At 51.8% G+C, this 42,917-nt stretch carries 41 protein-coding genes; 17 read left to right on the top strand and 24 right to left on the bottom strand.

The genetic code is table 11. The features are described 5' to 3' along the window. Window positions 1-258, top strand: a 258-nt coding sequence (locus KQJ18_RS05720) for a DUF1493 family protein (protein WP_216421629.1), incomplete at its 5' end; no start/stop codon positions are given. 92 nt (window positions 259-350) lie between these two features. Here the strand turns inward: KQJ18_RS05720 and misL are convergent. Together misL and KQJ18_RS05710 are read right to left on the bottom strand one after the other, a co-directional pair. Then, on the bottom strand, window positions 351-3,155 hold the full coding sequence (gene misL / locus KQJ18_RS05715) for an intestinal colonization autotransporter adhesin MisL (RefSeq protein ID WP_087857232.1): 2,805 nt from the start codon (window positions 3,153-3,155) through the stop codon (window positions 351-353). Between the two features lie 74 nt (window positions 3,156-3,229). Then, on the bottom strand, window positions 3,230-3,847 hold the full coding sequence (locus KQJ18_RS05710; protein WP_038635555.1) for a helix-turn-helix transcriptional regulator: 618 nt from the start codon (window positions 3,845-3,847) through the stop codon (window positions 3,230-3,232). A gap of 577 nt (window positions 3,848-4,424) precedes the next feature. Here KQJ18_RS05710 and KQJ18_RS05705 point away from each other — a divergent pair. The 3 genes from KQJ18_RS05705 to KQJ18_RS05695 all read left to right on the top strand — a co-directional run bounded on the left by KQJ18_RS05705 (window position 4,425) and on the right by KQJ18_RS05695 (window position 7,497). After that, entirely contained in the window at window positions 4,425-5,198 is a 774-nt protein-coding gene (locus KQJ18_RS05705; protein WP_085049165.1) for a transcriptional regulator, read from the top strand. Beyond that, entirely contained in the window at window positions 5,195-5,659 is a 465-nt protein-coding gene (locus KQJ18_RS05700) for a hypothetical protein (RefSeq protein ID WP_038635561.1), read from the top strand. Before KQJ18_RS05705 ends, KQJ18_RS05700 begins: the two co-directional genes overlap by 4 nt. Window positions 5,660-6,000: 341 nt before the next feature. Beyond that, on the top strand, window positions 6,001-7,497 hold the full coding sequence (locus tag KQJ18_RS05695; RefSeq protein ID WP_069323827.1) for a C69 family dipeptidase: 1,497 nt from the start codon (window positions 6,001-6,003) through the stop codon (window positions 7,495-7,497). A gap of 36 nt (window positions 7,498-7,533) precedes the next feature. Here the strand turns inward: KQJ18_RS05695 and KQJ18_RS05690 are convergent, their stop codons facing one another. Further along, a complete protein-coding gene (locus KQJ18_RS05690; protein WP_137351250.1) occupies window positions 7,534-8,436 on the bottom strand; it encodes a LysR family transcriptional regulator in 903 nt (300 codons plus the stop codon). A 104-nt stretch (window positions 8,437-8,540) separates the two neighbouring features. Between KQJ18_RS05690 and KQJ18_RS05685 the strand changes: the two genes are divergently transcribed. The 3 genes from KQJ18_RS05685 to KQJ18_RS05675 all read left to right on the top strand — a co-directional run bounded on the left by KQJ18_RS05685 (window position 8,541) and on the right by KQJ18_RS05675 (window position 11,036). Then, window positions 8,541-9,548, top strand: a complete 1,008-nt coding sequence (locus KQJ18_RS05685; RefSeq protein WP_216421627.1) for a zinc-binding alcohol dehydrogenase family protein — start codon at window positions 8,541-8,543, stop codon at window positions 9,546-9,548. Between the two features lies 1 nt (window position 9,549). Then, window positions 9,550-9,855 carry a putative quinol monooxygenase gene (locus KQJ18_RS05680; RefSeq protein WP_042311525.1) on the top strand — a complete coding sequence of 102 codons (306 nt, stop codon included), beginning with the start codon at window positions 9,550-9,552 and terminating at the stop codon, window positions 9,853-9,855. Window positions 9,856-10,355: 500 nt separating this feature from the next. Next, window positions 10,356-11,036, top strand: a complete 681-nt coding sequence (locus KQJ18_RS05675; protein ID WP_038635572.1) for a hydrolase — start codon at window positions 10,356-10,358, stop codon at window positions 11,034-11,036. Between the two features lie 70 nt (window positions 11,037-11,106). Here the strand turns inward: KQJ18_RS05675 and KQJ18_RS05670 are convergent, their stop codons facing one another. After that, window positions 11,107-11,883, bottom strand: coding sequence for an SDR family oxidoreductase (locus tag KQJ18_RS05670; RefSeq protein WP_085049124.1), 777 nt, complete (start codon window positions 11,881-11,883; stop codon window positions 11,107-11,109). Window positions 11,884-12,028: 145 nt separating this feature from the next. On the opposite strand from KQJ18_RS05670, the gene KQJ18_RS05665 reads away from it, so the two are divergent. Both KQJ18_RS05665 and KQJ18_RS05660 read left to right on the top strand, forming a co-directional pair. Next, complete coding sequence (locus KQJ18_RS05665; protein WP_121530043.1) at window positions 12,029-12,973, top strand: LysR substrate-binding domain-containing protein; 945 nt, start codon at window positions 12,029-12,031, stop codon at window positions 12,971-12,973. Window positions 12,974-12,998: 25 nt separating this feature from the next. Continuing rightward, window positions 12,999-13,901 carry a carboxylate/amino acid/amine transporter gene (locus KQJ18_RS05660; RefSeq protein ID WP_069323680.1) on the top strand — a complete coding sequence of 301 codons (903 nt, stop codon included), beginning with the start codon at window positions 12,999-13,001 and terminating at the stop codon, window positions 13,899-13,901. Window positions 13,902-13,927: 26 nt separating this feature from the next. Here KQJ18_RS05660 and nlpA read toward each other — a convergent pair whose 3' ends face one another. The 10 genes from nlpA to KQJ18_RS05610 form a co-directional block, all read right to left on the bottom strand. Next, window positions 13,928-14,710 carry a lipoprotein NlpA gene (nlpA, locus tag KQJ18_RS05655; RefSeq protein WP_253297457.1) on the bottom strand — a complete coding sequence of 261 codons (783 nt, stop codon included), beginning with the start codon at window positions 14,708-14,710 and terminating at the stop codon, window positions 13,928-13,930. 160 nt (window positions 14,711-14,870) lie between these two features. After that, window positions 14,871-15,785: an Rpn family recombination-promoting nuclease/putative transposase gene (locus KQJ18_RS05650; protein WP_199952753.1), complete on the bottom strand. Its 915-nt coding sequence runs from the start codon at window positions 15,783-15,785 to the stop codon at window positions 14,871-14,873. A gap of 211 nt (window positions 15,786-15,996) precedes the next feature. Continuing rightward, window positions 15,997-16,740, bottom strand: a complete 744-nt coding sequence (locus tag KQJ18_RS05645; protein ID WP_121529734.1) for a 2-dehydro-3-deoxy-phosphogluconate aldolase — start codon at window positions 16,738-16,740, stop codon at window positions 15,997-15,999. Beyond that, window positions 16,727-17,836, bottom strand: a complete 1,110-nt coding sequence (gene dgaE / locus KQJ18_RS05640; RefSeq protein ID WP_216421624.1) for a D-glucosaminate-6-phosphate ammonia lyase — start codon at window positions 17,834-17,836, stop codon at window positions 16,727-16,729. The genes KQJ18_RS05645 and dgaE overlap by 14 nt, the downstream gene beginning before the upstream one ends. A gap of 3 nt (window positions 17,837-17,839) precedes the next feature. Continuing rightward, window positions 17,840-18,700 (bottom strand): PTS system mannose/fructose/sorbose family transporter subunit IID, encoded by an 861-nt coding sequence (locus tag KQJ18_RS05635; protein ID WP_216421622.1) that lies wholly within the window; start codon window positions 18,698-18,700, stop codon window positions 17,840-17,842. Continuing rightward, window positions 18,697-19,446 (bottom strand): PTS sugar transporter subunit IIC, encoded by a 750-nt coding sequence (locus KQJ18_RS05630; protein ID WP_003023960.1) that lies wholly within the window; start codon window positions 19,444-19,446, stop codon window positions 18,697-18,699. The genes KQJ18_RS05635 and KQJ18_RS05630 overlap by 4 nt, the downstream gene beginning before the upstream one ends. A gap of 25 nt (window positions 19,447-19,471) precedes the next feature. After that, window positions 19,472-19,957 carry a PTS system mannose/fructose/N-acetylgalactosamine-transporter subunit IIB gene (locus tag KQJ18_RS05625; protein WP_085049130.1) on the bottom strand — a complete coding sequence of 162 codons (486 nt, stop codon included), beginning with the start codon at window positions 19,955-19,957 and terminating at the stop codon, window positions 19,472-19,474. Window positions 19,958-19,969: 12 nt separating this feature from the next. Next, window positions 19,970-20,395, bottom strand: a complete 426-nt coding sequence (locus KQJ18_RS05620; protein WP_038635600.1) for a PTS sugar transporter subunit IIA — start codon at window positions 20,393-20,395, stop codon at window positions 19,970-19,972. Between the two features lie 120 nt (window positions 20,396-20,515). Next, entirely contained in the window at window positions 20,516-23,314 is a 2,799-nt protein-coding gene (gene dagR, locus KQJ18_RS05615) for a transcriptional regulator DagR (protein ID WP_216421620.1), read from the bottom strand. A gap of 90 nt (window positions 23,315-23,404) precedes the next feature. Next, window positions 23,405-23,821 carry a GNAT family N-acetyltransferase gene (locus tag KQJ18_RS05610; RefSeq protein WP_038635605.1) on the bottom strand — a complete coding sequence of 139 codons (417 nt, stop codon included), beginning with the start codon at window positions 23,819-23,821 and terminating at the stop codon, window positions 23,405-23,407. 129 nt (window positions 23,822-23,950) lie between these two features. Between KQJ18_RS05610 and KQJ18_RS05605 the strand changes: the two genes are divergently transcribed. Both KQJ18_RS05605 and KQJ18_RS05600 read left to right on the top strand, forming a co-directional pair. Further along, window positions 23,951-24,244, top strand: coding sequence for a YicS family protein (locus KQJ18_RS05605; RefSeq protein ID WP_038635608.1), 294 nt, complete (start codon window positions 23,951-23,953; stop codon window positions 24,242-24,244). Window positions 24,245-24,338: 94 nt separating this feature from the next. After that, window positions 24,339-25,721, top strand: coding sequence for a glycoside hydrolase family 1 protein (locus KQJ18_RS05600; protein WP_216421618.1), 1,383 nt, complete (start codon window positions 24,339-24,341; stop codon window positions 25,719-25,721). Between the two features lie 56 nt (window positions 25,722-25,777). Here KQJ18_RS05600 and nepI read toward each other — a convergent pair whose 3' ends face one another. The 3 genes from nepI to KQJ18_RS05585 all read right to left on the bottom strand — a co-directional run bounded on the left by nepI (window position 25,778) and on the right by KQJ18_RS05585 (window position 28,360). Then, a complete protein-coding gene (gene nepI / locus KQJ18_RS05595; protein ID WP_110496424.1) occupies window positions 25,778-26,962 on the bottom strand; it encodes a purine ribonucleoside efflux pump NepI in 1,185 nt (394 codons plus the stop codon). Between the two features lie 170 nt (window positions 26,963-27,132). Then, complete coding sequence (locus KQJ18_RS05590; protein WP_038635635.1) at window positions 27,133-27,585, bottom strand: DUF1198 family protein; 453 nt, start codon at window positions 27,583-27,585, stop codon at window positions 27,133-27,135. Between the two features lie 19 nt (window positions 27,586-27,604). Beyond that, window positions 27,605-28,360, bottom strand: a complete 756-nt coding sequence (locus KQJ18_RS05585) for an IclR family transcriptional regulator (protein WP_038635638.1) — start codon at window positions 28,358-28,360, stop codon at window positions 27,605-27,607. A 245-nt stretch (window positions 28,361-28,605) separates the two neighbouring features. Here KQJ18_RS05585 and KQJ18_RS05580 point away from each other — a divergent pair, with 245 nt between their 5' ends. The 5 genes from KQJ18_RS05580 (at window position 28,606) to KQJ18_RS05560 (ending at window position 33,981) form a co-directional block, all read left to right on the top strand. Beyond that, window positions 28,606-29,505: a dihydrodipicolinate synthase family protein gene (locus KQJ18_RS05580; RefSeq protein WP_085049134.1), complete on the top strand. Its 900-nt coding sequence runs from the start codon at window positions 28,606-28,608 to the stop codon at window positions 29,503-29,505. 21 nt (window positions 29,506-29,526) lie between these two features. Next, window positions 29,527-31,044 (top strand): altronate dehydratase family protein, encoded by a 1,518-nt coding sequence (locus KQJ18_RS05575; protein ID WP_085049135.1) that lies wholly within the window; start codon window positions 29,527-29,529, stop codon window positions 31,042-31,044. 63 nt (window positions 31,045-31,107) lie between these two features. Next, on the top strand, window positions 31,108-32,418 hold the full coding sequence (locus tag KQJ18_RS05570; RefSeq protein ID WP_051594496.1) for an MFS transporter: 1,311 nt from the start codon (window positions 31,108-31,110) through the stop codon (window positions 32,416-32,418). Between the two features lie 53 nt (window positions 32,419-32,471). Then, entirely contained in the window at window positions 32,472-33,368 is an 897-nt protein-coding gene (locus KQJ18_RS05565) for a 2-dehydro-3-deoxygalactonokinase (RefSeq protein ID WP_137346629.1), read from the top strand. Further along, a complete protein-coding gene (locus tag KQJ18_RS05560; protein WP_199967136.1) occupies window positions 33,361-33,981 on the top strand; it encodes a 2-dehydro-3-deoxy-6-phosphogalactonate aldolase in 621 nt (206 codons plus the stop codon). Before KQJ18_RS05565 ends, KQJ18_RS05560 begins: the two co-directional genes overlap by 8 nt. Before the next feature lie 47 nt (window positions 33,982-34,028). Here KQJ18_RS05560 and uhpT read toward each other — a convergent pair whose 3' ends face one another. The 7 genes from uhpT to rbsK form a co-directional block, all read right to left on the bottom strand. Then, window positions 34,029-35,420 (bottom strand): hexose-6-phosphate:phosphate antiporter, encoded by a 1,392-nt coding sequence (gene uhpT, locus KQJ18_RS05555; protein ID WP_038635654.1) that lies wholly within the window; start codon window positions 35,418-35,420, stop codon window positions 34,029-34,031. A 142-nt stretch (window positions 35,421-35,562) separates the two neighbouring features. Then, entirely contained in the window at window positions 35,563-36,891 is a 1,329-nt protein-coding gene (locus KQJ18_RS05550) for an MFS transporter (protein ID WP_110496422.1), read from the bottom strand. 9 nt (window positions 36,892-36,900) lie between these two features. After that, window positions 36,901-38,403 carry a signal transduction histidine-protein kinase/phosphatase UhpB gene (gene uhpB, locus KQJ18_RS05545; RefSeq protein ID WP_204526348.1) on the bottom strand — a complete coding sequence of 501 codons (1,503 nt, stop codon included), beginning with the start codon at window positions 38,401-38,403 and terminating at the stop codon, window positions 36,901-36,903. Further along, on the bottom strand, window positions 38,400-38,993 hold the full coding sequence (gene uhpA / locus KQJ18_RS05540; RefSeq protein WP_038635664.1) for a transcriptional regulator UhpA: 594 nt from the start codon (window positions 38,991-38,993) through the stop codon (window positions 38,400-38,402). The genes uhpB and uhpA overlap by 4 nt, the downstream gene beginning before the upstream one ends. Before the next feature lie 145 nt (window positions 38,994-39,138). Continuing rightward, complete coding sequence (locus tag KQJ18_RS05535) at window positions 39,139-40,152, bottom strand: aldose 1-epimerase family protein (protein WP_087857250.1); 1,014 nt, start codon at window positions 40,150-40,152, stop codon at window positions 39,139-39,141. Between the two features lie 11 nt (window positions 40,153-40,163). Continuing rightward, a complete protein-coding gene (fucP, locus tag KQJ18_RS05530) occupies window positions 40,164-41,480 on the bottom strand; it encodes an L-fucose:H+ symporter permease (RefSeq protein ID WP_038635670.1) in 1,317 nt (438 codons plus the stop codon). A 27-nt stretch (window positions 41,481-41,507) separates the two neighbouring features. Continuing rightward, window positions 41,508-42,428, bottom strand: a complete 921-nt coding sequence (gene rbsK / locus KQJ18_RS05525; protein ID WP_085049142.1) for a ribokinase — start codon at window positions 42,426-42,428, stop codon at window positions 41,508-41,510. A gap of 324 nt (window positions 42,429-42,752) precedes the next feature. Between rbsK and KQJ18_RS05520 the strand changes: the two genes are divergently transcribed. Then, window positions 42,753-42,917, top strand: a 165-nt coding sequence (locus KQJ18_RS05520; protein WP_216421630.1) for a DeoR family transcriptional regulator, incomplete at its 3' end; no start/stop codon positions are given.

Genomic DNA, 42,917 nt, shown 5'->3' with positions numbered 1-42,917 from the left:
TGGCCAGTCACCCTCGACACAAGTCTTTCAACAGGAGATTATGTGTGGGCCAGTGAAACGGGCGCACACATCATGGATGCTTACTTTGCAACTTTCAATGTTGATTGCGCCAATTTCGATTTCTATAAATATTGGCCTATTGAGACATTCATACTTTATGCAATTTTTACCTGTAGCAGAGATGACGATGAGCCACAGCCATTAACCCTCCGTATGCTGGCAGAGTCTGCAAAAGCAGGTAAATGGCTTTATGACTGAGCCTTATTGACGGATGCCATTTATCCAACCAACCGCTTCCGAAAAAAAGCCGCCGATCGGTTAATCAGCGGCTTTTCCATTACTCACTTACATCAGAAATTATATTTTACGCCGAGCATACCGCGGGTATCGCTGTAGCCTTTGTCGCCAACCTGTTGGGCCACGTTGCTCCATACGTTGAGGCGCGGAGTGATTTGACCTTCAACACCCACTTTCAGCTCGCCGATGTTCTTCGTGCCGCGCATGTCGTTTCTCACATCGTCCATCTTCACGCTGGCAGTCTGCGTGTTATGGATCCAGTTGGCTTCGACAAACGGCTGGAACTCGCGAGATTTACCGTCATCGATGGCGTTATGGCCGTTGATAAAGGCTTTCACGCCCAGACGAGTCATCAGATTGCCATCGGTGTCATCCTTCACGCGGGTCCCGTTCGCTTCGCGATGGCTGTCGGCCTGCACGTCCATCCACACCACCTGCGCTTTCGGTTGCAGCCAGTAGCTATTGCGCTCGCTTTCGCCCAGTTTAAAGCTGTAACCGGCTTCGACCGAGGCGGTGATACCGCTGGATTTATATTTCTCTGTCGCCTGCTCCTGACCCATCACTTTGTTATCAAACCAGTTGTACAGCGCCCAGGTATCTACGTAGGTGCCGGTCTTGTCTGCGTCATTGGCATACCAGGTGCCGTACAGCCCCACGCTGTAACCGGTGACCTGACCACGAGAGTGGTAGCCGGTCAGGCTGGACTGCGTGCGGTTCTGGCTGTTGGCATAACCTGCCATCGCGCCAATATGCCAGCGGTCGAGGCCATCGCTACTCCATTGCGCCAGATCGCCGCCTAACTGTAAGACGTAGCTGTTGCTTTGGGTTTTCAACTGCCCGCTACCGTCTTTGAAGCGGGTATGCGCGCCAACGTTACGCATCCACAGACTGGTCACTTTTTTCTCGCCCGTCAGCATGTCGACGTACTGCGTTTCACCCAGACGATCGTGCAGTCGGGTCATGAACAGTGTGTTAGCGGCATAGTTGTTCGCCAGATAACTGCCGGCTTCCGGACGATACTGTTGCTCCGTGACCGGCGGAACATGAGGCTCTTCCGGCTCAGGAATAACCGGGTCCACAGGATCGATCGGGTCCGGGTCGACCGGATCAGGGATAATCGGATCAACCGGGTCCGGGTCTACGGGATCAGGGTCAACAGGGTCCACCGGATCGGGCGGAGCAGGAATGAAGCTGGTCAGATACCAGTTACTGCCCTTCTGCACTACGTTATAGTCGTACGCCCCGGCGACAATACGGCTCGCTTTCTCAAATGTGCCGTCAGAGTTGCCAGCAACCTCGATTATCTCAATGCCTTCAACGGTCTGCGCCCCGGTACCACCAATGTTGTTCACCGCCACAAAGGCATTACCCGCTGTGTTGCCGAGCACTGTCAACTTATTGGTTTCGGAGGCATCGTCATTCAGAACGGTATTGAAAACCAGTTTGCCGCCATTCCCGGTAAAATCTTCGTTAATCGTAAGCGTCTGCCACGGTTCGCCGTCAGCATGGCCAAAGTTAACCACTGCCCCACTGTTCAGCGTCAGGTCGGTCAGCGTTGAGCTGTTGGTCATATTCCAGGTCGCATCGCTCATTTGCAGCGAGATGACCCCCGTCCCGGCGGTCGCGCTGGTGATATAAGACGCCCCGCTCCATAGTGAGTTGTCGGTCATGTTGAGCTTAATCGTACTGTTTTGCTGGGGCAGGCTGCTGGTCGCGTTTGTTCCTCCGGCAGCATGAAGATCGCCGTCGATAAGGAAGCGTCCACCGGCGGATCCGTCTACGGTGCCGCCCGTTTCGGTGCTGATGGCATAGCTTTCAGTACTGTGGTCGCCCACCATAGTAATCGCGGCGCCACCGGCCAGATTTATCGCCCCGCGTGAAATCGCAAACAGGCCGCGTGGCGCTTTGCTGTATGAAGCCGCTTTTCCAGAACTGTTCACGCTAATGGTCGCGTTGTCGCCCAGGTTCACGGTCGCGTTGGTGGAATAGACCGCATGCGCACTCGCGCCGTTAACCGTAATAGTGGCGTTATTACCCAGTTCCGTTTTAGAAGATGTGGCGGCATAAATGCCCGTTGAGGAGGCACCAGACGTCTCGATGGTAGCGTCATTGCCAAGCAGGATTGAGGAACCGCTCTGCCCGGAGCGAAGACCTTCAGAGCCGTCGCCGGTCGTCACAATATGCGCACGATCGCCAACGACAATCGTATTTTTGGCAAGCGTCGCATCTCGCATGGCATTGGCGGTGATACCACGCCCCTGGTTACCCGTCGTTTTGATGTACAGATCATCACCGACGTAGATATTAGCCGAGCCTATCCAGCCCTGGCCTATTGCGTTATAACCGGCGTTAATACCGTCACCATCCTGACCGTCTACATAAATACTGGTGCGATCCCCGGTGATGATAAAGACCGGGTTATCCGGCGTATTGGCCCCATGCGTGCGGATACCGTCAACATCTTTACCATTATTGGCGGCATTCTTTGACTGGGTGCGGATCGTCAGGTCGTCACCAAAAATAACGCCCGGACTACCCGTCGCGCTGTTCTGAATAACAGTAACAGAGTGCTCAAAAGCTTCAGCACCGGGTCCATTTAACGTTAATCCATTACCATAAACAGGAATGGTGCCCGCACTCCACTGATAAACATAATTTGGCATGGCGCTGGTTTTAGCGAAATTGGCATTGGCCTGCGCAGGGATTATTGCCTGCAATTCCGGGGGCAGACTGCTAACCAGACCGCTGGAAGGAAGACTATCAACATCAACCCAGGCTGCATGGGCTGAAAATACCATAGACGTTAATGCGGCTGAAACCGCGATGGCAATACGAGAGTAAGATTTGGGATTTGGCATATTAGCCTCCTGCTATCAGGCGTAGAGCGTCCACCACATCGCTAGGATGTGAAATAATAAAAATCAGAAATGCGTTATAAAATATTCGATAGTATTTGATGAATACTATGGCCCAACTTATCTTCAAGCCGGAGCTTATAGACGTATATTTTCTTAATATCAATATTATCTATTTGGGTAATTTGCTGAATACTTTTTCCTGAGACAAATCGCTTCAGTAATATCATTTCTGTATAGTTGAGTGTGCGCCCACGTTTACTGTTAGCGAGATGACCCGTAAATAATCGTCTCATCTTCTGATGCTGTACGTCATCATCATCATCAGAATATATAATGCCTTGTATTTTATTGCTTTTCGACAGCCAGTAGTTGGCTAACGGCGCCAGGTTCCGGTCCGCAATCAAAACAATATGCATACCGCTATACGCCAGACGATCAACCCATTTCGGGTCAGCGAACAGGCGCAGGTTGGGGAAGGAGAAATCCACAAAAATAAACCCGCGGGATAAATGGTTTTGATTATTAAGCAAAAGTTTTTCAATAACGCCTCGTTGTAGAAAACCGTTTCCCTCAGGCCAGATCGCAAAAGCGGCACGGTGACAGTAGCTGGCGCGTACCGCAGTATCCGGAAATAATTGACAGGATAATTCACAGCTTATGCAACGAATACTCTGTGATGGGGATCTGTTCATAAAAAATGACTCCTGTTATTTTTCCATAAATATTTCATCGGTAAATAAATGTGTCAATCCGACACGTATGACATTCCTTGTCAGTTAATAACAGCAACCCTAAAAAAATGTAATAAACTCTTGATGCGCTAATATGTACGTACGGTAAGCAATGCCATACCGCTAAGTTTTTTTGTGTTTTATCTCAGAATAACAATCTGGGCATTAGGAATTTTATGCATAAATTAAAACCCTAGGATAAATCTTAAAAAAGCACTATTTGCTAAAAAATAACCGATGTAAAGGTTACTCGTTAATTACACAATTCAGATAACTCAATCACCCTTGTTGCTCTGTGGATAAATATAATGATAACCCAGATAAAACTGTAATGAATTCTCATTATTTAACATTAGCTAATTCCCACCTAAGAAATTAAGTTAATAACATATTGTATTTGAAGGATTTTTACCCCCTAAGTGAAATTCTTATCTTAGATCATGTACAAAGATAGAGGCGTCTTATCGATTTGGATGTAAAATTTAAGGGGTGTGCAAGGACACGCTGTGATACGTTTTGGTTACTGAGGGCTGGGCAATTGTATCTTATCAATCAGTTGGTCGAATTTAATCCTGATAGCAAAAGTCTGGTCAATCGTCAGACCGGGCGCACAATACAACTCCAGCTCCCAGCTTCGCTCTGTTTTCTCTATTTAATTACTCACGCAAGTGACATTGTTTCCCAGAACACGTTGATGATAGTGGGTTGGGGAGAGAGAAATAATGTCACCAGCACCAACACGTTCTACCAGGCAATTCTGACGTTACGTAATGCGCTGGCGGAAGTGGGACTACCGCGTGATACGGTGAAAACTATTTCCCGGCGAGGGCTGAGATTGAATGAAAACACTCAGGTAGAAGTGATAACGGACCCTCAGAGTGACGTTTCCCAGTCACCGGTTATTGAGGAGCGCGCGCCTGCAAAGGTAATTCTTACCGCACCACAACAAACGACGCAGATCTCCTGGTGGAACATTTTATTTAGCGTTAGTGTTGTTATTGCTACTCTGGTTATCTGGCTGGTGTGGTATCAGACTCGCCCGGTTATGCCATTTAGTAAGTTTGTCTCTGTTTCCATGCAGATCCCTTCGCGGCAAAACTGCAAAATTTATTACTCTCCGAATGAGTACGACCAGCATGGCTATTTCAGTCTGATGCAACTTCATCCTTTTCTCTGTGAAAACAACAAACACGTGTTTCTATCCGGCTACCTCAAAGCAGAAAGGATGGTGGCATTTGTATGCGATAAAGATGCGCGGATTGATGCCCACGCATTTTGTACTACCCATTATTACTGGATGCGCGGGCAATGAAAAAAACACGCCACATAATCTTGCTCACTATTGGCCTGGCTACCTTGCTCGGTTCAGGCAGTTGGCTATGGTATTCGCGCTATGCCGAAAAGCCGCTGAATTGCGTTGGGAACGTTGAATGGAATATTGGCAGCAACCGCTTTGCCGGTACGGTTTCATTTCGGATGTACAACCAGGAAGGATTATCAACAATTACCGGTAAACTGTATGGGCGTAATACCTCAGACATCAGCAGGAACATCTATTTCAGCTACACCCAACAGCGTGATGCGCGGGTGTTACAGGCCATGCAAGTCGTCAAAACCTTCGCCGACACGGCCGATGAAGCGGATATCAACAATACGTTGCCCGGGTTTTATCGGCAGACCGGACGCAGCCTGAGCCTGGTCATGGAGGAGTATAAGGGCGCATGGATTTTCGCCAGTTCCAATGTTCCCTCGCTGTATTGCCGCAAAAGGTAACGTCATATCCGGAAACAAAAAGCACGGTGCTGCCACGGGATTCACTTTTGTCATCATTAACTTACGCGACACAGGTCACTGAATCCACTAATAAGCCATTCTATTCTTCACCGCGAATCAGGAAACATCCTGAATATCAGGATATTCGTTGCGTAATAATTAAGCGAAATGGACGTTTTATTTTGTCCAGAAGACTTCAACCTACGCATGAATATTTGGAGAAGACGTGGGCAGGGGCGTTTATCTCTCTCGCGAGACATGTCTGAGCATTCAGACGTTATCGCATTTCAGGAAACGGTATGTTTCCGGTGTATTTTTGGCGTACATATGAGGGATACGTAATGTTTACTTTTAAAAAGTGCCTGATTGCACTTTCAATAAATTTGGCAGTTGTTTCGTCAGGTTTTGCTTGTACGACCCTGCTGGTCGGCAATGAAGCATCAGCAGACGGCTCCATGTTGGTCGCCCGTAGCGCAGACAGCGATGCCCTGAAAGCACAGCATTTTGTCATTCATCCGGCAAAACAGAATCAGACCGGGGTATACAGCACCAAAGCACATAATGGCGCGAATGATTTTACCTGGCCACTGCCGAAAAACTCTCTGCGTTATACCACCGTCCCAAACTGGAAAACTCAACTGCACGGCGCGACCGGATTTAACGAACTGGGCGTCGGTGTGAGTGGAACAGAATCTATTTTTGCTTCACCAAAAGCGCTGGCCGCCGACCCGTACGTTGAGGATAAAGGAATCACTGAAGACGATATCCCGGATATTCTGCTGTCGCAGAGCAAAACCGCACGTGACGCCGTTGCGCTGCTGGGACATATTGTTGAAACCGTCGGTGCGGGCGAAGGCTTTGGCGTTGCCGTCGTCGACGATAACGAGATCTGGTACCTGGAAACCGGCAGCGGCCACCAGTGGATGGCGCAGCGCCTGCCCAATAACCAATATTTCGCCACCGGTAATCAGGGCCGCCTACAGGATTACGATCCTAAAAACCCGGATATGATGGCGTCAAAAAATCTGATTCAGTTCGCAACGGAAAAAGGTCTGTACGAACCGGCGAAAGATGGCAAATTCAACTTCTCTAAAGCCTATACCCGTGATGACGAACGTGACCGTACGTATAACGATCCTCGCGTATGGACCATCCAGAAAACGTTCAATCCTTCCGCAAATCAGGATATGGCCAAAGGACGTGAATTCCCGGTCTTCATGAAGCCAGAGAAGAAAATGACGCTGGACGATGTAAAAGCCGTGCTGCGTAGCCACTATGAAGGCACCAGTCATGACCCGTACACCAACGGCCTGAACGGTAAAGAGCCGTGGCGTCCGGTCAGCGTCTTCCGCACCTATGAAGCGCACGTTATGCAGGTACGTCCGTGGTTGCCAAAAGAGATCGGTGAAACAACCTACATTGGTCTGGGTATGGCCGATCTCACCGCCTTTGTTCCGTACTACAGTGGCCTGAAAGCATATCCGGCCAACTATACAATGGGTACAGATAAGGCTGACGATCAATCCATCTACTGGAAATATCGTAAATTGCAGACGCTGACGATGACCGATTATCCGAAGCTCGCGCCAATCGTCAAAAAGGCCTACAAAGCGTGGGAAGATAAAGTGGCGAAGGAGCAAAAAGAGGTCGAAGCAGAATATCTGAAGATGGCGAAAACCAATAAACCTGCCGCAGATAAAATGCTGAATGACTTCAACCTGCGCATAATGGCTGATGCAGAGAAGTTAACGGAAGATCTCACTAATCAGTTGTTTACCATCCGCACCAAAGACATTCAGTCTGATATTTTCTTTGCTAACGCAGCGAAAAAAGACTAAGTCACACCACAGTAATGTACTGGCGCAAAGCGTATCTTAGCTCTGCGCCAGCATTTCACATCGCGCCTTCACGGCGTCATGCAGCAAGCGTACCGCCGTTGAAAGCTGCTTACGATGCGGGCAAATCATATTCAGCGGGACTTTCTCTCCCTGATAATCCGTCATCAGCAGCTGCAATCGCCCTTCGCGTACATCCTCGCTAACATCCAGCCACGACTTGTAGGCAATCCCCTCACCCGCAATCGCCAGCCGTCGGATCACTTCGGCATCATCGCTCATAATCGTGCCGTTGACCTGCACACTGCTGACCTCGCCGTCGTGCGTAAAAGTCCAGCGGTCGTGCAGGCGTCCACGTAAGACAAAGGTCATGGCGTTCAGCTGCGCTAAATCTTCCGGGGTTTTCGGCGCACCGTTTTGTAAAATCCAATCCGGTGACGCCACCAGCACGCGTCGGTTACCCGGCGCAACGGGCAGCGCAATATATGACGCATCTTCGGTATTGCCATAACGAAATGCGACGTCGACAGGATCTTTAAAGACATCCGTCACCTGATCGGAGAAAAAGATCCGCAAACGCAGCGCAGGATAGCGGCGTCGAAAAGATTGAAAGACCGGCAGCAGCAAATTCCGCCCAAGATCGGAAGGAACGGCGATTTGCAGTGTGCCAGAAACTTCATCTTCCGGGGTCTGAATTTTTTGCAGCCCGGCATGCATCACGTCCAGCATCTGGCGGGCATAGGGCAACCAAATCTCGCCTTCCGGCGTCAGGCGCAGGCTGCGCGTGGAGCGAGCGAACAGGCGGATAGTCAACGTAGACTCCAGGCGCTTGATAGCAGAACTGACCTGAGCAGGCTGGACGCCGGCTTCGCGTGCCGCATCGCTAAAACTATTCAGCGCCGCGGCGCGGACAAACAACGTGAGATCTTCAAGCCGGAACATTTTCACTCCCCGAGTATAAGTCCTGTCGCCGTAGGGCTATTTTTCCCGTTCTGCTGCCGGTTTACCATCGAATTATTCAACTGATTCCTGTGACCGGAGAGACTATGAAAGCCATCGCCATTACCCGCGCCGCGACCGACGGCAATAACATTGAATTTTTACAAGAGATTGAGCTGCCCATGCCAGTTGCCACAGGACATGACCTGCTGGTTGAAGTAAAGGCCATTTCCGTCAACCCCGTTGATACCAAGGTCCGCGAAGGTTTTAACGCTGATGTGCCGCGCGTACTGGGCTGGGATGCCGTTGGTGTGGTGAAGTCCGTGGGCGAAGCCGTTACTTTGTTCTCGCCTGGCGATGAAGTCTGGTACGCCGGGGCCCTGGGACGTGCGGGCAGTAACAGCGAATTTCAGTTAGTTGATGAACGAATCACCGCGCTGAAACCGCGATCGCTGGATAACGCCTCTGCGGCAGCGCTACCGCTGACCGCAATCACCGCCTGGGAAATGCTTTTCGACCGCCTGGGCATTGAGGAAAACGGCAACGAAGGCGATGTGTTACTGATTGTCGGCGCGGCTGGCGGCGTGGGTTCTATTCTGACGCAACTGGCCAGTAAGCTGACCAAAATGACCGTCATCGGCACCGCATCACGTGCGGAAAGCCAGAAATGGGTACGTGAAGCGGGCGCTCATCATGTGATTGACCACAGCAAGCCGTTGACGGAAGAGCTGGCACGGATAGGTATTAAAGAGGTGACACACGTTGCCAGCCTGAACAATACCGAACAGCACTACCAACAAATTATTGCTGCCCTGGCTCCACAGGGGAAACTGGCGCTGATTGACGATCCGCAAACCCTTGATGCGCGTCCGCTGAAAGCCAAAAGCATTTCGCTGCACTGGGAGTTTATGTTTACCCGTTCGATGTTTACCACCCACGACATCATTGCCCAGCATCAGCTATTGACCCGCGTGGCCCAGTTGATCGACGACCACACCATCCATACCACGCTGGGTGAACATTTTGGCGCGATCACGGCGGCGAATCTGCAAAAAGCGCATGCGCAAATTGAAACGGGTCGCTCGGTCGGCAAGATTGTGCTGGAGGGGTTTTAACATGTCTGATGCAGAAGTGATTTCAATTATTGCAGTACTGAAAGCCAAACCAGGGAAAATCGATGCACTGAAACAGGCGCTACAAGCTCTCTTACTGCCCACGCGCCGGGAGGAGGGCAATATTGAGTATGCGTTGTTCCAGTTACGCGACACGCCAGATGTATTTTATGTGCGCGAATCCTGGCGCGGTCAGGCTGGCCTGGACGAACATATCGCCCTGCCGCATTTCCAGTCGTTTGTATTGCAAATGAACGATCTACTGGCCGAGCCGCTACGACTGGATTATCTGACGCCTATAGAGCCGTAATATTAATACCGTGCTTCTCTGCTGTTCGGGGGAGCACAATAAATATCAACTTGAGAATTTACTTAACTCAATAATAACTTAGAAAATAAAATAGACATGATCATTATCCTCTGGAAAACTGTGGCATTAGTCACAAAATTGACATTGAAGATATATCGTTAATATTCATTTTATTTCACAATAATAATAACCATATAAAAATAAATCACTCAGAAACACCCGCCGAATCTCCATCCCCTTACTTCCAGTACACACCATAAAATAATGTGAATGCAGAAATATAATTTCATAATAACAAGTATTGTTATTTTAATGGGGCAGGAGGAAATTAATTCACTAAGGCAATTCTGATAAAGATAGCTTTAGCCTCCCCCTGAAATTAACCATGAAGATGTCAATAATGGTTAATGAACTGTAGAGCAAAAATGGATATCGCCCAGGCGATTTAGACTTTACTGCAGGTTAGATAGCCTGCAAAAAGCAACAACAAGGAATGGATCATGTCTACACCCGCTAATTTTAATGGCCAACGCCCAGTGATTGATGTCAATGACGCAGTTATGTTGCTTATCGATCATCAAAGCGGCCTGTTCCAGACCGTTGGCGATATGCCAATGACTGAACTGCGTGCAAGAGCTACGGCTCTGGCAAAAATCGCCACCTTATGCAAAATGCCGGTGATTACCACCGCCTCTGTGCCGCAGGGGCCAAACGGTCCTCTTATTCCGGAAATTCATGAGAACGCACCTCACGCACATTATGTCGCACGCAAAGGTGAAATTAACGCCTGGGATAACAAAGAGTTTGTTGCGGCAGTGAAAGCGACAGGCCGTAAGACGCTGATTATTGCTGGTACCATCACCAGTGTATGCATGGCATTCCCGGCCATCAGCGCGGTAGCAGAAGGCTATAAAGTCTTTGCCGTCATCGATGCTTCCGGTACCTACAGCAAAATGGCGCAGGAGATCACCATGGCCCGCGTCGTACAGGCTGGTGTCGTGCCGATGGATACTGCCGCGGTTGCGTCTGAACTGCAGAAAACCTGGAATCGGGAAGACGCAGCGGAATGGGCTGAAGTCTATACCAAAATCTTCCCGGCTTATCAGTTACTAATTGAAAGCTATACCAAAGCCCAGGATGTTGTGAAAAATAACGAGCTGCTGGACTCTCAGCGCGCTTAACTTTTCCGATCTTGCACAAACGCCTGTTTCGTATAAGCAGGCGTTTTGTAATGCGCAGCATCAGTCCCTGTCAGCTATTACGTCCAGCCATAACACCGCCATCGACATCCCAGACAGCGCCAGTCACCCAACCCGCCTTGTCTGACAGCAGGAACGCGACGGTTTCGGCAACGTCAAGCGGCTTACCGACCCGACCGATCGGGTGGAAACTGTCAAAGCTGTTCATCACACCTTGTACATCTTCTTTCGGGATAAACCCTTCATAGATGGGGGTATGCACGACCGCTGGCGAAACGGCGTTCACGCGAATCCCATGCGCACCCAGCTCAATAGCCAGATTTTTGGTTAAAGCATGCAGACCCGCTTTGGCCATCGAATAGGCCGATGAAGGTGTCGCGCCCACCGCTTGTTGCGCCCACATTGAACCAATATTCACGATGGCGCCGTTTATATTGTCTGCCAACATATTGCGTACCACATCGCGGGTGATGAAAAACGTCGCCCGATTGAGGCTCATATATAGCTCATAATCTTCAACTTCATGTTCAGTAAAAGGTTTCGGGAAAAACACGCCAGCCGCATTCACTAACAGGTTGATGTCTTTATGATCAGCATTCACCGTTGCCATCACCTGCCTAACCCCCGCTTCCGACATCAGATCTGCCACAATGACGGAGACGTCACCCAGCTCCGCCAACGCCTGACGGGCCCGTTCCGCTTTCTCGGCGCGGTTGCCTACCAGCACCACGCTACCGCCGCCCTGGAGGATCAGTTTCGCCGTTTCGAACCCCATCCCACTGGTCCCACCCACCACTAATAATTTCTTTCCGGCAAAGAATGCGCTCATCGTTAACCTCGTTTAAAGAATTCATTGACGCGCTAAAGATGCCACTCAGCTCAGGAGTTGACGACTGAGAAGAAATAGCATCTCAAGAAAGAAAATCTATCTCGCTGGCGTATACTGGAAACAGTTAATAAGAATGGAAAAACAGATGCGTTCACTCAATCGGCTAAAATGGTTACACGCTTTTGAAGCCACCGCCCGCCATGGCAGCTTCACCGGCGCGGCGCAGGAACTGGGCGTAACGCCTGCAGCCGTTGGTCAACTGGTGCGTGCGCTGGAAGATTGGGTAGGCCATCCACTGTTACATCGCACCCGCACGGGCAAAGAACGTCTCACGCTGGTCAGCGAAGCACAGGACGCATTGCGCGACATCACTCTGGGACTGGATAACCTGGAATCCGGACTCAACAAACTGCGCGGCCGTCGGGCGCGCTCGGTGGTGATCATTACCGCGTCGCAGGTCCTGGTCATGAACTGGTTGATGAGTCGTCTCAATCGTTTCTCACAAACGCATGAAAACATCGAATTACGTTTGAATGTGACGGAAAAGCTGATGGATGTCGCCCACGGCGAAGCCGATCTGGGCGTACGCTGCGGCAAAGGTGACTGGCCCGGCGTCAACAAAACCTGGTTAATGGATGAAGAAGCCGTTCTGGTCTGCAGCCCACGAATGGTACCGGTAGATAAAATCGCCTGCGGGGAATGGCTGGCCGCGCAAAAGCTGATCCACGACGACACTCCCCACCCCGGCGCTCATTTTCCTGCGTGGGATGATGTCTTGCACGCTACCCATGCCCCGGCCGTCCGCGACAGTGGACTGCACATTAACTCCACCTCTGCGGTGATCCTGGCGGCAATCAGCGGTCAGGGGGTGGCTATCGTTCGTCGGGCGCTGGTTCAGCAGTTACTTACCGACGGACAGCTGGTGCAACTTCACCCCGACACCCGTTGGCCGCTGACGTGGTCATACTACATCGTCACGCCGCAGCATGCGGTAATGCGTCCGGAAGTGAAAATCTTTAATGACTGGCTGATTGCGGATGTGCTGGCAGAAATCGCAGCTATCTCTGCTATGATGCCTGCACACAAATAAAACAAAACGACATGCCGAGGGAAAGATGGGTTCCACCAGAAGAGGGATGATGAACGTCCTGATTGCCGCCGTATTATGGGGAAGTTCGGGCGTTTGTGCACAGTACATCATGGAGCAAAGTCAGATGTCATCTCAGTTCCTGACCATGACGCGTCTGATTTTCGCCGGACTTATTCTGCTGATGCTCTCCTTCGTTCACGGCGACAAAGTATTCTCCATTATCAAAAACCGCAAAGACGCGGTTAGCCTGCTGATTTTCTCGGTGGTAGGCGCGCTTACCGTACAGTTGACCTTTCTGTTAACTATTGAAAAATCTAACGCCGCCACCGCGACGGTACTGCAATTTTTGTCACCAACCATCATCGTGGCGTGGTTTTCCGTAGTACGTAAAGCACGACCAGGCATTTTGGTGCTAACCGCGATCCTGACCTCGCTCATTGGCACGTTCCTGTTGGTCACCCACGGTAACCCGACATCGCTGTCTATCTCACCTGCCGCGCTGTTCTGGGGAATTGCCTCCGCATTTGCCGCCGCGTTTTATACCACCTACCCTTCAACGCTTATCGCGCGCTACGGTACGCTGCCGGTTGTTGGCTGGAGTATGTTAATTGGCGGGATGATCCTGCTGCCGTTTTATGCCGGGCAGGGAACAAACTTTGTCGTTAATGGCAGTTTGATTCTGGCATTTTTCTATCTGGTGGTTATCGGTACGTCACTGACGTTTAGCCTGTACCTGAAAGGTGCGCAGATGATTGGCGGCCCTAAAGCGAGCATTTTGAGCTGCGCGGAACCGCTAAGCAGCGCGTTGTTGTCTCTGCTGCTGTTAGGCATTACGTTCACCCTGCCTGACTGGCTGGGCACGATGCTGATCCTCTCGTCGGTAGTGCTGATCTCAATGGACTCACGTCGCCGCGCCAGAGCGGTTTAACCCCAACCGGTGCGGCAACGGGTTAATTACCAGCCCGAAACCGCGCCGCCGTTGAAGATGGATTCCGCCGCTTTTGCCACTTCCGGTGATTGATAAGATTGCAGAAATTCTTTCACGTTTTCGGCATCTTTGTTGTCTTCTCGCGCCACCAGGATATTCACATACGGCGAGTTCTTATCTTCGATAAATACGCTGTCATGCACCGGGGAAAGTCCGGTTTGTTGGATATAAGTGGTACTGATAATCGCCACATCCACTTTCCGATCGTCCAGTACGCGTGGTAGCTGCGCGCCTTCCAGCTCCATGATATTCAGATGCCGTGGATTATCAGTAATATCCAGTGCCGTAGGCAGCAGGCCTGTCCCCGCTTTCAGGGTGATTAACTTTTCTTTTTGCAGCAACAACAGCGCCCGCCCAAGGTTGGTCGGATCGTTAGGTATTGCAATCGTTGCGCCGTCTTTCAGTTCCGCTACCGTTTTGATTTTCTTCGAATAACCGGCCATTGGAAAAACAAAGGTATTTCCCACCGCCACCAGCTTATAGTTATGCGCTTTATTATCCTGTTCAAGGAACGGACGATGCTGGAAGACGTTGGCATCCAGTTCACCATGATTAGTGGCATCGTTGGGTAATAATGAACCGCTGAAGCCCACCAGCTCGACGTCCAGGCCGTATTTCTCTTTGGCTACTTTCTTCGCGACCTCCGCCACGTCCTGCTCTGCGCCGTTAATCACGCCCACTTTAATATGTTTCGCGTCGTTGCTCTGCTGATCGCACCCTGCCAGCAATAATCCCGCCAGTAATACCATCGTCCCGGCTGCAAAATGAGGTATCTTCAGTTTCACGTTTTTATCCTTTTGAAATAACCGCCTGATGAGTAATGAAATGACTATAGCGGGAAGGCCACTGCGGTTTAAAAAACGAAAAAGCATCAGCAAGAAGAAAAAAGCATAATGGAAAAAAGGATATTTAGTCAGAATGTGCCGTGAGCTCATCAATGGAAAGCCCGGTAATCATCAGCACCAGTTCACGATCGATGCCCTTCTCAAGCATGGCATGGGCGATCCGCAACGCTTCATCCTTTTTGCCTTCGAGTTTGCCTTCCAGCAATCCTGTTCTTCGCCCCGACTCACGTAAGCATTCTGCAATCGTCATTAATCTCTCCTTATGCCTGGGAACACGCCTGGCAACCTCGCGAATAAACGCTTCAAAACGCGGTGCGCTGCCGGACTGTACCAGGTAATTAAATAGCGTTTCTACCTGACTGTCATTAGCGTGTCCCTTAATCAGCAGGGCAACCAGTTTATCGACCAGCACCATCAAATCGCGCTCACGTATATGCTTTTGGACAAGTTCCAGTAGCGCCATGCGCCGATGCTGCATAATCTCGTCATCAGACACCACTGTGATGTCTACCAGCGGGAAAGCCGCGCCATAAAGCTGCCGCGCAGTTTCTGAATCGTCAAACTCATCCAGCCAGCACAGTGAAAAAGGGTACGGGCTAGCAACGCCATGATAAAAAAGTATCGGCACCACTAGCGGCAGCGTTTTGTTTCCGGCATCGAGATGGCTCTGCATCGCGGCAATGGCATAACGCATCATCCGGAACGCCATATGCGCATCCGGCGAACTCTGGTGTTCAATCAACGCATAGATATAGCCTTTTCCAGTCCTTGTTTTTAGTGACCACAGTACATCGGAATAGCTGACACGCAGGTCTTCCTCAATAAAACTCCCGGATTCCAGCTTCAGTGTGTTCAGATCGCAAAGTTCACGCAATGACGCTGGGAGATAGGTATCAAGAAAATCCCTCGCCGTTTCTGGATGGTTTAAGAACTTTTTAAAAACTGCATCATGCGGGGTAGAAGTTGTAGGATTTTTCATGGCGATCCGTCACCAAAAGCACAAGATGACGGAACCTTACTCGCCAGCAGCGCAACCAACATCAGGGAAACTATTCATCTGCGAGGCGCTTTGGCGAATAAATACATACTTTTGCAATGTATTCATTTTCCGGGAATGGTGTTCGCAAAAATGCCCGGTGAAACCTAACGCTTACCAGGCATCTTTTATGCGCCATCCGGCGATAGCAACATCACACCATCTCTTTCACTATCTCCATTAACCTGGCGACATCTTCAGGCCGGGTATTACCCGTTTGTGGATCGATAATCGAGCTGTAAACATGCGGCATCACGCGGGGCACTCCCGCCTCCAGACAGGTTTTCAGGATAATGCCGAAGTTATCGAGATCGATCCCGCCCGTCGGTTCAATCAGCGTCATGCCGTTGCGCGCAGCGGTCGTCGCCAGCGCATACAACTCAGGCAGCGACCGCTCTCCCCCCATGGGGAAAAACTTCGCCGCGTGCGCCCCTGAATCCAACATCATCCGTACCGCTGCATCGCAGGAAACGCGGGCTGGCGTGCCCTGGCTACTGCAAACGCCCGTCGAGATCAGCACTTCCCCCGGTGTGCCCGTCGGGCTGACCAGCGCATTGATATGGGTTTGTTCGCCGCCCGTGGCCGCCAGCGCCCCTGCCGCAAACCCGCAGCCGGTAAAGGTCTGGTTGACGTGCGCCGGGTGAACCGCTGAGGCTATCATCGCCGCTTTGTAATACTGTGCCGGGTCGCCAGCCCCCAATCCGACGGAGATCGACGGCACCTCCGTCATCCAGCGTTTAACTTCCCGAACGCCCTCATCAACTGACGTAAACTGCGCGGACAGCACGCCGATCACCGCATGGCCTTCAGCGGCATCATAGATTTCCCGGGCATTGGCGATATCCTTCGCCAGCACGTTAATGGCCACTTTATTCCGATAAAAATTAATGTGCTGCATGGTCTGCAATCTCCTTTAATCGCGCTACGATCAACGCCATTTCCCCTTCTGCGACCGTACGCGGGTCAAGACTAAAAACGCCCTGATGAAGGTTGTAACGACGAGCGTAAATCGCGATATCGCCCCCGCGAAGTAGCGCTTCGACAGCATAAGCATCCTGCCCCAGCGTCTGCGCGTTCACCCGGATCCGAATCCGCCAGATGGCGCGTCCGGCTTCGTCCTGTTCGATATCGGCGTCCAGTCCGGGAATCGCTGATATCGCCTGTGCTACGGGCTGGAGTTCCTCAGCAGTCACCACGACCTGCCCCTGATGATAGTTTTCCAGGGCATACACCAGCCCGACCATATTCTCTTTGCCGATTTTCATCGCCCGGGCAATCCCGTGGTGCTGCGCTTTACACGCGGCAATCCACTGTTTCTTACCGGTGATAAACCCGGAGGTCGGCGCGTTAAAGGCTTTTGCCCCGCTGTAGACCACCATATCCGCCCCGCTCGCCACCCAGGCGTGTAAATCCTCCTCGGCGGCGGCATCAACAATCAGCGGCAGATTGTGAACCTGCGCGACCTGCACAAAATCCGCAATGCTCAACATGCCCTTCTGCACGCAATGGTGCGATTTCACGTACAACAGCGCGGCGGTGTTATCGGTAATCGCGCTCTCCAACTGCCAGCGGGCCGCCAGATTACTTGAGCCGACTTCCACCACGCGACCACCGCCCAGGCGAATAGCGCTGATGATTGGCGCCCCGTAGTCAACGTTATGCCCGCGAAGCATGACCACTTCATTCGCCATACCTGTGCTATCAGGCATTAGCGAGACTCGCGCCGGGTCGCCGCGGGTAATGGCTGCGGCGACAGAGATAGCAATACCCGCCGACGCACAAGAGGTGATATAGCTGTCCTCCGCGCCGGTATAGCGGGAAACCAGCTCGCCGGTGCGGTCCACCAGCCGATCGATTTCAACAAAGGCTGAGGCCGCCCGCGCGGTGGCCTGCATCACCTCCGGCGCTACGCTGGAAACGCCCAGAATCGTCATCTTGCCGCAGGCGTTAATGACCTGTTTTAGCCCCAGTTGTTGATAAATATTCTGTGTCATGGCTTACAGCACTCCCAACAGCGAACAAACCACGCTGAGCGCGACAATTGACAGCAGGATCGTGGTGTAACGTGGCCCTTTCTTCACCAGATAAAAGTAGATGGCGAACACCGCCGCCAGCGGCAACAGGCCGGGGGCAATAGAGTCGAGAATTTGCTGAACCACCACTTCAGAGCCTTTCAGGGCGCTGAGTTTTAGCGGGGTGGTGATCTTGACGTAACTCGCAGAAAGCGCGCCCATCATGATCAGACCCAGCACGTTAGCACCGTAGATAAGCTCCTTAATTCGCCCTCCCTGCAGCAGACCGATAATCGAGTCACGCCCCAGCGTATAACCTTTGTGGACCATGCCGTAGCTGATTGCCAGCGTAATAGCAGGATAGAGAATTAACGGTACAATTCCGCCCATCGCGCTGCCATTGGCGGCGAACGGGATGAAAATAGCAATTAACAGCGGCATAACGGCTGCCCAGATAATGGAGTCGCCCATCCCGGCCAGTGGTCCCATTAAGCCAGTTTTAATCCCGGTGATCGAAGCGTCGCTAATCGGCTCGCCGCGCGTTTTCTGCTCCTCCATCGCAATGGAAATCCCCTGAATCACCGCCCCGAACGTTTGCTCCGAGTTGAAGAAGTTCAGATGGCGTTTCAGCGCTTCCACCTGCTCCTCTTTTTGCGGGTATAGTTTTTTGATGATCGGTGTCATCGAGGCGCAGAAAATCAGGCTTTGCAAACGCTCATAGGAGCTGGAAACTTCCGCACCCAGCCAGTAGATAAACCAGGCTTTGGTGATATCTGCTTTGGTCAGCGTGCCGCTTTCACGTGCACGCTCCACCAGTTCATGCTGCATTACGTCGCTTCTCATCATGCTGCTCCTTCATTTTTCGCCAGACCTTTAATCAGGAAGGCCACGCAGGTACCAAAGATTGCCATCGCCATGATGTCCACCTTCAGGTACAGCACTGCAAAGAATCCGCCGATAAACCACGGCAGCAGGCTCTTTTTACCGATCACCATAATGGTGATGGCAAAGCCCAGCGCCGGCAGAATGCCGCCCATAATTTCAAAGGAGTGTGTGAGCCAGTGCGGCATCAGCTTCAGGAAGCTTTCCACCACGTCCTGACCAAAATAGTTAGCGGCAAAGACCACCGGGAAACGCAGCACCAGCCCGAGTAACGCCGGGTAGAGGAACGCACAGCGCATAATCCCCGCCATGTTGGCCGTTTCCGCGTGCTTGTCGGCCATATGTACCCACGCGGCGTTTAACGTACGACGCAACTGGTCGAGGAACACACCGATAACGCCAAACGGGATCGCCAGTGCGATGGCCAGGTTCGGGTCCATTCCGGCCTTCACGGCGATAGGAATTGAAATACAGGCAGCCAGCGCCGGATCCGACGGGACGTTGCCGCCCGGCGTAGAGGTCACGCCGAGGTAAACCAGTTGCATACCTGCGCCGATGATCATCGCCGTTTCCATGTTGCCTAACAGCAGGCCAACGAATACGGCAATCACCACCGGCTGTAGCAGCATGGCGGAAAAGGTGTAGCCAAGGCGTAATCGGGCAAACCAGTAATACAACCCCATCAGGCTTGCAAAGACTAAAGTATCCATAGTTAAGTACCCTGTTATCAACGAATTAGAATTTTTTCAGGATATCGTCCAGCGACTGCGGCTTATCTTCCGGGATAGTCTGGAAGAACACCTGAATCCCACGATCTTTCAGGTCGCTCAGAATGCCGACGTCTTTTTCATCCAGCGTGATGTTCTGGAATACCGCTTTGCGGTTTGGCCCACCGCCCAGCCCACCGACCTGAATGGTGGAGACATCAAAACCCAACTGGACCGCCTCCTGGACCGCTGCCAGAGAGGGGAACAGCACCAGGACCTTGCCGTCACCAAGCTGATTTTCTTTCCATGCGGCGGCAAAACTCTGGTTACCAAAGCAATCCACTTTGATATTTGGCGGCGCTGCCATCAGGTAGATATTTTTCATAAATGGGTCGGCGTCCAGCTCATCGCTAACCACCGCAATCCGGTTTGCCTGAGATTGTCCAACCCACTTAGTCACAACCTGGCCATGAATCAGACGGCTATCGATACGACATAAAACGATGTTTGCCATGATGTTTAATCCTTATTGTGATTGTTGTAATTGACGTACGTGAGCAACAACGTCCAGGCAGCTGCTCCGCCCGGCCTCGACCAGTTCGGCCACACAGGCGGTCAGTTGACCGTGCTCGCGTTTGTCCAGCGCCTCCAGTAACAAAGAGGCATTCAGCCCGGAAATGACTGCCACCGGGTAGTCGGCGCTCAGCCGTGCCGCAACATTAGAAGTGGTGCCGCCAATAAAATCGGTCAGGATCAGTGAGCCTTCCGGCATGGCTTTCACCACGACTTCGACGCGCTGATAAAACTCCCCGAGCGTATCAACGGGCATCAACGCAATTTCGGTCACGCCTTTGATTTCGCCCATCACCATGCGCAGGCTGTTGCAAAGCTGTTGCCCCCAGCCGCCATGGGTCAGCAGCAAGATCTGGGGCAAGGATTCAGTGGTAGTCAAAATGGCCTCCTGGCTCGATTACATAGACATAGGTAAACAGAGCAAAGGCTGTGCCAGAATTTGTGTCACACGGGGGAGTTGTGGATGCTGGCGGGGCACAAAGCCCCACCAGACAAGAGATTAGCTATACAGCAGTTCGTAGATATAAAAATTTTCCGCGTCCGATAAGCGAATGGCATAGGCCTCTTCGATCGGCAGGAAAGCCGATTTAATGACACTAAACGCGCGGATATCAAGATCCGGCTTGTTCTCTAACGCCATCTGTAACGGTTTGCGGTTAATCACGATACGCTCAACCATACAGCAGCAGTGGATCAGGAAGCGCAGTGTCACCTGGCGGCTCGGTTTTAGCGAAAGCACGGTGGTCAGATGATTCAGCACACCTTCCATCTCTTTCAGAATGCGCTGCGGGTTAAGCACCGAAATGTGGTTAATGATGCTTTCCATGGTCAACGCGCTGATGAAACGCATTGCGCTGCGCTCCATCTCCAGACGACGTTCACTGCTGGAGAGATCCGGCGTCAACAGGCTGAGCACCAGTTCGGGTCCCTGCTCAGAGAACAACTCCTCGAGCGAGATAAACGGTATATCCGGCAGTCCCGGCTGGAAAGTGCCAACGATCCCCGCCAGACGCTCGCTGGCGTTAATCGCCTGCTGAACGCGCTCCAGGCTGCGGACTTCGTTATAGTCGAGGATCACCATCCGCGTGTCCTGCGACATCAGCTCGCCGAAGCTCTCTTCCAGCACCTTTTTGATTTTTTCCGCCGTACCCATACCGGTAATACAGGAGATGACCAGCACTTTACCGCAGTTTTCCTGCTGCGGCGTACAGAGCTGACAGGGAATATTTTTGCTCTGCATTAATGCCGCCAGCTGTGGTAACTCACTGGTTTCGTAGCTTAAATCCAGTCCTACCTCCAACAAACTGGTGAGCGTAATATTTGGCATCAACAGAACGTCTATCTGGAATAGTTTGCTGATGGTGCTGCCAAAATGGACCAATGAGCCAATATCCACCATCAGGATCAGTCGGCGATATTGCCGGGCCTGGATCATCTGCGTCAGGGCTTCCAGCGTATCATGCACCGACTGCTCGAAAGGCATATCAATAGCGCTGAACAGCTCGCGCTCCAGCACGCGATTCACATACTGCGCCTGGCTGGTGGCGGTCGTCGCGCCGTGAGCAATCAAAATCACCCCGCAGTCCGGGCTGGCGTCAATTCGTTGGCGGTAATGCCGACACTCTTTGAGGAACAGACACAGCCAGACCACCTCCGTCGCCGGACACTGAATATGCAGCAGTTCGTTGATTTTTCGGCATAACAGCGTGGCGTTTTCGTATTCATCTTTACAGCGGTCGAGGATCAGGCTGGAAGAATAAAGCTGGGGAATAAGCCCGCGCTGCACGTAGCCAATCAGCGCCAGAAAGTGTTTGCGCAGCGGGTTAACCAGATTCTCCGGCAGCGTGAAACCAAGCACTTGCTCAACGCAGCCGATCAGCAGCGTCACGCGTTCTTCTATCTGATCGCCATAGCGCGGGGGATGCGCCACGCTGTCGCGGCTGTAGAGACCGTATTCAAAAATCGAGCTGAGTTTGTTTTTAAGTATCGCCAGGGTTTCAGCTGGCGGAACATTGCTGTTACGCAGGTTGATATATTCCCGGGTCAGGAAGCTGTAAAAGAGATCACTCTCTTCAATTTCGGCTCCGGTCGCCAGCGAGTTTTTCAGTGCGGGCAATGTACGGGCATCGATGCTCAGATGTTCTTTACCTTCGAACAGCGCCCCAACCAGCAGACGTTGTTCCGGCGTGGCGTTAAACGGCATTTCTGCCAGACGTTTATCCAGCTGTAGCGTATCGCTGTGTTCCGTCATCCCCGAGGCCCAGGCCTGGGCGCAGAGAAACTGAATGTCGCTCTTGAGCTGACCAATATTGCCTTCCAGCGGCTTGTTCAGCAGCCAGAGCAGCAGGGTACGGTCGATGCTTATCGTGCGTTCGATTTTACGGCTTTCACGCTGTAAGAACCCAACAATCAATTCAACCTGCTCTTCCACCGAGCGCTGGCGAATGCCGGGTAAGTCGATGCACACCTGAATACGTCGCTGGAAGGTGCGCAGCAGCGCCGAGCTGACCGGTTCGGTGGTCGCACAAATCAGACGGACCGAAATTGAGCGCGCCACGGCGCTGGAACCCAGCGGTCGGTATTCGCCTTTGTCGAGAATTGAGAACAGTTTTTCCTGACCTTCATACGGCAGACGATGCACTTCATCGAGCAGCAGATAGCCGCCGTCAGCCTGCTCGACCAGCCCCGGTTTATTCTCGTTTGCGCCGGTAAAGGCCCCCTGTCGATGGCCAAATAAATGTGAAGAGAGCAGCTCCGGGTTATGGGCGTATTCCGCGCAGTTAAAATAGACCAGCGGTGGCGGTGTTCCCGTCGCGCGCTCGCAGGCAAAACGGTGCATCAGTTCGGCGAAAAAGGTTTTGCCCACGCCGGAAGGACCGGTCAGCAGAACGTGCAGCCCGTGGGGATAAAGCACCGCCGCGCGGCCTTTTTCCACCGCATCGCGCAGGCTGCGATCGTAACCAATCAGGCCGAAAAAGGGATCGTCTGTCGACTGGGCTTCCTGAACAGGCAACAGATCGGCAACGGTTTGCACTTCGCGCTCGGACTCATCCAGTTTGCGTCCCAGCAGCGTTTCAATCGCCTGACGATGCAGAAAGAATACCGGACGTCCGCGACTTTTAATCGCCAGACCGTCATTCCAGAGTTGATTGAGATCTTTACTGACCGAGTTACGCGCCAGACCAAGATTAAAGCCGATGGCCTCCGCGGTGAACGCCGTTTCCTGCGCCAGTTGGGCAAGATTCAGTCCTCGCGTCAGCCGTTCCAGCTCTCCCAGTATTATCTCAATCCGTCTCATCTCTTTACCGCTTAAGAAATAAATGATTGTTCAGAACATACACTATTCTGCTGCGCAAGAAAGTGAGGCGGCATCCAGACCTTCCGGTCATCAAAACGTTTTCGACAAATAATGGCGCGCGGCACCGGTTTCCGGGAAGTTATCGAGGGTCATTTGCAGCTGATAGCCGTTTTTCTGATAAAACGGCAGCGCCTGGAAACTCATCGTATCCACCAGCGCATGCAGACACCCTCTCTCACGCGCGGTTTGTTCCGCCGCCTGCATCAATTTTGTGCCGTAACCGCCTTTACGCAGCGAATCATGCATCCATAAAAACTCAATGCATAGCCATTCGCCTTTAATTTTGCCGATCAACCCGCCCAGAATTTCATTGTGCTCATCGCGCCAGTACACCGCCAGGTCGCCAAAATTGGTGGTTCTGAGAAACTGGCGATTGTACGCACGCAATCCGGCCAGCAGCGCGTTTTGATCGTCTTCGGTAACCGTATCGGTAATCTGTATTTGCATCCTATCCTCCTGAAAAACTACAACGTCTGGCTGATTTAGTTTTAGGCATTAACACAGGCTGATGAGTGAGTCGTATGCCGTCTACACTTACTCTTGAGATGATGCGCATAGACAACAAGGATTATTATCATGAAACGAGTCATTTTTCCGATTATTGCCGTCCTTTTCACGCTACCCGCACTGGTACAAGCCGACTCGGCGTATGGCGGACTGCAGGCAGTACACGAAAAAAACACCGTTATGAAGGACTTACGTAAGATTTGCACCCCGCAAGGGTCGCCATCGGATGAGGTATGGGAAAAAACGATTATGGCTGATACGCGTAATCAGCAGCACATCCGCGAAGCCATTCTGGCAATACAAAGAAATAACCAGAACAACTACTGGGAAGCGCTTGGCAAAGTGGAATGCCCGGATTTATAGGCGTTTATGTTGTAAAATGAGTACTGTAACCGGTTTCTGTATCGTAAAAACACGTATTGTTGCCTGAATGAATCAATAGCAATGGAGCAACAATATGCGATACCGTTTTCCTGAAAACTTCTGGTGGGGCAGTGCCTGCTCGGCGCTACAAACCGAAGGCGATAGCCTGAACGGCGGTAAAAGCCCGACCACGTGGGATGTGTGGTTCGACCGCCAGCCAGGTCGTTTCCATCAGGGGGTTGGCCCGGCGAACACCTCGGGCTTTTATCAGCACTGGAAACAGGACATCGCACTGCTCAAACAGCTGAAACACAATAGCTTCCGTACATCTCTGAGCTGGTCACGCCTGATCCCGGACGGCACCGGTGAGGTTAATCCTGAGGCCGTCGATTTTTATAATAACGTCATCGACGAACTGCTGGCGCAAGGCATAACGCCATTTATCACCCTGTTCCACTTCGACATGCCGATGGTGATGCAGGAAAAAGGCGGCTGGGAAAACCGTGAAGTGGTTGAGGCGTTTGGCCGCTACGCACAGACGTGTTTCAAATTGTTCGGCAACCGCGTTAAGCACTGGTTCACCTTCAACGAGCCGATTGTTCCTGTAGAAGGCGGTTATTTGTATGACTTCCATTATCCTAACGTGGTGGATTTCAAGCGTGCCGCCACTGTGGCGTACCATACCGTGCTGGCGCATGCGACGGCGGTGCGGGCGTATCGTGATGCAAACCATGACGGTGAAATTGGCGTAGTGCTGAATTTAACGCCTTCGTATCCGCGCTCGCAGCATCCGGCAGATGTCAAAGCCGCGCACCATGCGGATCTGCTGTTTAATCGCAGCTTCCTCGACCCGGTGCTGAAAGGGGAATATCCGGCGGATCTGGTGGCATTGCTGAAAGAGTACGATCAGCTTCCGGCCTGCCAGCCAGGCGATGCGCAGTTGATCGCCGACGGCAAAATCGACCTGCTGGGGATTAACTATTACCAGCCGCGTCGTGTGAAATGTCGCGATACGGCAGTCAATCCGAATGCGCCGTTTATGCCGGAGTGGCTGTTTGATTACTATGAAATGCCGGGACGTAAAATGAACCCTTACCGCGGCTGGGAAATTTATGAGCCGGGTATTTACGATATTATTACCAATCTTCGCGATAATTACGGTAACCCACGCTGCTTTATTTCAGAAAACGGTATGGGTGTAGAAAACGAACAGCGCTTTATTCAGGAAGGACAAGTTAACGATAGCTACCGTATTGAATTTATTACTGAGCATCTGAAATGGCTACATAAAGGCATTAGCGAAGGCTGTCATTGTCTTGGCTACCATATGTGGACCTTTATTGATAACTGGTCATGGCTCAACGGCTATAAAAACCGCTACGGTTTTGTCCAATTGGATTTAGAAACACAAAAACGTACAGTGAAAAAGAGCGGCGAATGGTTTGCCCGTACCGCCGAAAATAATGGTTTTGATTGATTAAGTTGCCGGATGACCGTGTTGACTGAAAACGATGCGCCATCCGGCAACAGTTTTCACTGAATCCTGACCTTCATCGTTACCAGAAGCGCTGTCAGCAGCATCAGGCTGCCCGAGAGCATCAGGGGCGACAGCAGTCCGAGGTTATCGAGCGCATAGCCTCCCACCGCAGCCCCGCAGGTATTGGCAAGCTGGATCACGGCGACCTGGACCGATCCAGCTTTTTCTGCCTGATCGGCAAGCGAGCGGGTGATCCACGTCGACCAACCAACCGGTACCAGCGCAAACGCCAGCCCCCAGATTATCGCAATACCCGAGGCCACCACTTTATCGCTACCCCACAGAATCAGGACCAGCGCGCTGAGCGCCAGCACCAGCGGCGCACCGGCCAGGGCCAGTTTGACCGAGCGCTTCAGAATCACCGAAGAGAACGACGTCCCGACAAAGCTGGCGATACCAAAACTCAACAGCACCAGCGTCAGGCCATCAACATCAAAGCCCGCCAGATTCATATAGACAGGGCGAATATAGGTAAAGAAGGCGAACTGCCCGGCGAAGGACATGAAGATGGCAATCATCCCGGCCATTACTCCGGGGCGCTGCAGCAGGCTGAACATATTTTGCTTGTGATGCGCAGGTTCGCCCGGCAGCGAAGGCAGCGCTCTCACCACCCAGATGGTGCACAGCACGCCCATTACCGCCGCCGCGTTAAACACGTTGCGCCAGCCGATGATGCCGCCCAAAAAGCTCCCCAACGGCGCGGCAATCACCAGCGCGATGGACACCGCGCCAAATATCACCGACAGCGCTTTCGGTACCGTACGCGCGGGAACCAGACGCATGGTCAGCGACGCTGACATCGCCCAGAACCCGCCGAGCGCCAGCCCCAGACAGGCACGACCGATCAGCAGGAGCGTAAAAGAGTTAGCAAATGAAACCAGCAGGCAGGAAAGCGTCAGCAGAACCGAAAACAGGATCACCACATAGCGACGATCGGTTGCCTGGATAATTTGCGTCACAAACAGGCTGGCGAACATGGCGACAAACGCCGTCACGGTTACTGATTGTCCGGCAACGCCTTCCGAAATGCCCAGATCCTGTGCCATTGGCGTCAGCAGGCTAACGGGCAGAAACTCAACGGTTATCAGGCAGGCAACACAGAACGCCACGGCGAATACCGCCGACCAGTTTGGCCGGGTATTTACCTCAGCGCGGGATTTTTGTTCAACAGCGTCACTCATTTTGTTACCTGCGTGGGGTGATTGTAGAAAAGTTACGCATTGTAACATTAAAAGTGTGACGTATTTAACGTTTTGACAACTCTCACCGCCGGATGGCGGCGTCGCCTTATCCGGCCTACGGCTGAGCTCTTTTGTCGGCCTGATAAGCGTAGCGCCATCAGGCATCACTATCAGTGCAGCCAGTGCACGCCATCTTCAGGTTGGAAAAAGGCGTTATAGCGCATCTGGAACGCGTTAAGCTCCTGCATATCCGGCTCCATTTCACGTAGAAACCCGAGCGCCAGACGCACCTGCGCGTCGGTGATCGGGGCGGCCAGGCGAGATTTTTGTAGCAGGCGGTGCCACTGCAGCAGGTTCTGCTCGCTGCCGTCGACAATGACGATTTGCCAGATTAACAATACCTGGGCGGCATTTTGCAGATGCGATTCATCAGGGCGGTGCAGGTACTGTAAAAACGCCTCCCCCTGTACTTTTCCCATCTGGTCAATCATCGATTCTACTGGTACTACATCAATACTCAGTCGCTCACTCAGACGGCGAATGGCCCGTCGTGATCCGGACGTCAGCACCCGGAAGCCCACTACAAAAACAACCACCAACGTGGCCAGCATTATCCAAATCATTAATGACGATACCGCCCGCTTAAACTAATTTTTCCGAGAGTGACTGACAGGCTTCGCGCACCCACTGCGAATATTGTGGAATACAATTTTTTGGCATTTGTAGTTCAACGCCGCTGATACTTATTGCCGCAATCACGTCTTTATTACGGTTAAAAACCGGTGCGGCAATGCAATAGATGCCAGGGGAGTCTTCGGCGTTATCAAAGACCCAGCCTTGCTCGCGGATTCTGGCAAATTCCTTCATTAATGCTTTTTTGCTGGTAATGGTGGTTTCGGTATACCGTGGCAACACTTCATCAGGCAACAACTCATCAATTTTATCTTGCGGCAGCCAGGCACAAAGCGCTTTGCCCACACCGGAGCTGTGCATCGGTAATTTTTTACCGACCCAGGTCCGAATGCCAATCGGCTGGGTATTCTCCAGCTTCATAAGATAAATTGGCGCGACTTCATCCAATATACCTAAGTGACAGGTCAGGTCCGTTTGCTGACGCAGTTTTTCCAAAACAGGAAGTGCCGCATTACGAATATCAAATTGTTCCAACGAACGATTTCCCCATTCGTACAGCTTCAAGCCCAAAAAGAAACGTCCCTTTTCCAGGCGCAAAAGATGATGCGCAACCAGTGCATTTAGCAGGGAAGACGTGCTGCTTTTTGGTAATGCCAGATCCTGCTGAATCTGACTGAAGGTCGCTCCTGGGGAGTTAAAAAGATAATTACAGATTTTTACTGTCTTATCCAATGCGGGAACAGAGGTCGTAATGTCTTGGTTCATGCGCTATTAATCTTTTTTATTCATAGACTCTGCACAGTATACCGCAATCACTTTTCTCAGGAATGCGGCTTTTTTGCACATACGCAAACTGGGCTCTATTACCTAAATTTTATACCCACAAACCCGATCAATCTCACAGTTGTTCATTTGTTCTGCAAAAAACGTTGACGAACGATTTGGATATTTGCTGTACTAACTTCAATATACAGAACATGAGTTCCATATATAGAACTAAAGGAGTGGCAATGTTGAACATTTTTAAGGGCATCTTCCCGCCAGTACCGACTATCGTTGACGAAAGCGGGGAATTGGATCGCGCTGGAATGGCAGTAATGATTGACCATGTGATTAGCAATGGTGCCGACGGAATGCTCATTCTGGGCAGTGGCGGCGAATTTTCCCATTTCTCGTCCGAACAAAGAAAGCAAATTGCAGAGTTTAGCCTGCAGCATGTTGCCGGTAGAGTTCCTGTTCTTATTGGTATCGCCTGCGCCAGCACAGCGGAAACTATCCAACTTGGAAGGCATGCTGAAAACGCGGGCGCAAAAGGAGTACTGGTAGTCAATCCTTATTATGCAAAACTCAGCGATGAGGCCCGCTTTACGCATTACAAACGAATTGCTGAAGCGCTAAGCATTCCCGTCTTCTTATATAATTTTCCAGAACTAACTGGCCAGGATATTGGTATAAATGTCATCACTCGCCTTGCCCGCGAAGTACCAAATATCGTTGGCATTAAAGATACAATTGATAACATTAGCCACACCAGGGAAGTTATTAATCAGGTTCACTGTTTCCGCCCAGATTTTATCATTTTTAGCGGCTATGACGAATATTTACTTGATACATTATTACTCGGTGGACATGGCGGCATTCCGGCAACATTTAACTTTGCGCCTCATATTACACGCGGAATTTATCAGGCAATTCAGCAGAACGATCTCGCTACCGCCAAAGCACTTCAACAACAACTTGCCGGATTATCACCTTTATATGCCTTAGAACAACCTTTCTTTGCCGTTATCAAGACCGCCATTAAATTAAGTGGCGTGGATATATCAACTGCAGTTGTCCCGCCAGCATTACCGTTAAATGAAGAAAAAAGAGAACAGGTTAAAAATATTTTATCCCGTATTACGGTATAAACCAGCATGAGAGCAAAGATAATGAACATCAACCCCGTATTAAAATTGAATCCCAAAGATGATGTGGTTATCGCAAGGCAGGCTGTCCCCGCAGGCACCCGGCTTGAAGAAGAGCACATTACTGTACTCAGTGATATTCCCGCAGGGCATAAAATCGCCCTGCATGCACTGAAGGTTGGCGATGCGGTCAGACGTTATGGGCAAATTATTGGCTTCGCAACTCAGCCCATTAAGCCTGGCGAACACATCCACATGCATAATTTGGGAATGGGTGACTTTGAACGCGACTATGCCTGGGGTGAAGATTGCCATTCACCTTCTCCAGCCCCTCAACAGGATACCTTTATGGGTATCCGCCGCGCCGATGGCCGTGCAGCTACACGTAATTACATCGGTATTTTAAGCTCCGTAAACTGTAGTGCCACGGTCGTAAGAGCTATTGAGGATCACTTCCGTCTGCAGGGTCTTGCAGATTACCCGAATGTTGATGGCGTGGTGTCATTACCACAAAGTTTTGGCTGTGCTATTGGCTCTAAAAGTGAATCAATGGACGTCATGAGACGTACGATGGCCGGTTATGCCACCCATGCTAACTTTGCCGGCGTAATCATCGTTGGACTGGGATGCGAATCCAGTCAAATTCAAGACATGATGAATGCCCATGGACTAGCCGATGGCCCAATGATGCACAGTTATACCATTCAGGATGTGGGCGGTACACGTCACGCCATTGAGAAAGGAATTTCCCTGGTTAACCAAATGTTGCCCGTTGCTAACCAGGTAACACGTCAACCTATCCCTGCATCAGAAATCATACTCGCGCTCGAATGTGGCGGTTCCGACAGCTATTCCGGGATCTCAGCCAATCCAGCTCTGGGCTATGCGGTAGATAAACTGGTGCAACAAGGCGGAACAGCGATTTTATCTGAAACCTCCGAAATTTATGGTGCCGAACATCTTCTTACCCGCCGTGCCGTTTCTCGCGAGATAGGTGAAAAACTCATTGCCCGCATTCACTGGTGGGAAGAGTATTGTCGCCGCACTGGAAGCGAAATGAACAACAACCCTTCGGCGGGTAACAAAGTCGGCGGGCTGACGACAATTCTGGAAAAATCACTTGGTGGTATTGCTAAAGCGGGTACAACCAATCTGACAGAAGTGTATGAGTATGCTGAACCGGTAACCGCGAAGGGTTTTGTCTTTATGGATACCCCTGGATATGACCCTATTGCCGTCACGGGGCAAATCGCCGGAGGAGCAAATCTTCTGTGTTTCACCACAGGCCGAGGTTCTGCCTTTGGTTCCAAGCCAACCCCAAGCTTGAAGCTGGCTACCAATAATGCGCTTTGGCAACGCCAACAGGAGGATATGGATATTAATTGCGGAACCATTGTCGAGGGGGAAGAATCCATTGCAGAAGTCGGTGAACGTATCTACCAGATGATCCTTGAGATGGCATCAGGTAAAAAAACGAAGAGTGAGGAATTTGGCTATGGCAGTCAAGAATTCGTCCCCTGGACTGTTGGCTCCATAATGTAACACTCCACAAGATAATAATACCTCGTACCGCCATACTCATTATGAGTATGGCAAGGAGCCCTTATGTCTATTGTTAACGTAAATACTGAAGAAGAAAAATTAAAGGCAACAACAGTAAGGTGGCGCATATTTATTATTATGCTCTTATTAGGTGCTATTAACTATATTGACCGCACCTCTCTTTCTATTGCCATGCCTTATATTACAGATGAATTTGGTATTACCGATACTCGCGTTGTTGGTGTGATTCATAGTGCCTTTTTCTGGGCTTATGCATTAATGCAAATCCCCAGTGGGGTCATTGCTGATAAATTCAAAGCCAGACATATCATTGCGCTGGCCACTATCTTATGGGGAGCATTTCAAGCCGTTGCGGCTCTGTGTCACTCTATTTTCACCCTTTCACTTTCTCGTCTGGGGTTAGGCGTCACTGAATCTCCAATCATGCCCGCCGGCGCGAAGTTAATGGGCACATGGTTAACGCCAACCGAACGCGGACGTGGTTCGATGCTACTTGATGGCGGCGCTCCATTGGGTACGGCGCTGGGTGCGGTGATCATCGCCGGACTTATTGCCTTTTTCGACTCATGGCGTATGGCATTCGTGGTGGCTGGTGTGGGAACAATGATTGTCGGTTTATTGGCCTGGTGGTACATCCGCACTTATCCATCAGAACACCCCAGCATCAATAAAGCTGAACTAGACCATATTGTTGCGGCAAACGGTGCTGAAACCAGTAGCAAGAAATACCGTCTGGCCGATATCAAACCTTACCTGAAACAACGTAATGTGATTGCACTTATCTGTGGCTGGGTCTGCTATAGCTTCGTGTTCTATGGCCTGATGACATGGCTACCGCTCTATTTCCAGGCCACCTACGGATTTGATATCAAATCGATGGGCGGAGCAATGGCGCTGATCTTCCTGCTGTGTTTTGTCGGCCAACTGACTGGCGGCTACATTATGGATAAATGGCGCAGCAAAGGAGCAAAAACAAGCCGCGTTATGCATACGATGTTGGCGATTTCGGCTACCACCGCTGGTGTTGGTATTTTCCTTTGCGCACAAAGCTCGACGCCAGCCGTCGCAATTACCTTGCTCACTATTGCCCTTTTTCCCCTGCGATGGGCCAGCGTTTACTGGTCAATACCCGGACTACTGGGCGCACAATCAGTTGCAGGCACCATTTGCGGAACCATGAACTTCACCAGTAATTTGTTTGCAGCCATCCTGCCTATTTTTATCGGTTTCCTGGTGCAATCCACGGGGAACTATTACGCAGCGATGATGTTCTTTGCGCTGGCTGCTGTGGGTTATCTCATCTGCTCGCTGCTGATCAACTTTGATAAAAAAATGGTCATTACTGACGAGTAATCCGCCTGAATCTGGCCCGTTTACGGGCCATCTTTCAACATCAGGAACGATGTATGTTCAATTCAGAGAATTTCATTGCCGTAGACTGGGGCTCAAGCAACCTGCGCATTTGGGTCTATCAACAGAATCAATGTGTCTGGCAACACGTCAGTCAGAATGGGGTACTCAAACATCAACCAGGTGTATTCAAAGACACCTGGTTAACACTGCTCAGTTTGTGTCCGCGGCCATTAAACACAGATACAACCGTCATAATGAGCGGAATGGTGGGCAGTAATATCGGGTGGGTAGATAGCCACTATTTACGCTGTCCAACCCCGTTAAGTGCATTATCACAGCATCTAACAAAGGTTGAAGATGCGGGCCCTTTTCCCACTTTCATCGTTCCTGGCCTGCAAATTGCCGGGCCGGAAAACTACAACGTTATGCGTGGAGAGGAAACTCAGCTATTTGGCGCCTTAGCTGATGGGAACTGGTACGTATTCCCGGGAACACACAGCAAATGGGTGCAGGTACAAGAGAGTAACGTCTGCGATTTTCAAACCGTCATGACCGGCGAGTTTTTCCACTTACTTTCACACTACTCCATCGTTGGGAAAAACGCCGAGGAACAAAACAAGAACGAACAGGCTTTTTTAGCAGGAGCCGAACGCGGCTGGCAGGAAACATGTTTATCCCGCAGCCTATTTGATCTGAGAGCCAGAATACTCACCCATGCGTTGTTACCCGATACGCTTTACGAATCTCTGTCAGGGTTATTGATTGGCCATGAAATAGCACAAATGCTACAGCACTATGCCATTAACACTGAAGAAGAAGTCATTCTGGTGGGCAATGACGATTTGCTCAGCCGCTATCAAAGCCTGTTTCATCATTTCGGTTATCGCTGTCGGCTGTGTAACGGTGAAAAAGCATTTATTAATGGCATCAGGAGACTTTTAAATGAATAGTCATAACCCTTTGGTCGCTATTTTACGCGGGGTGAAGCCCGATGAAGTGCTGGCCCATATTGATGCACTTATCACAGCCGGATTCCGCACAATAGAAATACCGCTGAATTCGCCAGACTGGCAACGTAGTATTGCTCTTGCCGTGGAACATTATGGTCATACAGTAAAAATCGGTGCCGGAACGGTCACTAATGTCAGTGATGTCAGCACACTCTCTTCGCTGGGATGTGCATTTATCCTTACGCCCAACACCGATCCGGAAGTAATTGATACTGCGCGAGCGGCCAAAATGACCACCTGCATCGGCTGCCAAACAGTCAGCGAAGCATTTGTTGCATTCCGGCATGGCGCGGACGGATTGAAAATTTTCCCTGCGGGGGAACTGGGACCGAATTACATCCGGGCATTAAAAGCCGTTTTGCCTCCTCAAGTCCCTTTGTATGCCGTTGGCGGAATTAGGCCAGACAATTTGTCCCATTACCTGAAGGCAGGTTGTTTCGGTGCCGGCTTAGGCAGCGATCTGTATCGTGCCGGACAATCTATCCACCAAACAGCCGCAAATGCGAAGGCATTTATCGAGGCTTATAATACTTTCTGTCAGTCTCAGGCATAAAAAAGCCCGCCATTAAGGCGGGCAAAAGTTACCAATGCACACTTAACTCAAGCAACTTTCAATTGTTGAATCTTTTTCTCACGGCGAATTTTACGTTCTTCAAACACGGCCACGATGGCCATCAGGCAGATACAGCCGATGGCGGCGGTATCCAGTGCAGCAAAGGTGCCCGCCCAGCCGGTGAGACCGAAAATCGGCGTGCCGTCGGCAATCATCCCGAGCCCCAGCTTGGCGAAGCTGTCGCCAATCAGGTAGGCGAAGGTGCCTTTAATCCCGTCGGCCGCGCCGATCGCTTTTTTCGGCACAAATCCGACGGCGGCCACGCCGATTAACAACTGCGGGCCAAACACCAGGAAGCCGAGCGCAAACAGCGAAGCCAGATAGACGTACTGGTTGCTGGCGTGCTGGTAAACACCCAGCGTCGCGATGATGAGTGCCAGCGCCACGCAGGCCACCAGCGCACGACGACCGTTAGCGAGATCGGAGAGCCAGCCCCACAGCAGCGTGCCGACCAGCGCGCCCACTTCGAACAGGGTAAAGCCCTGAATTGCCACCTCTTTGGAGAGTTTTAGCTCCTGGAAGGCGTAGACGGTGGACCACTGGTCAATACCGATACGCACCACGTACAGGAAGATGTTGGAGAAGCACAGCAGCCAGATCACTTTGTTTTTCAGCACGTACTCAACAAAGATCTGCCATTTGGTCATCTCGTTTTCTTCGGTCTCTTTGTCCTCTTCGCTGATCTCCTCGCCGAACAACTCTTCGGCTTTACCGAGGCCATAAGATTCCGGGGAGTCGCTGCCATAGCGTAGGCCGATAAAACCGACAATCAGGGCAATAATCGACGGGAAGATAAACATACCGATGACGTGGCCATCGAACAGGTAATTCGCGCCGAACAGCGCGACGCCCGCCGCACCCGCACCGCCGAGGTTGTGGGAGATATTCCACATGCCGAGGTAGGAACCGCGCTTACGGCGTGGCGTCCACTTGGTGATGGTGGAATAGCTGCACGAGCCGCCGGTGCTCTGGAAGAAACCGCTCAGCGCGTAGAAGGCAATCATCAGGAACAGGCTGGTTGACCCCGCGCCCATGCTGGCGCTGAAGCCAAGCATACAGATGGCGGAGAGGATCAGCATAAACGGCAGGAACTGCTTGGTATTTTTGCCGTCCGCGTAGTAGGAAACCACGGTTTTACCCACGCCATAGGTGATGGAGAAGCCGAGGCCAATCATCCCCAACTGCGTCATGCTCAGCCCGTAGGTGGAGATCATGTCGTTCTGCGCGATGTTGAAGTTCTTGCGGATCAAGTACATGGTCAGATAGCCGATAAAGACCACCAGATAGGACTGCATGAACGGTTTGAACCACATTTTGCGCCGCACATCGAGCGGCAGATCCAGGGTCGGCTTGCGCACCTGGTTGAGAAAGGCCAGCATTTGACACTCCCGAGCTGATTTTTTTACCTGCGAATGGCAGGCATTGTAAAAATCAGACGGGAGACACGCCTGAGACAGCGTCCAGGTGAAACCGGGAATATTTCTTAGTTTTGCCTAACTCGGGGCAAAAAGGTGAGGTGCATCACGCTTCGTTGAGATCGCGCGGTGCCTGGGCATTTAAGAACGGCAGCAACAGCAGTGCTGAGATGCCGGCCGCGATGGCGATCACCACAAAGAATCCGCTCCAATGCCAGACCTCCATCACTTTCGCCAACGGCCAGCCGGAGAGCGATGCCCCCAGATAAGCAAACAGGCCGACAAAGCCGGTCGCTGCGCCCGCCGCCTCCTTGTGCGAGCACTCCGCCGCCGCCATGCCAATCAGCATCTGCGGGCCAAAGACGAAGAAGCCGGTGGTGAAGAAGCACGCCGCCTGCATCACGTAGCTGGCGAATGGCATCAACCACAGCGAGCCGACCGAAAGCAGAATCCCGGCGGCGAAAATCAGGTTCATCGGCCCACGATTGCCGTTGAATAGCTTGTCCGAGCCCCAGCCCGCCACCAGCGCGCCGATAAACCCGCCCAGTTCAAACATGGTGACGGCAGTGTTGGCGGTGACCAAATCGACGCCGAGCGTCTCCGACATATACAGATTGCCCCAGTCGTTGATCGCCGCGCGTACCACGTACACCAGCACATAGCACAGCGACAACAGCCAAATATATGGATTGAGCAACACATATTTGGTGAGGATCTCTTTACGAGTTAACCCCGCGCCCTCCTGCTGCTGGGCAATTTCCAGCTCATCGTGCCGCCAGTCGCCAATCGGCGGCAGACCAATCGCCTGCGGCCTGTCGCGCAGCCGCCAGCAAAGAAAAATACCCACCACGATCGCCAGCGTACCGGCAATCATCATCCCGGCGCGCCAGCCGTAATGCAGCGCTGCCGCCGCCATGACGATCGGAATCAGCGCGCCGCCGACGTTGTGCGCGGTGTTCCAGATTGCCCACCAGCCGCCGCGCTCGTTGCGCGAATACCACGCGGTGAGCAGACGGGCGCACACCGGCGCGCCCCAGCCCTGGAAGAAGGCATTCAGCGCCCACAGTACGGCAAAGGCCCAGACCGAGGTTGAGAAGCCGAACAGGATGTTAACCACGCCGGTGGCGATAAGCCCAATGCCCATAAAATAGCGGGCGTTGGAGCGATCGCTAACAATACCGGAGACAAATTTCGACAGCCCGTAGGTGATGTAAAACAGCGTCGCCAGCAGGCCAATATCGCTGCGGGTCAGCACGCCGCTGGTGATAATTTCCGGCACCGCGGCGTTAAAGCTTTTGCGCGTGAAATAAAACAGCGCGTAGCCGAGCCAGATAGTCAGCAAAATATGCCGCCGCCAGTAACGGTAGCGGGCGTCCACTTCCTGCTTGTCGGTGATAAGCGGCGCGCTGGCCGGAGCTTTTAAAAACTGAAACATGGCCGTTCCTTAGGCGTAGCGCTGGGGCAGCGACACGCTGACGCGCGTACCGTGCATACAGGAAATCGTGAGTGAACCGCCGAGCGCCGTCACCCGCTCGCGCATCCCGGTGAGGCCGAAACCCTGCGGGTTCGACCCAGGCGGCAGGCCGCTGCCGTCGTCTTCCATCACCAGCATCAACCGCTCACCCTGCTGCCAGCCCTGGAGCGTCACCGCGCTGGCATTGGCGTGCTTCACAATGTTGTTCAGCCCTTCCTGACAGACGCGAAACAGCGTCACGCGCTGGCTTTCGCTCAGCAATGACTCATCAATTCGCCAGTCAAGGTGGCTGACAATACCGCGACTTTCCAGCTCCATTTCGCGCATCAATGAACGGATGGCCTGTTCCAGCGTGAGATCGTCCAACTGTCGCGGTCGCAGGCGACCCAGCAGGCGGCGCACCGAATCGTACACGCCCAGAGACAACTGCTCGATATGCGCCCCGCTTTGCTTAACGCCCGCGTTCTCGGGGGCCAGGCGCTGTACGATACCCGCCTGCGTACGAATGGCGGTGATGGTCTGGCCGATATCGTCGTGCAGCTCGCGCGCCACGTCGCGGCGCACGCTCTCTTCGGTCTCCAGCAGACGTTCCGCCAGCCGATGATTACGCGCCAGCTCGTTTTGCAGCGACTGGTTAAGCTCACGCAGCCGCTGAATACCCGCGCCGAGCAGCAGCCCGGTCAGGCTTTGCACCAGCAGCGAGAGCAGTAAATCGACCGGGTGATCGTGCCAGGTCTGGCTGGCAATCAGCGCGATGGCGTTCATCAACGTCGCAATCAGCGCGCCTTGCCAGCCGTAATGCCAGGCGAGCGCAATAATCGGTAAAGCGAGACAAAACGGCGTAAAGCGCGAAAGCTCAGCGGGCAAACCGAGCTGTAGCCACAGACTCACGATAAACAGCAGCAGATACCAGACCAGGTGTCGCCCGCGCCAGTTTACCGGCTGTGACACCAGCGCCGGGCCGAGCGGCAGCCAGGTGGTGCTGGTGAGGTAGTGCCAGAACACCAGGCAGATCGGCGCCAGCGTTAATCCGCCGGTCAGGGTCAGTAACAGCGCATTCCACGCTTCCTCCCCCTGCCCCAACCACGGCAGCGATTGCAGCAGCGCCGCCGCCGTCAGCGCTGCGCCCTGCAACAGCAACGTGCGCCAGTCGCGTTGATGGCGGTATCGCGAAATCAGCATCACCGGGAGTAGCGTGAGGGCGCTTCCGATCATCAAAAGTGGCAAATGGGCCAGCGCCACCTCCTGCGCCAGCCAGTACATCAACAGCCATTCCGCGCCCAGCAGCACCGGCCAGTAGCCGCGCGGGCATTGCAGCATTAATCCCAGACGCAGGCCAAACGGAAACAGCAGCACCGCCAGCTCCGGGCGTTCGACCAGATGCAGGCTGATGCTCCACAGGCAAAACCACGCGGCGGAAAAGATAAAGAAACAGGCGACAACGGTAATCAACCGGGAGAAAAGTGCGTTCATTGCCAGCCGTCAAACATCCGGCGCGCCAGTTCAACATCGTTGCTGACGTTCAGCTTTTCCATCAGGTTGGCGCGATGAACGTGCACCGTTTTCGGCGACAGCCCCAGCTCGGCGGCAATCTCTTTCACCGCCATCCCCTGCGCCAGCTTCTCCGCCACCTGACGCTCACGTTTGGTCAACGGATCCTGACGCCCGGCCGCCAGCTTGACGGCGATGTCTGGCGTCAAATAGCAACCGCCGGTCGCCACGGTATGCACGGCGGCAATCAGTTCATCCGGGCTACAGCGTTTTGAAAGAAAGCCACGCGCGCCTGCGTTGAGCGCCTGCTCGACCAGTGCCGGGCTGTCGTGGACGGAGAGCATGATGATCGCCATCCCTTTTGGCAGTTGGCTGAGTAGCTCCAGGCCCGAGATATCGGGCATCGAGATATCGCAAATACACACCTGCACGCCGCGCCCCGGTAAACCGGCCAGCGCCTCGCGCCCGGAGCCAAATTCCGCCACAACCTGCAAATCAGCTTCCAGCCCCAGCAGTTGGGCAAAGCCGGAGCGGACGATAGTGTGGTCGTCGATAAGGGCGATGGTGATCATGGGTTTGTCCTGGGGCCGGGAAACGCCTGATGGCGCTGCGCTTATCAGGCCTACGGGAAGGTAGGCCGGATAAGGCGTTTATGCCGCCATCCGGCAAAAACGCTTACCTTAACGATAAGCGCTTTGGTGTTCAAGCCTTGAGCGATCAGGCTATGCCTGTCGTGACGGTAAATGTCCGGGTGTGCTGCGGTTCTATTTCAATCAAGGTGCCATTGCGTTGTGCCGCCAGGAATCCTTCGGGTCGACAGGTTGCAGGCAAGGCGAATGCCGCAACCTGTTGATCGCCGTTATACAGGATCCATCGCGTCACATAATTCAGCTCCGCGCTGGAGAAGCGTGTAACGAACGTGGTGCCATCTGGTGCGATCATGCTAAATTCCGGCTTATCTGTGTACCTGTCCAGTTGGTCAGCAAAGAAGACAATTTCCGGATCGTAAAAATGGGGTTCATTGAGCCGCGCCAGAGAAGCCTCGCCCTGCACAATCCGCTGATTAAACGCCAGCCATTGCTCAGTCGGCTTAACATGCGCGGGTATCGACTCACGCAGCTTCATGGCTTCATCCGGAATATTCTGGCTGAAGGAGGCTTCCGGTACGTAGGCATAGTTCATATGGCACATGTACTGCAACGGCATTGCCACTGAGGCGAGGTTGGTAACCGCCATCTGAATATCAAACAGCGCGCTCGCTTTGTGCATTACCACCGCAGGATGCGCCTGATAATGATGACCGAACCCCATCACATACTCATAGCGTCCACCCACGCGCAAATTCTCACCCTCCAGCTCCAGCCAGGCTTCATCCATCGCGGCACAAGCCATTTCACCGTGCAAAGGATGTGAATCTTCTGGCGATGGGCAACCATTAGCCAACAGACCTGAGTGGAAGGCAAAACAGCCGTAGGTCGCCACCACTTCCGCCGCCGGTTTCGGCTGACTGAACATGTTACGCATGGTCAGGTCATGGCCATCAAACTGAGCATCCCAGATCATTTGCCCCATCCAGGGCAGAATAACCAGATGTCCACGACTGTTTTCTACCTTCAGCCCTTCCACTCCGCTGGCGTAACGAAATGCGGTAACCGTGAAGTCGCTATTCTTCAGTAAGATTCGCGGATGCTCTGCAAAGAGTTCTCGCCACAGCGTTATACGTGTTGTCATGATCGCTCTCCTCAGGAAACTGTCGCTTCAGCCAGGTTGTTACGCACTTTGCTTTCACGCCAGAAGTAGATACCGACGTACACGAAGCAGAGCATGGAAACCAGGAACGAAAGTTGCAATGAATGGAACATATCAGCCACATAGCCCTGAATCGCCGGAACCACCGCCGCGCCGACAATCGCCATAACAATGACGGCACCTGCCATTTCGGTATGTTCGTTATCCACGGTATCAAGCGTACCGGCATAGATTGTCGCCCAGCAGGGTCCAAACAGGACACTTACCAGCACTGCGACATACACAGCGCTGAAACTTGGCGCCAGTGCAACATAGATGAGGAACAGGGCACCAATGATGGAATAGAGAATCAGCACTTTTTCCGGATTGAAGCGTGTCATCAAAATGTTGGCGATAAACTTGCCGATAAAGAAGCAGGCGAAGCTATAGACCATGAAGGTTGAGGCGTCGCGCTCGTTGATATCACCTAATTCCAGTGCCAGACGGATGGTGAATGACCACACCGCGACCTGCATCCCCACATAAAGAAATTGCGCCACAATTCCACGACGGAAACGGGCATTGCTGGCCAGATAACGCAGTGTATCCATCGCTGACGGGCGTTTACGACTCGTGGTTTGCGCGACTTTACAGGTCGGGAAGCGGGTCAGCAGGAATAACACCATCACCACAACCAGCACCATAATCATGTACTTGTATGGCTCAAGAGTATTTTCCAGCATCATCACTTTAAAGTTATGGATCTGCTCGGCGTTCATCCCGGCCATCTGTTTTTCCAGGCTTTCACCTTCAGAGAAGACCAGATATTTACCCAGCAGAATACCAGCCGCTGCGCCAATAGGATAAAAGGTCTGGCTGATGTTCAGGCGTAAGGTCGCATAGGCTTTTGGGCCTATCATTGAGCTGTAGGTGTTGGCTGCCGTTTCCAGGAAACTCAGGCCAATCGCAATCGCGAAAATCGCCGCAAGGAACATGGTGTAGGTGGCCATGTGCGATGCCGGGAAAAAGAGCGTACACCCAACGATATAAAGGGTCAGCCCCATTAAGATGGCGATTTTATAACTGGTTTTTTTAATCACCAGAGATGCCGGGATCGCAATTAAAAAATAGCCGCCATAAAAGGCACTCTGAACTAATGCCGAGGCAAAGTTACTGAGTGAAAATACACTTTTGAATTGCGTAATCAGAATATCATTTAATGCGGCTGCGCATCCCCATAACGGGAATAAACAGGATAACAAAATAAACTGGAACAGAGGGGTCTTATTCAAATAGCCGTCAGGCATCTGAATGATGTTTTTATCGTTCATAGTGCTACCTTTTACAGTGCAGGAGTATTATTCGTTTAAGGTAAGAAACTCATTAAATTGTTCGATGCTTGGATAAGATGATTGAGTGCCTTTCCCGGTAACGCTGAAAGCAGCGAAGAGGGCGGCTTTTTTCATGGCGGTTTCCACATCACCGCTTTGAACGTAATAGTGAGCAAAACAACCGATGAAAGCGTCGCCTGCGCCACTGGTATCGACAGCGTTCACTCTAAACGCCGGAACATGGACTTCCTGGTCACGCGTCATCCACAGCGCACCTTTCTCACCCATGGTGACGATAATATTGTTTAGACCTTTATCAACCAGAGAACGTGCTGCTGCGCGAATATGGTCATAGGTATCTACTGACATACCGGTTAATATTTCCAGCTCGGTTTCATTCGGCACGAAAAAATCACATTTACAGGCATAAGACATATCTAATTCCCGTAATGCAGGGGCGGGATTTAGTAACACTTCAATACCGTGCTTTTTGCCGAATTCAATCGCGTGATAAACAGTTTCCAGCTGCACTTCCAGTTGCAGGATAATAAGCTGACATTTTTTTAGATCTTCCGCCGCACGATCGATATCTTCCGGGGAGAGAAATTTGTTCGCTCCTTTAATAATCAGAATGCTGTTGCTGGAGTTGGCATTAACAAAGATCGGTGCGACACCGCTGCTGGTGCAGGGTACCTTTTCGACATAGGTGGTATTAATTCCCCAGGATTCGAGATTACGAATAGTGTTATCCGCAAAAATATCATCACCGACTTTTGTCAGCATCAGCACTTTGGAATTGAGCTTAGCGGCCGCAACGGCCTGATTTGCGCCTTTGCCTCCACAGCCAATTTTGAACGCCGGCGCTTCCAGCGTTTCCCCTTCTTTGGGCATCTGGTTGATGTAGGTGATGAGATCCACCATGTTGGAGCCAATAACCGCGATATCCATTTTACTACCTCTCAGAAACAATCACACAACAATGATATTAAAATAACATTATCATGTTACTTTTGTATCATTTGTGACTAGGATCGCGATTGGAAGATCATTTTATTGTTTATTTATTACGCTAAATGTTGCTATCCGATCACACTAAAAATGATGAAGTTGCTTACAATTGACTGAAAGTTAACTGGATATAATCAATAAAACGTGAAAAAACACGCTTTTATTTCCGAATAGTCAGACGTATAGTAATGCGGCAATGTCATGTTCTCAGAAACACAAAAATGTTACTGAAGGAACATGGAAATATGATTCGTGGAGAAGCACATGGAAACCAAGCAGAAAGAACGTATTCGACGTCTGATGGAATTGTTGAAGAAGACCGACCGAATCCATCTGAAAGAGGCGGCACGAATGCTGGAAGTTTCCGTGATGACTATTCGTCGGGATCTCAGTCAGGATGACGAGCCGTTACCCCTCACGCTGCTCGGT

The sequence above is a fragment of the Citrobacter sp. S55_ASV_140 genome (genome assembly GCF_018919505.1).
In the GTDB taxonomy this organism is placed as follows: domain Bacteria; phylum Pseudomonadota; class Gammaproteobacteria; order Enterobacterales; family Enterobacteriaceae; genus Citrobacter; species Citrobacter werkmanii.
The sequence above is the reverse complement of the archived record's forward strand: the minus strand, read 5'-3'. Positions and strand labels throughout refer to the sequence as shown.

Bases quoted from the DNA above. Each gene is read 5' to 3' on its own strand.
- misL (WP_087857232.1), bottom strand. From the start codon at position 3,155: ATGCCAAATCCCAAATCTTACTCTCGTATTGCCATCGCGGTTTCAGCC.
- KQJ18_RS05710 (WP_038635555.1), bottom strand. From the start codon at position 3,847: ATGAACAGATCCCCATCACAGAGTATTCGTTGCATAAGCTGTGAATTA.
- KQJ18_RS05700 (WP_038635561.1), top strand. From the start codon at position 5,195: ATGAAAAAAACACGCCACATAATCTTGCTCACTATTGGCCTGGCTACC.
- KQJ18_RS05695 (WP_069323827.1), top strand. From the start codon at position 6,001: ATGTTTACTTTTAAAAAGTGCCTGATTGCACTTTCAATAAATTTGGCA.
- KQJ18_RS05690 (WP_137351250.1), bottom strand. From the start codon at position 8,436: ATGTTCCGGCTTGAAGATCTCACGTTGTTTGTCCGCGCCGCGGCGCTG.
- KQJ18_RS05685 (WP_216421627.1), top strand. From the start codon at position 8,541: ATGAAAGCCATCGCCATTACCCGCGCCGCGACCGACGGCAATAACATT.
- KQJ18_RS05680 (WP_042311525.1), top strand. From the start codon at position 9,550: ATGTCTGATGCAGAAGTGATTTCAATTATTGCAGTACTGAAAGCCAAA.
- KQJ18_RS05675 (WP_038635572.1), top strand. From the start codon at position 10,356: ATGTCTACACCCGCTAATTTTAATGGCCAACGCCCAGTGATTGATGTC.
- KQJ18_RS05670 (WP_085049124.1), bottom strand. From the start codon at position 11,883: ATGAGCGCATTCTTTGCCGGAAAGAAATTATTAGTGGTGGGTGGGACC.
- KQJ18_RS05665 (WP_121530043.1), top strand. From the start codon at position 12,029: ATGCGTTCACTCAATCGGCTAAAATGGTTACACGCTTTTGAAGCCACC.
- KQJ18_RS05660 (WP_069323680.1), top strand. From the start codon at position 12,999: ATGGGTTCCACCAGAAGAGGGATGATGAACGTCCTGATTGCCGCCGTA.
- nlpA (WP_253297457.1), bottom strand. From the start codon at position 14,710: ATGGTATTACTGGCGGGATTATTGCTGGCAGGGTGCGATCAGCAGAGC.
- KQJ18_RS05650 (WP_199952753.1), bottom strand. From the start codon at position 15,785: ATGAAAAATCCTACAACTTCTACCCCGCATGATGCAGTTTTTAAAAAG.
- KQJ18_RS05645 (WP_121529734.1), bottom strand. From the start codon at position 16,740: ATGCAGCACATTAATTTTTATCGGAATAAAGTGGCCATTAACGTGCTG.
- dgaE (WP_216421624.1), bottom strand. From the start codon at position 17,836: ATGACACAGAATATTTATCAACAACTGGGGCTAAAACAGGTCATTAAC.
- KQJ18_RS05635 (WP_216421622.1), bottom strand. From the start codon at position 18,700: ATGATGAGAAGCGACGTAATGCAGCATGAACTGGTGGAGCGTGCACGT.
- KQJ18_RS05630 (WP_003023960.1), bottom strand. From the start codon at position 19,446: ATGGATACTTTAGTCTTTGCAAGCCTGATGGGGTTGTATTACTGGTTT.
- KQJ18_RS05625 (WP_085049130.1), bottom strand. From the start codon at position 19,957: ATGGCAAACATCGTTTTATGTCGTATCGATAGCCGTCTGATTCATGGC.
- dagR (WP_216421620.1), bottom strand. From the start codon at position 23,314: ATGAGACGGATTGAGATAATACTGGGAGAGCTGGAACGGCTGACGCGA.
- KQJ18_RS05610 (WP_038635605.1), bottom strand. From the start codon at position 23,821: ATGCAAATACAGATTACCGATACGGTTACCGAAGACGATCAAAACGCG.
- KQJ18_RS05605 (WP_038635608.1), top strand. From the start codon at position 23,951: ATGAAACGAGTCATTTTTCCGATTATTGCCGTCCTTTTCACGCTACCC.
- KQJ18_RS05600 (WP_216421618.1), top strand. From the start codon at position 24,339: ATGCGATACCGTTTTCCTGAAAACTTCTGGTGGGGCAGTGCCTGCTCG.
- nepI (WP_110496424.1), bottom strand. From the start codon at position 26,962: ATGAGTGACGCTGTTGAACAAAAATCCCGCGCTGAGGTAAATACCCGG.
- KQJ18_RS05590 (WP_038635635.1), bottom strand. From the start codon at position 27,585: ATGATTTGGATAATGCTGGCCACGTTGGTGGTTGTTTTTGTAGTGGGC.
- KQJ18_RS05585 (WP_038635638.1), bottom strand. From the start codon at position 28,360: ATGAACCAAGACATTACGACCTCTGTTCCCGCATTGGATAAGACAGTA.
- KQJ18_RS05580 (WP_085049134.1), top strand. From the start codon at position 28,606: ATGTTGAACATTTTTAAGGGCATCTTCCCGCCAGTACCGACTATCGTT.
- KQJ18_RS05575 (WP_085049135.1), top strand. From the start codon at position 29,527: ATGAACATCAACCCCGTATTAAAATTGAATCCCAAAGATGATGTGGTT.
- KQJ18_RS05570 (WP_051594496.1), top strand. From the start codon at position 31,108: ATGTCTATTGTTAACGTAAATACTGAAGAAGAAAAATTAAAGGCAACA.
- KQJ18_RS05565 (WP_137346629.1), top strand. From the start codon at position 32,472: ATGTTCAATTCAGAGAATTTCATTGCCGTAGACTGGGGCTCAAGCAAC.
- KQJ18_RS05560 (WP_199967136.1), top strand. From the start codon at position 33,361: ATGAATAGTCATAACCCTTTGGTCGCTATTTTACGCGGGGTGAAGCCC.
- uhpT (WP_038635654.1), bottom strand. From the start codon at position 35,420: ATGCTGGCCTTTCTCAACCAGGTGCGCAAGCCGACCCTGGATCTGCCG.
- KQJ18_RS05550 (WP_110496422.1), bottom strand. From the start codon at position 36,891: ATGTTTCAGTTTTTAAAAGCTCCGGCCAGCGCGCCGCTTATCACCGAC.
- uhpB (WP_204526348.1), bottom strand. From the start codon at position 38,403: ATGAACGCACTTTTCTCCCGGTTGATTACCGTTGTCGCCTGTTTCTTT.
- uhpA (WP_038635664.1), bottom strand. From the start codon at position 38,993: ATGATCACCATCGCCCTTATCGACGACCACACTATCGTCCGCTCCGGC.
- KQJ18_RS05535 (WP_087857250.1), bottom strand. From the start codon at position 40,152: ATGACAACACGTATAACGCTGTGGCGAGAACTCTTTGCAGAGCATCCG.
- fucP (WP_038635670.1), bottom strand. From the start codon at position 41,480: ATGAACGATAAAAACATCATTCAGATGCCTGACGGCTATTTGAATAAG.
- rbsK (WP_085049142.1), bottom strand. From the start codon at position 42,428: ATGGATATCGCGGTTATTGGCTCCAACATGGTGGATCTCATCACCTAC.